The organism is Streptomyces sp. NPDC032721, from assembly GCF_055579625.1.
Map to the genome: position 1 here is coordinate 286,755 of NZ_JBVIMX010000003.1, position 55,729 is coordinate 342,483.

Below are 55,729 nucleotides of genomic sequence, written 5' to 3' on the forward strand. Positions count from 1 at the left end.
CCGCTCCGACGGCGTTCCAGCTCCAGTCGTACGGGGCGACGTCGACGCCGTAGCGGATCTGGTGCAGGCGCAGCAGCTTGTGGTCCACGACGCCGTCGAAGAGCTGGAAGGCTCCCAGGCCGAGGAAGAGCCCGGCCAGGCAGGACGCCGGGAACAGGGCACGGCGGCGCCGCAGATCGGCGTACAGGAAGAGTCCGGCAACCACGGCCAGCAGTTCGGCGGTGTGCAGGAAACCGTCGGACAGCAGACCCACGCCGGGGGTGGAGCGGTCGTAGAAGTGGTGCCAGCCGAGGATCTGGTGGAAGACGATCTCGTCGAGCGCCGCCATCACCCCGATCCCGATCACCGTACCCACCACCAGTGACCTGCGAGCGGGAAGAGAAGGGTACGGAGGGGGCGATGCGGTCATGGGAGATTCCTTCCTGCGAGCAACTCACCCCCGTTGCGCAGGCCGAAGGACGCGAGCCGGTCGGTGCCGGATGTCCGCCGGGACAAGATCAAGTGTGCGCAGGGCGGGTCAACTGCCGCTTTTGCTCGTTGCGCGGCTGGGGTGCTTGGGCCCGGCGGGTCTGTGAGTACCCGCGCACCGGGGGGCCCGCCGGACCGGCCGCAGAGGTACTGCGGCGGGGAAGCCCCTTTCGAGTACCCGTTCAGCAGAACTCAACCAGTCGGCCGCTACCTGGCTGTGAAGCCGCCAGCGGTGGCGGCATGGGATGTTCCCGCCAGGAGCCCGCCCCTTCCGCAGCCCACTTCACCCAGACCGCTGAGTCCGATATCAGGTGCGCGTTGCTTCGTCCGGAAGAAGCGGTCCCATCCTGGGGAGACTTTTGTCGGGCTGTCTGAAGCGGACATTGCGGTTTTGATGAGCGAGGTAGTCGGGAGTCGACGCGGCGTCGTTGTCACTCAGATCGCTGAGCGCTGCCCGCTCGAAGGAGCCGTCCCTCGCCTGCCCAGCACCCGTGACCCGCAGGCACGGGGTGGGGCTAGCCCTACCGTGCAGTTACGTGTCTGCCGTGTGGGCGTGCGGGCGGGATGTCGCGAGGCTTGAGGTATGTACCTTGCAAGTGATCGGGCTGTTGCCGCGGTGGAGCTGGAAGACGTGTCGAAGAGCTATCCCGGTGGTGGGGGGACGCCCGCGCTGCGGGGCGTGAGCGCGGGTTTCGCGGCGGGTTCGTTCTCGGCGGTGATGGGCCCGTCGGGGTCGGGAAAGTCGACGCTGCTGAACTGTGCGGCCGGTCTGGAGCGGCCCAGCGCGGGCCGGGTGCGACTGGCGGGTGAGGACATCGGCGCTCTGCGGGAACCGGCGCTGACCCGGGCTCGGCGGCGGCGTGCGGGTTTTGTGTTTCAGTCATTCAATCTGGTGCCGGCCTTGTCGGTGTGGCAGAACGTGCTGTTGCCGCAGCGGCTGGCCGGGATACGGCCGGATCGGGCCTGGGCAGGCGAGGTCCTGGAACGGGTGGGGCTAACGGGACGTCGGCACGCACGTCCCGATCAGCTCTCAGGGGGCCAGCAGCAGCGGGTGGCGGTGGCCAGGGCGTTGGCGGGACGGCCGGAGGTGGTGTTCGCCGATGAGCCGACCGGTGCTCTGGACCTGTCGGCGGGGCACGAGGTGCTCACCCTGCTGCGGGAGGCCGTGGACGAGTTGGGGCAGACCGTAGTGATGGTCACGCACGATCCGGCGGCTGCCGGGTGGGCGGACCGGGTGCTCTTCCTCGCCGACGGGGTGGCCCACTCGCAGTTGGAGCGTGCGTCGGCCACCGAGGTCGCCGCCGTCATGACGGAGCTGAGCGCCCGATGATCCGGCTTGCTCTGGCCACCGTGCGTCACCGCTGGTGGGCTTTCGTGGGGACGTTCGCCGGTACGGCGCTCGCCGTGGCGTTGGTTGCGGCCTGCGGCACGTTGCTGTTCTCCGCTCTTACGGCTCCTGCCGGGGCGGACCGTTACGCTGCGGCCGACGCGGTGGTCAGCGCCCAGCGGCAGGTGACCGTGCGCGATGGGGACAAGGCCAAGACCCGTCCGCTGTCCGGGGCCCCCGCGCTTCCCGACGGCCTGGAAAGACGGTTGGGGTCGGTGCCGGGGGTGGCTCAGGTGGTGAAGGACGTGTCCTTCTACGCCCAGCCCCTGACCGCCGGCGGAGCTCCCGTCGGCGGGAAGGGCGGTGCCCCGGTGATGGGGCACGCATGGTCCTCGGCTGCGTGGACTCCCTTCCGGCTCTCTGCAGGGCACGCGCCCGGCACGGGTGAAGTGGTGCTGGATGAGGGCCTGGCCCGGCGTGTTTCCGTGCGCCCGGGCGACCCGGTGCGCCTTGCCCTCAGCGAGAAGGTGTCCGTTTTCCGTGTCGCGGGGAGCGCCGCCGCCCCAGGCGGGCCGCAGCTAGCTTCACAGGGTGCAGTGTTCTTCTCCAGCGGTGATGCGGCACGGCTCGCCAGGCCGGGCGATTCCGCCGCGCTGGCCCTGCGCTTCACGCCGGACGCGGACCGGGGCCTGGCGCTGAACGCGGTGCGCTCCGCCGCGGGCCCGCACCTGCGGGTCCTCACCGGGGACCAGCGGGGGCAGGCCGATGCTCCGGCGGTGCAGGTCAACTACGCGGGTGCGGTGGGAGTGTTCGGCTCGATGGCCGGGATCACCGTGTTCGCCGCGTTGTTCGTCATCGCGGGGACCGTCGCTTTCACCGCCCGTCAGCGGCTGCGCGAGCTGGCTCTGCTGCGCACGCTGGGGGCCACGCCGCGCCAGGTGCGCAGGCTGCTGGGTCTGGAGGCGTGGGCGGTCGCGCTGGCTGCGGTGGTGGCCGGGGCCCCGCTGGGATCGTGGCTGGCCGGCCGGCTGGGTGAGCAGTTCGTGGACACCGGGGCGGTGCCGCCCTCGCTGGAGGTGCATGGAGGGGTGCTGCCGTTGCTGACCGCGGCGGTTGCAGGTCTGGTGGTGGCGCGGCTGGCGGCGTTCTTCGCCGGGCGGCGAGCGGCAGGGATCGCTCCGGCGGAGGCGATGCGCGAGTCCGCTGCGGCACCGGCCGGGGGCGGGCTGGTGCGCCTGGTGCTGGGGGCGATTGTGGTGGCGGGCGCGGTGGCGGTGCTGGTTTTCACTCCGATGCGCGGCGGGATCGGTGTGGGCATGGGCTTCATCGCCTGCGCGCTGCTGCTCTGCGGGGCTGCAGCCCTGGGTCCGTGGCTGGTACGCATGGTGTGCTCGGTGCTGGCAGTGCTGCTGCCGGGTACGGCGGGCCGACTCGCGGCTGCCAACACCCGTCGCTTTCCCCTGCGGACGGCCGGAGCGGCGCTGCCGCTGGCGCTGATGTTCGCTCTGAACGCGACGATGCTGCTCAACTCTGTCCTGCTCAGCGACCTCACCGCTCAGGCTCATGCCGAGCGGACGGCTCCCGCGCGTCAGACCATGAGTGCGCCGGGCAGTGCGGGCCTGCCGCTGGATGCCTACCGGGCCGCCACCCGCATGCCGGGTATCAGGAATGTGGACGCCACCGTGCCGATGGAAGTGATGCTCCAACGGGGCAGCAAGCCGCAGCATTACCCCGCCCAGGGCCTGTACCGCGCCGGCCGAGGAGTGCTGGACCTCGGTGTGCAGCGGGGTTCGTTGGACGAGCTCGGCGACGGTGTGGCGGTCAGCGCCGATCTGGCCGGCGGGCAGCACTGGCAGGTGGGTGACACCGTGTCCCTGTGGCTGCCGGACGGCACCCGGATCTCGAAGCCGGTGGTGGCGCTGTACGCCCGGTCGGCCGGCTTCGGCGAGATGCTGCTGCCCGGCCCACTGGTGGCCGCCCACACCGCTCGCCCTGTGCTGTCCGCCGTTTACCTAGGCCAGCAGCCCAGCGGGGATTCCCTCGCGGCGGCGCGGGCGGAGTTCCCCCAACTGGCCTGGGGCTCTGGCGCGGCGGCCGCACGTACGGACGCGGAAGCCGCCTCACAGGAAGCGGCGCTGGAGTTGCTGACCGGGATCTCCGTGGCGTTCACGGCCGTCGCCGTGCTCAATACCTTCGCCCTGGCGGCCCTGGGCCGGCGCAGCGAGTACGCGGGCCTGCGGCTGCTGGGCGCCACCGCCCGGGAGGTGCGGTCCATGGCCGCGCGGGAGGCCGTGCTCACGGTCGGTTCCGGTCTGGTCATCGGGACCGCGATCGCCGCCGCGGTCGTGGGCACGTTCAGCACCGCTCAGGACGGGCACTGGCGCGTGTTCGTCAGCCCCGGCTGGTACGCGGGTCTGCTGACCGGCACGGTACTGCTCGGCCTGGCCGCCGCCGCCCTGCCCACCCGGCTGGTGCTGCGGGCCTCAGCTGCTCCCCAGGCCGGGAGGCAGGAATGAGCGTGACATCGGCCCGCAAGCCTTCTCCGTCCGCTGTGATCAGGCGTGCGGCTCGTAGGGTGCCGGGCATGTTCCCCCGTACGCTCCGGGCGTTGTGCCATCTGCTGCTCGGCGTGCCCGCCGGCATCGGGGCGCTGGTGACCGTGGTCGCAGGGGCCACCGGCTGCGTACTGCTGGCCATCACCCATCTGGGCGCCCCCGCCTTCCTGGTCGCCACCGCCACCGTCCGCCGACTCGCTTCGCTCGAACGACGCCGCGCCTCACTCGTGCTTCCCGCACGTGTCCCGGACCCCTACGTCCCAGTCGAGGCCGCGACTGCGGCCGGCCGGGCCCGGCAGCTCGCTGCGCACCCCGCGACCTGGCGGGACATTGCCTGGCTGACCTGCCTCTTCCCGCTGACTCTGGTCTGTGCCGTGATCGCTGTCGTAGTGCTCGCGGTTGACCTGGCGGCCCTCACCTCGCCTGCCTGGGCCTGGGCCCTGTCCCCGGAGCGCCGCGGCGATCTGGGATTCGCACCGCTTGCCACCCCGGCCCGGCAAGCGGTGACCGTGCTGGCGGCGCTGGCTTTGCTGCCTGTCGTCGCCTGGCTCGTACGCGCGCTGTCCGCCGGGCAGGCCCGCCTGGCAGCCGCGCTCCTGGCCCCGGGCCGTACCCAGCGCCTGACGGAACGCACCGACCGGCTCGCTATCACCCGCAGCCGCGTCATCGACGCCCAGGCCGCGGAACTGCGCCGCATCGAACGTGACCTGCACGACGGTGCCCAGGCTCGCATCGTCGCCCTCGGGATGTCCCTGGCCCTGGCCGACCGGAGCCTCAAAGCCCTCGGCCCGGCCGCCGGCCCCGCCCGGCGGGATCTCGCTGCCGCCCGTGCCGAGGTGAACACCGCGCTGGACGAGCTACGCCACCTCGTGCGCGGCATCCACCCGCCCATCCTCACCGACCGCGGGCTGGACGGGGCCCTGACCGCGCTCTTCGCCGACCACCCCCTGCCCGTCACCACCGACATCCAGCTGCCCCGCCGCCTGGCGCCCGCCCTGGACGCCGCCGCCTACTTCCTCATCGCCGAAGCCCTCACCAATACCGCGAAACACGCCCACGCCACCGGTGCCACCGTGGCTGTGCGCACCCGCCCCGACGGCACCCTGGCCGTCACCGTCACCGACGACGGACACGGCGGCGCCGACACCAACGGCCCGGGCATCTCCGGGCTGCGCCGCCGCATCGAGGCACTCGACGGCACCCTCACCCTCACCAGTCCCCCCGGTGGCCCCACCACCGTGCACGCGGAGTTCCCATGCGCCTTGTAATTGCCGAAGACCTGCTCCTGCTGCGCGAGGGCCTCATCCGCCTGCTGACCGCCACCGGCCACCAGGTGCTGGCCGCTGTAGAAACCGGCCCCGACCTCATCGACGCCGTTACCACCCACCGCCCCGACCTCGCCCTGGTCGACGTCCGCCTGCCGCCCGGCTTCCGCGACGAAGGACTACGCGCCGCAATCGAAGTCCGTACCCGCCAAACCCCAGCCACCCCCGTGATCATCCTGTCCCAGTACGTGGAACGCACCTACGCCGCGGAACTGCTGGCCGACGGCCGCGGCGGCGTCGGATACCTCCTCAAAGACCGCGTCACCGACATCGACGCCTTCCTCGACGCCCTCGAACGAGTCGCCGATGGCGGCACCGCCCTCGACCCCGAAGTCGTCGCCCAGATCTTCGCCCGCAACAGCCAAGACAGCAGCCTGGCCCGCCTCACCCCACGCGAACACGAAGTCCTCGCCCTCGTGGCCCAGGGCCTGTCCAACTCCGCCATCGCCGAACACCTCGTCCTCGCCCCGGTCTCCGTGGAAAAGCACATCGGCAACCTCCTCGCCAAACTCGACCTCCCCGCCACCGGCGACACACACCGCCGCGTCCAAGCCGTCCTCACCTACCTCAACGCCTGAAAAGCGGGGCAACCAGCGACTTCACCTGTCATGGCGAAACGACGCCCGAAGTCAGCGCCGTAACCAGCCGGGACAGGTGCAACCTCCCTCGAGGGGAGGTCTGTTGCGGTGTACTGGCGGTGTAGGTGCGAACGGGAAGCTGTTCAGGCGTGCTGGGGCGCTCCCGGGCGTCGGGAGGATCTTCCAGGGGCCCGCGCACGGTGAGGAGTGGATCGTGACCGGATCGCCGGGGTGAAACGGGCCGCCGTTGCCCGGTGGCGCCGTCTGCTGGGCTTCCCTTGCACCGGTTCGATGACGCCTGGTGACTCGCTGTCGAGCGCGGCGGGCTGACCTTGGGTGCCGGCCGGGAGAGGCTTCCCGTCCGGGGCCGCCCGTGGGGGCCCTCCAGCGGGCTGGTTCTGCTCGGGCGTTCCTGTTCGGGCTCGGGGCAGACTGGTCCTTGTGATTACCCATCAGCCCGACGCTTTCGTGTCGTGCAGTTCCCAGGAGCAGGCGGCGCACGAGACGATCACCGCGTTGCGTCAGGAGATCGTCCAGCTGCGGGAAGCGATCGAGCGGCGGCCTGTGGTGGACATGACTCGCGGCGTTCTGCTGGCGGCAGGGGCACCGGATGCCGATGCCGCGTGGCAGATGCTGCTTGATGCTTCGCAGCACACGAACACCAAGCTGCGGGAGGTGGCCCAGATGGTGATCGCCAGTACCCGGGGCGTCCCTGTTCCCGGACCCGTCGGGGCCCGGCTGCACGCCTTCCTCGCGAAGACCCCTGCCCGAAATCAGGAGAGTGTCGACGGGCTGCGGTCCTAACCCGCCGGCCCTCCCCAGCCCCGAACAAGAAGGGGCCATCCCTGGGCTACCGCACCCAGCCCCCTCTAAACCCTCGGACGGCAGGGGCTTGCCAGCAGTCCAACAGCCTGCTCCGCGAGTACGGGTGACAGCGGCCATCTGAAATTCCCCAGGGACGGCCAGTTACGAATATGACTCTGCGAGTCCGCTCTCCCGCCACCCGCCAGCTCTGGCGCGCTGATCAGCATTCGAGTGGCGCGGTCACCGGCAGGCAGCCCGGCGAAGCATGGGAGGGGCGAAACTCCGGTGGACCGGACCTCCGAAGACCCAGGCGAAGCGCCCCAGTCGGTTCTCGAACCGCACGAACGTGGTGAGAGCGGCCCGTTCGTCATCGAGGGTGACGACGATGTGAAAGGTGACGCGCGCGCTCCTGCCTTCCAGGACACAGCGGTCCGTGGTGCTGTCCAGGATCGGGAGCCCGAACACGTTGTCAGGGGAGAGACGTCGGCGAAGTCCGAGGGCGATGCGCCAGCCGATGGGGATGATGAAGCGCATGGGTTGCGGGGCCTGTTCGGTGATCGCGCGCATCCACTGTTCCGGAGAGCGTGTGTCACCGGCTTGGATGGCGGTGATGAAATCGTCCCGGTAGTCATGATCTTCGAGGGGCGCAGGGGTCATGACCCGAGTTTCCCCCAGACTTCGCAGTCTTCTGCTGCTCCGTGGCATGGTCGGACTGGGCGCCTTCAGGATCGCCGCAGCGATCACTCCTTGCGACATTCGTGGCCAGATGACTCCCCGTTAAGTGGCCGTCAGCGGGAAGTTGGGACTGGTCACTGACACAAGGGCGCGGGGAGGTGAGGAGAAGTCCTTCCGCGCTTCGGAAGGCCCCGTCCGCGAACTCCTTCAGCCGGCCCGGACGTGCCGGCCGCTCCACCGGACCGCCCAGAACGCGTCCCTGCTCACTCCGCGCTCCTCCTGGACGTGCCTGCCACCCACCGCATCCCCATGCCTGCCGGGCTCCGCCCTCTGCACCGGGGCCGTGAATCCCAGCGCTTCGCCGGTCCACCGCACTGCTGGTGTAGGCATCCGCACTCATGACTGCCCCGCCTTCTTCGTGGTCGTCCTCCGCATCCCCAACTGGTCGAGCTCGGCCCGGCGTTCGTCGCTGAGGTTTTCGGCACGTTTACGGATGTTGTCCAGAACCATCCCGAGCTTCACCTCCACCACCTCACGACCGCCAGCGCCGCTCTGAGCGCCTCCCGGACACCGCGACTCCAAGTGCTCCACATGCTTCCTCGGCACCGAGAGGTGCTCTTCACGCGCATGGAACTGCTGGAATCGCCGTGCTGACCGGCGTCTCGAAGCAGCACTGCGTGCGCGGGGAGTCGCCTTCGCGGCAGGTCCGGTCGGGTCGTGGCGGTGCCGCTGTGGCCTGCTGTGCCCCGTACTGCCCCTCTTCGAGCTGTCCGGGCGGTTTTATCCGTGCGTGCGACCTCCCCCGGTCCGTCTTCGCGCTCGCGCTCGGGCTCGGAGCTGGGTCGCGTGGGCCGGGGGAGTGTTGTTTCCGAGTACGTGGCGGGATATTCGGGCCCGTTGCATCCGAGCGGGCCCCGTGGAGGGAAGAGGCAGGACGTATTCCGACCGGCGTCCAGGGAAGGCAGCGCGATGCACCGTACGCGGACGAACGAGAGCCCTTGGGGTGGTGGGCGGTTCCGTGCCGTGCCGGGGCACGAGCCATGGGCGGACCCCGCGCGGTACGGGGTGTCGTACGGCGGGGAGTCACCGTCCTCGGGACTCGCCATCGCCGCGCGCCGTGTCGACGCGGATGTGCCCGGGGTCGTACGGGATGTGCTTGAGGAGTTGTTGCGGGATCGGGTGCGGGAGGCCGCGGCGCTCGACGCGACGTTCGCGGCGGAGGTCGCGGAGCGGGTCGCCGACTTCACGCTGAACGGAGGGAAGCGGCTGCGGTCCCAGTTCCTGTGGTGGGGGCTGCGTGCCTGCAACGGGGGTGCTCGGCCCGGGGTGACGGGCACCGCGCTGCGGGTGGCGGCCGGGCTCGAACTCATCCAGACGTGTGCCCTGGTGCACGACGACGTGATGGACGGCTCCCCTGTGCGCCGGGGCAGGCCCGCCCTGCACGTCACGTTGGGCAGGCGTCACAGCAGTTCAGGGGCGGAGGGTACGGACGAGGCTTTCGGGAGGGCCGGCGCCATTCTTGCCGGGGACCTGGCGTTGAGCTGGGCCGACGATGTCGTTGCCGAGGCCTGGGACGCGACGGGGGTCGGCGGGGAGGTGCGGGTGCGGGTCCGCGAGCTGTGGCGGGCCATGCGCACCGAGATGGTGGCCGGGCAGTATTTGGACCTGCACGGTCAGGTTTCACGGTCCCGTGCGGTGGGTGATGCGATCCGCACCGCGACGCTCAAGAGCGCTCTGTACTCCGTGGAGCGGCCGTTGGCCCTGGGTGCGGCGCTGGCCGGGGCCAACGGGCGGACCAGTGCGGCGCTGTGTTCCGCGGGGCGGTGTGCGGGCATCGCCTTCCAGTTGCGGGACGACCTGCTCGGGGTGTTCGGTGATCCGCGGGAGACGGGCAAGCAGTCCGGCGAGGACATCCGTGACGGCAAGCCGACCTACCTGACGGCGATCGCCCGGGCCCGCGCAGAGGCGTCCGGCAACCGGGCCGCGACGGCCCTCCTCGACGCCTCCCTCGGGGACAGCTCGCTCAGCGACGACGGCCTGGAGCGGGTGAGGGACGTACTGGTGGAGACCGGTGCCCGGGACGTGGCGGAGGCGAAGATCTCGCGTCTTGTGGCGGTGGCTCACAGGCATCTGGCGTCGGTGCCGCTCGTTGCGCAGGCGGAGGAGCGGCTGCGGGGGCTGATGGGCGCGGTCGCCGCCGGGGTGGGGAGGGCGTCGGGCGGTCCGCGTCCGGCCGAGGTCCACGAAGAGGGGCTCCGGTGGGCTCGATGAACAGGTTGACGACGAAGACCGTGCAGGGGGCCGCGAAAGCCCTGAAGGGGCCCACCGACCACGTCGTGGTGGTCGGCGCCGGCCTGGCCGGGCTGTCCGCCACGCTGCACCTGCTCGGCGCGGGGCGGCAGGTCACCGTGGTGGAACGGGCGGACGAGCCCGGGGGACGGGCGGGTCTGCTGGATCGGGGCGGATACCGCGTCGATACCGGTCCGACCGTGCTGACCATGCCGGATCTGGTGGAGGAGGCGTTCGCCGCCGTCGGCCACTCCATGGCGGGCAGGCTGGACCTGGTCCCGTTGCACCCCGCCTACCGGGCCCGGTTCGCCGACGGCAGCGCGCTGGACGTGCACACCGAGGGCACGGCGATGGAGGAGGAGATCGCCCGTTTCGCCGGCGCCCGCGAGGCCGTCGGCTACCGGCGGCTGCGGGCCTGGCTGGAGCAGTTGTACCGGGTGCAGATGCGGCGGTTCATCGACGCCAACTTCGACTCTCCGCTCCAGCTCCTGCACCCCGATCTGGTGCGGCTCGCCGCCCTCGGCGGGTTCGGCAGGATGGACGCCCGGATCGGCCGTTTCCTCTCCGACGAACGGCTGCGCCGCGTCTTCACCTTCCAGGCCCTGTACGCGGGTGTGCCGCCGGCCCGGGCGCTCGCCGCATACGCGGTGATCGCCTACATGGACACCGTGGCGGGCGTCTACTTCCCGCGCGGCGGCGTGCACGCGCTGCCGCGTGCCCTGGCGGCGTCGGCCGCCGAGGCGGGGGCGGAATTCCGGTACGGGCACGAGGTGACGCGGCTGGAGCGTTCGGGCACGGGTGAGCGGATCACCGCCGTGGTCACCGACCGGGGGCGCATCCCCTGCGACGCGGTGGTCCTCACCCCGGATCTTCCGGTCGCCTACCGGCTGCTCGGCAGGCATCCGCGCCGGGCCGTGCCGCTGCGGCACTCGCCGTCGGCGGTGATCCTGCATGCGGGCACCGACCGGACCTGGCCGGAGCTGGGGCACCACACGATTTCCTTCGGCGGCGCCTGGAAGGAGACCTTCCGGGAATTGACCCGCACCGGGGACCTGATGTCGGACCCGTCGCTGCTGATCACCCGTCCCACCGCCACCGACCCTGCGCTCGCTCCGCCGGGACGTCATCTGCACTACGTGCTGGCGCCCTGTCCCAACACGGTCATCGGGCCGGGCGTACGGGAATGGGCGGATCTCGGCCCCCGCTACCGCGACAGCCTCCTGCGCACCCTGGCCGCGCGCGGACTGGAGGGTTTCGCTGCGGCGATCGAGGAGGAGTGCCTGGTGACGCCCGCCGACTGGAGTGCGCAGGGGCACGGCGCGGGAACACCGTTCTCCGCCGCCCACACCTTCCCGCAGACGGGCCCCTTCCGGCCGCGCAACCTGGTGCGCGGCACCGAGAACGCGGTCCTCGCCGGGTGCGGCACCACCCCCGGGGTCGGGGTGCCGACCGTCCTGATCTCGGGGAAGCTGGCGGCCGCCCGGGTCGTCGGCTCCGGGCGGACCACCCGGCCCGCCCCCACCTTCCCCAGCCCTCGCCCCGACGTCCGGAAGGCCTCTGTGCATGACCGACCGTGAGCTCGACGCCGCCGGTATCTCCGAGCCCGGGCTGCGTGACGCGTACCGCCAGTGCCGCCGGCTCAATGCCCGGCACGGCCGCACCTACTTCCTGGCGACGAGGCTGCTGCCCGTCGAACGCCGTCCGGCCGTCCACGCCTTGTACGGCTTCGCCCGCTGGGCCGACGACATCGTCGACGACCTGCACTCCTCGGCCTCCGCAACGGACCGCGCCGACGCGCTCGACGGCCTGCACGTGCGCCTGAAGGAAGGACTGGCCGGGCAGCCCAGCGAGGAGCCCGTGGTGCGCGCGCTGGCGGACACCGCCGCCCGGTACGACATCGAGCACGGCCACTTCACCGACTTCATGGCGTCCATGCGCAGCGACCTGGTCGTCACCGGGTATCCGACGTACGAGGACCTACGGGCGTACATGCACGGCTCGGCTGCGGTGATCGGGCTCCAGATGCTGCCGGTCCTGGGCACGGTCGTGCCGCGCGCGGAGGCGGCTCCGCGCGCCGCCGCGCTCGGGGTGGCCTTCCAACTGACCAACTTCCTGCGCGACGTGGGCGAGGACCTGGACCGTGGACGGGTCTATCTGCCGGAGGACCTGCTCGCCGCGCACGGTGTCGACCGCGAACTGCTGGCCTGGAGCCGTCTGACGGGTCTGCCCGACCGGCGGATCACCGCCGCGCTGCGGAACGTCGCGGAGCTGACCCGCGCCGTGTACCGGGAAGCCGCGCCCGGGATCGCGCAGCTCGATCCGGTGGCCAGACCGTGCATCCGTACCGCATTCGTGCTGTACGGGGCGATCCTGGACGCCGTCGCGGACGACGGGTATCGAGTGCTGCACCGTCGGGCCGTGGTGTCCCGGCGGCGGCGGGCGGTAGTGGCCGTGGACGGGCTGGTGCGTGTCGCGGTGGCCAGGGCCCGTACCGCCGGAACCCGGCCCAAGTACGGCGCCGCCGAACCGCCCGCTACGACGGAGGGGTCCGGGGGCGTCGCGGCGCACGACGGACACGTTCGGAAGGAGACAGTGTGAACGACGCGAACGAAGCCGACGACCGGAACCGGCCCGGCGGCAGCCCTTGGTCCCGGAGCGGGCGTTTCCCCCTACGCCTGCGCCGCGGCCCCGTGTCCTGGGAACGGCAGCGGCCCACCTGGCGCGACGCCTCCCCCTCGGTGATCGCCGCCGCCCTGAAGCGGGCGCAGGCCCGTCCTTCGGGCAATTGGTACGTGGTGGGGGCGTCCGGTGACGTCCCGGTCGGCCGGCCGCTGGGGCGGGTCGTCGCCGGTACCGAGATCGTGCTCTGGCGGGGCGAGGACGGTGGCGTGCGGGCCGGAGCGGGGGCGTGCCCGCATCTGGGGGCGCCGTTGAAGGACAGCAGGGTGCGGTGCGGCACGCTGGTGTGCCACTGGCACGGACTGGCCCTGGACGGGGCACCGTTCGCCGGGTGGGAGCCCTTCCCGGTGCACGACGACGGGGTGCTTTTGTGGGTGCGCCTGGATCGGACGGGTGGCGAGGAGCCGCTGGAGCGGCCGGTGGTGCCCGTGCGGCCCGATCCGGCCGACGCGGTATCGGCAGTGTGCACGGTCGTGGGACGGTGCGAGCCCGAGGACGTGGTGGCCAACCGGCTCGATCCGTGGCACGGCGCCTGGTTCCACCCGTACTCCTTCGTCGACCTGACGGTGGTCGGTTCGCCCGGTGCGGAAACGCCCGGTGCGGACGGCTCCGAGGACTCCTTCGTGGTGGACGTCTCCTTCAAGGTGGCGGGGCGCGCGGTGGTGCCGGTGCGGGCGGTCTTCACCGCGCCCGAGCCCCGTACCGTCGTCATGCACATCACCCGGGGCGAGGGGGCGGGGTCCGTCGTCGAGACGCACGCCACCCCGCTGGGCCCCGACGCCTCGGGGCGCCCGCGTACTGCCGTGGTGGAGGCGGTGGTCGCGGCGTCCGACCGCAGGGGCTTCGCCGTGGCGCGGGCCGCCGCACCCGCACTGCGCCCCCTCATGCGGGCGGCGGCGGGACGCCTGTGGCGCGACGACATCGCTTACGCGGAGCGCCGTTGGGCGCTGCGCAGCACCGGGCGCTTTCCGGGCTGAGCCGTCCGGCCCGGTGCGGTACGCCCGTTCGCGGCGTACGTACGGCACCGGGCCGCGCCCCGGGTCAGGTCCCGGCGAGCCGGGCCAGGGCCCGCAGGCCGGAAACCCGGCCCTTGTCGGGGACCGTCCACAGGGTCTGGCCGCGCAGCCCCCACCGCTCCAGGAGCGCGTTCGCGGCGAGGAAGCCGGTGGTGGCCGCCCGCTCCATCAGCGCGACCGGCAGGGACGTACGCACCAGGTCTCCGGCGAGGACCACCGCAGGGTCGGGCGTGCGGACGCCGGGCCGCGCGCGGTGGCCGCCCACCTCGAACAGCGGGCAGTCGGCGCGCCATTCGTGCCGTGCGTCGATCACTTTCGCGTCCCGGGTCTCGGGATACACGCGGTGGAGTTCGGCCAGTGCCCGGTCCTGGACCGTCGTACGGTCGGCAGCCGGATCGACGGCGTACGCGTGGAGCTCGACGACGGAGCCGCCGGTGCGGGCGGCCCAGCGGGCGGCTTCGCCCTCCCAGCGGTCCAGCACGCTGACGTTGTCCAGCGGACCGAAGCCGCCGGTGCCGAGGAAGCCCGGCCGGTCCGCCGCGACCGGACGGTCCAGCCAGAGCCGGGAGACCAGGAAGGGCGGGGCGGTGCGCAGCCGGTCGATCCGCTGCCGCCAGGCGGCGTCGCCCAGCGACGGGGAGCCGTCCACCACCTTCCGCAGGCCGCCGGTGTCCAGGGCGAGGACGAGACCGTCGTACGTCTCCTCCCCGGTTGCGGTGCTGACGGTGACGCCGCCACCGCGCGCGGGGGCGGCGGCGAGCACGGGAGTGCCGGTGCGCAGCCGCACGCCGTGCCCGGCCAGGTAGGTGGCGAGGGGGTCCCACAGCGCGGTGGGGAAGGGTTCGCGGGGCACGTCGAAGAGGAGGCCCTCGCTGGAGCCGAGGAAGTAGATGTGGAACATCAACACCAGTTCGGCGGCGGACAGTTCGCGCGGGTCCGCGAAGAAGCTGCGGGAGAACACCTCGAAGGCGAGGTGTTCGGCGGCTGCGGGGAAGCGGATGCGGTCGAGGAAGTCGCGGGCGCTGACGTGGTCGAGGCGGTCGTACACCTCGGGCACCCGTACGTCGAGCAGGGGCAGGGCGGCGCGGGCGTCCATCCGGGCGAGGTCGCGCCAGCCGAAGGCGGGGCTCAGCGCGACGAAGCCGAGGGCGCTCCAGGGCGGGGTGCGCGGGACGCGGGCGAAACTGTCGCGCAGTCCTTCGCTGTGCTGGAGGGGGTAGTCGGGCAGGCCGGTGAGGGTGTTGAGGCCGGGGTCGACGCGGCGGAGCAGGCCGCGGAGGTTGTAGTACTGGCGGAAGAAGGCGTGGAAGCCGCGGCTCATGGTGGCGGCCGAGCCGTCGGCGAGTTCGACGGGCCAGCCGGCGAGGCGTCCGCCGAGGGTGTTCTCACGTTCGAACAGGGTGACGCGGACGCCGCGTTCGGCGAGGGCGGTGGCCGCGGCGAGTCCCGCGATGCCGCCGCCGACGACCGCGGCCTCGGGGCCGGGGCCCTGTGCGCGGGCGCGTCCGGCGGGACCGGGCACGATCACCGCGCGGCGGTCGCGTCCCCTGCGGGGTGCGTACGTGCGGGCGCTCATCGGGTTGCCCGCGTCTCGGCGGGGGCGGCGGCGAGCAGAGTGTGGACGATGCCGGTCTGCCAGCCGGGCATCGGCAGCACCCGTACGGAGGTGAAGCCCGCCCGGCGGAGGCGTTCCGCGCAGGCGCCGGCGGTGTCGAAGTCCGTGACGCTGCGCAGCAGATGGCGGTAGAGGTCACCGTCGCCGAAGGCCCGGCCCGCGGGCAGCACGACGCCGTGGCAGACCGCGCTCCACACCGCGCGGTCGAGGGACCTGCCGCTGAGGGTGTACTCGTGCACCGCGAGCCGTCCGCCCGGGGCGAGGAGGCCGCGGACGGCGGCCAGGACGGCGTCCGGGTCCCGTACGTTGCGCAGGAGGTAGGCGGCGAGCACGGCGTCGAACGGGCCGTCCACGCCCGCCTCCTGGAGCTCTTCGGCGGGTGCGTGGACGAAGGTGACGTTCGACGGCCAGGGCTTGGCCTCCGCCTGGTCGAGCATGCCCCGGGAGGCGTCCGCGGCGACGATCTCCGCCCGGGGGGCGGCCCGTAGCAGGGCGGCGGTGGAGGCGCCGGTGCCGCAGCCGAGGTCGAGCAGGCGCAGCCCCGCGCCGCCGTCGGGCAGTCCGAGCCTGCGGGCGGAGCGGCGCAGGTGGGAGTGGTAGCCGGGATTGGCCGCCGTCAGCCGGTCGTAGGTGCGGGCGGCGTGGTCGAAGGCCGTGGCCAGGGCCTCGTCACGGAGCAGGCTCATGCGGTCCTTTCGGGAGGATGGCTGGTGCTGGTGCTGGTGCTGGTCGGTGGTGGTGTCGTCGGTCGAGGTGCCGTGGTCGTGGGGGAGGCGGGCGCCGGGTCGCCACTTCCTACACATGGGCCGCTCACGGCCGGGTGTCCGCGCGCCTGGGCAGCAACGGCAGTTCCGCGGCCGTGCGCAGCATCGGCAGGACGGGAGTGCGCAGGCCGATCGTGAAGTCCTCGCGCCATGACGTGCGGCCGTCCAGGAAACGGAGCATGCGCTCCTGGCCGACGTCCCGGAAGAGCTGTGTGAAGAACCGTGCTCCGTCCACCCGGCCCGTGGCCAGGGCACGCAGCAGGACGCCGTCCATGGCCCGTGAGCGCGCCGGGTAGGCCGGCGGCGGCTGCGGCCGTCTGCCCCGTGCCCAGGCCTCCGCGACGGCTCTGCTCTGGCGTTGCACGGCGGCGAAGGTGTAGCCGGTGGACGGCCGGGTGGCCCCGCCCGCGGTGCCGATGCGGAAGGCCGACGAGCCCGTACGGCGCGGAAAGCGGGCGTCCGTCATGGGGATCACCCCCTGTTCGACCCCCGTCACCTCGAATGCGCCCAGCCCCAGGACCCGCGAGGTGTAGTGGCGCAGGGACCGGTCGTACCCCGCGTCGTCCAGCGGCCGCGCGGAGAACTCGGTGTACTCCACCAGTGCTTCGCGCGTTCCCAGCGGCAGCACGTATCCGAAGGACAGCCCGCGCGACGGCTGCGGGGTGCGGAAGTCCATCAGGTCGGCGGTGGCGGGGTCGAAGCACGCGTCGGCGGTACGGACGAACCAGCCCCGGAAGTGCTGGAGCAGCAGCGTGCGGGAGGGAGGCAGGGCGCGCGGCGGGCGGGAGTCGAACACCCACCGGGCCCGTAGGCGCAGCGGTGCGCCCCCGGGGTCCCGGCCCCGGACGACGGCCCCCGGGCGCAGGTCGTCGACGCCGTCGACCGTGGCCGCGACCCGCCGCACTTGGGGCGCCGCGTCGATCCGCTCGTACACCATCCGCTCGAAGTCCGTGGAGCGCAGCATCTTGTACCGGGACGGCGTCAGCGGGCAGTGCACCTCGTCCCCGGCGCGTCCGCGCAGCCGCAGCCGGTCCCAGGAGGCGGTGAGCACATCGTCGTACTCGCCGCCCGGCTCCTCCCAGAAGCACCAGGTGCGCTCGGGCGGTCGCAGCGGGCCCGGCGGCGCGTCGACGAGCGTCACGTCGGGGCTCCGGCCGCCGGGGACGGGCACGCAGAGCCGGTGGGCGAGGGAGAGACCGGCCGCACCGGCGCCGATGACGGCGATCTCCGTGTCGTACGGCGCCCGGGGGCTGGGGGTGCGCGGGTGCGAGGGGGACAAGGTGCGCCTCCGTTCCTTACCTCTCGTGACCTCTCGTGCCCAGGAATGGGTCGTCCAGCATTCCGTACGGGAGGCGCATTCGGATGCAGGGGAGCCGGGCGAGTGGTGAGCGGAATGGGGGGTTGTGGGGTCAGCAGAAGGAGGTGGCCGTGCGGGAGCCGCCGTCCTGGCGGGTCGTCAGGAACGTGCACGGGTCGAGGCCGGCCGCGCGGATCGCCTGCCGTGCGGCGTGCTGCCGCCCCGGGGAGAGTCCAGGGGTGCGGGACAGGACGAAGCCGGACCGGCGGGCGCTGTCGGTCACCACGGCCCAGCGGTAGTCGGCGGCGAGCCCGACGACGATGTAGTTGGCGTTCTCCCCGTGCACGTAGCCGCCCCCGTCGGCGGGGACGAAGGAGACGTTCAGCCGCGAGCCGGTGGCGTCGAGGGGCTTGGCCTCGCCCCTGATGGAACTGGCCCGGCCCTCCCAGGTGGTGCAGCCGTTGCGTACGGAGAGCGAACCGGAGGGCGTGAGCCCGTACGTTCCGTGGACGTTCTTCGCGCACTTGGCCTCGAACGCACGCGGTACGGCGGCGAACTGGAACCAGTGGCCGAGGTAGCGCGGGACATCGAGGGTCCCGACGGACGCGGGTTCGGTGGGCGGGGCCGTGGCGCGGGGCATTTCGGCGGCGGGCGGGGAGGCCACCGGTGCGGCTGCGGCCACGGCGACGGTGGTGGCCGGGAGCGCGCAGGAGAGCGCGGCGGCGAGGGCGAGGGCCGTACGGGTCGCCGTGCGTACTGCTGTCATCGGGGAACTCCACTCGGGGCTCGTCGGGCGGCCGGCCGACCCGGCGCCCAGTGTTCGGGATGCGGCGTTCTGCCTTCCCGTGTCTCCCTTGCCTTCCCGTTCCTGCGGCTCGTCGGATGCGGAAGGGAGGCTCACGCGGGGCAGTTCCCCCGTACGGATGAGGAAGGGCACGGCAGTCGGCCGTCCGCGAGGTGGCACCCCGGTGCGGTGAGCTGCGGTGTGGTGCCCTACGTCAGCGTCTGGCGGCGGGCGTCCGGCGGCGGCCAGCGGTGAACTGCGCCACGCGTGACTCCACCGCCGTGACGGCCTCGGCGAGCCCTGGCGGGCGGGCCAGGCCCGACGCGTGGGACCAGCCCGGCCCCAGCGCGAGGACGGCCGGCTTCCGGCGGGCTCCCTGCGGGCCCCACTCCGTGCTCGCCACCCGGTCAGCGAGGGCGCGGTCCGCCGTGCTCCGCGACTGGGCCCACAGGCCGACGACGACGGGCCCGGTGCGCTCCACCGCCGCGAGCAGGCCCTCGGCGGGCAGCGCGGCGCCGAACATGCGCACCGGGAGGGCGCGTTCGGTCAAGGAGGCCGCCAGGACCTCCAGCGGCAGGGTGTGGTTCTCGTCGGGCATGCAGGTCAGCAGGGTGGCGGTGCCCCCGGGCCGGCCCGGGGGAAGCGGCGGGCAGGCCCGGCGCAGCGCGCCGGAGACGTGCCAGGACAGGAAGTGCTCGACCTCGACGTAACGCTCCGGTTCGCCCTCCCACTTGCGCCCCGCCGCGTGCAGCGCGGGCATGATCACTTCGGTCCAGGCCGTGATCAGTCCGAGCTCCCGTATGGCGGCCGTCAGCAGCTCGTCCAGGGTCGCGGCGTCGAGCCGCAGCGCAGCCCTGGCGACGCCCCGGCACTCGGCCCGCACCTTGCCGAGCGGCAAGCCGCCCCCGGCCCGGCCGGGTGCGACCGGGCGAGCGGGTACGGGCGACGCGCCCTCCTCGGGGGGCGGGGTGCGGACGACGGCCGCCAGGCGGGCCGCCTCGGCGGGTGGCACCCCCCTCGCGGTCAGCGCGCACATCCGCTCAAGGCGCGCCATGTCCTGCGCGCTCCAGCGGCGGTGGCTGCCCCGGGTGCGGGCTCCGGCACCGATGCCGTACCGCCGGTCCCACGAACGGATCGTGGTGGGCGACACCCCGAGCCGTCGGGCGACCTCACCGGTGGAAAAGCTCGCCTCTTCCCGTACGTCCGCCGCGGGCGCAGTCCTGTTCACGGGCCGACCGTACGCCTGGGGGCGGGCGGGGCGGTGCACCGCGGAGGCCGTCAGCGCCACAGGTCACCCCGGAGCACGCTCCTGCCGGAGTGCGCGGGGTCGCCGTTGTGGTTCTGCACGGACACGTCGACCAGGGAGTAGGCGGCGAGGTCGAGACCCGTCGGCGTCGGCAGGGTGGCCGTGCCGTCGGGGCGCAGGGCCCCCAGGGCGACGAGTCTTCGGTGGGTGCGGTCCATCAGCCACACCTCGTAGTAGCCGTCGGTGGCGGGCAGGCCCCTGACGGCAAGTACGACGCTCAGGCCGCCAGCCGCCTCGGCGCGCGTCTGGACGGTGCCACTTGCCGCGAGCCCCGGGGTGAGGCCCTTCAGGGGGCGCCGGGCTCCGACGGTGGCGGGGGCAGGTGCGGTGGCTGTGGCCGGGGCCGGGCGGTTGTCGAGGTACGCGCGGGTCGCCGCACCGCCGACGCAGATGCCGACGACCAGCGCCACGGCCACCAGGAGCACGACCGGACGCCGCGCCCGTGAGGGTTTCGCGGACGGGTGCGGGGGCACGGGGGCCTCCGGGCGGGGCTGGCCGGTCGCGTCTTCCCGTGCGAGGTTCGCGGCGATCGAGTCCCAGACGGATGCGGGGGGTTCGACGAGCAGGTCGTCGCTGGTGATGTCGCGTGCCGTACGGACCACCTCCCGCAGCTCGCCGAGTTCCGCACGGCACCGGTCGCAGGACGTGAGGTGCTCGCGCTGGAACGCGGTGAGGAGGGCGGGGTCGGCCGGCCCGAGGGCGATCGTGGAGAGTTCGTCGGGGTCCAGGTGGTCGGGCATGAGGGCCTCCGCGCGAACGGGACGCGCCGCGCGAGCAGGGTGGTTCGGGGCGGGGGGTCGGGGTTAGTCGGCCTGGGGCCCGGGGCCGGGCCGCGCTTTGATCCCGGGGGCGGTTCCGCGTTCGGGTTCGGGGACCGCTGTCACCACCAGGTTGCGTTGATATCCACCCTTCTCGGACTGGTAGGGGGGTGCACACGTGACGAGGGTCAGCACCGGCGGTCCCGTACGGGCGAAGACCGCGCCGGGCAGACGGTCCCGGTCGACCGTGACGCGCCGCACGATGCGGTAGACGACCGGCGGCGCACCCGCCCGCCGGACGACGGCGCGGTCCCCGGGGGCCACGTCGGCGAGCCGGGCGAACTCGCCGAGCGCGCCGGTACGGGAGTCGACGTGCCCCATCAGGGCCGCCGACCCGTGCGGTGCGCCGGGGGAGGGGCCGTGGCGGTACCAGCCGGCGTGTGCGGGGTTCGCGGGGACGTCCGCGCTGCCGTCGTTCCGTACGCCGACAGGGACCACGGGCGCGTTCAGGCCGGTACGCGCGATGCTCAGCGAGACGGGTGGCGGGACGGGCGCCGCCGCGATGCCGCCGTCGACCGGCCGTACCGGGGGGTTGGGGGCGGCCGGTGGGGACGGGTCGGGGGCCTCACGCGGGCCGAAGTCGGCGGCGGCAACGGGGAGTCGCGGCTCCCCGCCGAGGGCCGTGTACGCGCAGACCGCGATCCCGGACGCGGCGAGCACGACGGAGACCGCCGTGCGCGCGGCACGCGTCCGGGAGCGCGCCCGGGCGGCGGATTCAGCCACGGCCACGTCCCGCGGTGGACCGGGCGACCACCACCCCGGCCAGGCCCAGCAGGACTGCCCCGGCGGCGTATCCGGGCCAGGTGGCGGAGTTGTTGCCGATGTCCGGCCCGAAGCCCGCGTGGACGCCGGAGGGCGCGGAGTGCATCCCCTTGAGGGTCTGGACCTTCAGGGCGAGGTTCTTGTCTGCGGCGGCCCCCCAGGCGTAGACGACGGTTGAGGTGCCCTCCTGGAGGTTCAGGTCGGCGGGGCCGAGGACCACCGTGTCGGTGCCCGTCAGGACCACGTCGGCCTTCACGGTGCCCGCCGCGACGACGGCCGACGCCTCCCGCGGGTTCGCGAGGCTCTTGAAGACGGGGGTGCCCGCGGCCCGCACGTCGACCTCCGGGGCGGCGGCCGCGTGACGGACCGTCAGGCGGGCCTTGCCCGCGGGGACTTTCGCGGTGTCGTTGACGTAGGCGTCGAGCTGCGGTTTGCCGTCGGCGGAGAGGTGCGCGACGACGGTCGTGTTCGCACCGGCGGGCACGTCGATCTTCTTCTGTACGGCGGGGGACCCCCCGGGGCCTTCCCCGTCCTTGAAGACCTTCAGGTCGTAGCTGCCCGCGGGCAGGGACTGGGGCTCGGTGAGGGTGCCGGGCTTGAGGTCGGGAAGCAGCTCGTCGCCGTTCGCGTACACGTCGACGGTCAGTCCCGGAACCGCGTGCAGGACGGAGACCGTGGCCCGCTCGCCCTCGGCGGCCAGGGCGGGCGCGGCCGTCAGGCCGAGGGCGCAGACGCTCGTCGAAGCCACTGCGGCAAAGGTGCGGAGTTTCATCACGGGGCCCTTCTGGGCGAGTCCGCTCGGGACGAGCAGACGGTACTCGTGGCTACTGGGCGTGGCGGGCGGCCGGATGCACGGACGGTTGCCCGGTTTTTGAGAGACACCGGCGTGCGAGGGGGGACGTGGAAGGGAGACCGGCCAGGTGTACGCCGATGAACAGGGGATTTCGATGCTGGGACGTACTTCTCGGGGTCCGCGCGGATCGGTGAATTCCGATGCTTAACCGATGCGACTTGGACCGAGCTGCACTTTGCCGAAGTTTGGGGGACGTCGTGAACCGGCTACGTTCCGCAAGGAGTGGATCATGCCCCCAGCTCTGCCAGCTCCGCATCGCACAGCCGCCGCACGGCCCGCTGAGACTTCCCGGGCCGCCGATTGCGACTCCGCGGCGCTCGGCTCCGCAGCGCACAGCTCCACTGCGCTCGCTCCCGGTGAGGCCGGCGCGCGCGACTCCGCTCTCGCCGGCTCCACAGGCCACGGTTCCGCCGCCCGCCGTCCCGCCGCGACCGGTCCGGCCGGACGCCGGCCCGCTCCCACCGCGGAGGACCGCGCCGCCGAGGCGGCCATCGCCGGAGGGCTCGCCCGGGGCGACGAAGCCGCCCTGGCCGCGGCTTACCAGCGGTGGGGTTCCCTGGTGTACTCGCTGGCGCTGCGCGCGCTGCGCGACCCGCAGGACGCGGAGGACACCACCCAGCAGGTGTTCCTCGCCGCTTGGCGGGGACGCACCGGGTACAGCCCCGCGCGGGGCTCGCTGGGCGGGTGGCTGGTGGGCATCACCCGGCACGCCGTTGCCGACTGCCTGGCCGCCCGCGCCCGCCAGTCGAAGCTCGCCGCACTGGCCACGGCCCAGGAGGAGGAGGCCATGCGTCACCCGCGGCACAGCGAGAGCGAGGAAGCCCTGAACCGGGTGGTGCTGCTGGAGACGCTGGGGTGCCTGAGTCCGGTCCAGCGGCGTCTGGTGGGCCTGGCCGTCTGGGGCGACCTGACGCAGATGCAGATCGCCGAGAAGACGGGACTTCCCCTGGGAACCGTGAAGAGTCACATCCGCCGTGCCCTGCACGCACTTCGCCGGACCATCGAGACGTCCGCGCCGTCGGCGTGACGGGCCAGAGCAGCTCTCACATGCCCCGAAGCCGAGGAAACCGCAGCGGGGAGCCGCAGTGGAAGGAACCGCAGACACCGAGTGACCCAAAGCGACAAGCGATACAGGAAGCGCGAAAGGGTGCCTGCACCCGCGCGCGGACCGTGCCGGTGATGCCCAGGCTTCCCGCCCTCCACCACCACGATGTAGCCCTCGCGTTCTCCCTTCGTGCAGAGGTGCGTCAAGCGCTCAAGGAATTCGTAGAATCCGGAGGGGTTCGGCCCGCCTGTGTGGAATGGGCTGAACTCACGTACGACGATTGATCCGATAGACCGGTGACTACGGTCTACGAGAAGCGAGGGTGTCGAGGGAAAACGACCCTCGACCCCGGGTGATCACTGAACCTCTTTCATCCTGGCTCGCGGGGGGTGAAATGAGCTGGTCAGAGGACCTGGTGACGAGGCAGGGCCCTTGGCCGTTGGCGTGGTGATCTCACTCATCACACCGGCGACCTGGGGCCCTGCTGGTCTTCGTAGTCATGCCGTCGTCGAAGCGCAGGTGCACCGCGAACGCGCTGTACGACCCCACTGCGACCGCTAGCGCCCTGTCCGCAGCATCGTCCCGCACTGTCCTTTCGTGGGGGTGCCGGGAAGTGAGGGGCTGTCAGACCAGGGCAGTCTCTCGGTCACAGGAGCTCGCCGACACCACGGGCCGCATATGTCATTGAGCCACCGGTCCGGCAACTCCCCGTCCCACCGCGCTGCCAGCGCATAACGGGCCGCAGACAACCGCTCCAACGCGATCAGCGACACCGGCGCGAGCAGTTCCTGCCGCCAGTTCCTGCCGCGCGATGGCCGACTGCGCACGCAGGACCCCGCACCCTCAGGCGACGGCTGCATGAACAAGCCCGCAGAGACGTCGATGCAGATCAACTCCTTGTGTCGTCTGCCCATGCCGAGATATCCGCGGCGCCCCGACGGACGGCTTCTTCCGGATCCCGGGCAAGCTTCCCGCAGGCCGCTGCGACGTCCGGCACGCTGCCCGGTCCCACGAGGGCGTCATGCACCCCGGTCTGCAGCCAGTCGGCCTGGTTGTCGTCGGCCTCGGCAACCGCGAGAGCGATAACCCTTATGGCAGCCACCGTCCCCACCTGGGTCAAAGCCTCTGCTGTCTGCCGGGTCACCGCCGTGTCCTCAATGTCCAGCAGCAGCCCCACCAACGCCTCCGCAACTTCAGAAACATCGGCGGAGGAAGCAAGATCGCGCCTGGCGCGAACGCGTTGCGCCCATGAAGGAGACGACGCCTCAGCCAAGGCTGCCTTCAACCCACTCGTCATCTCTGGCATGAGCAGACGGTCTCATGCTCCACAGAGAAGATCGAACCTCAGGCCGAGGCCACCCGAACGCTTGAAGAAGAACACAGAGGCACCCCACCCGCTTCCGGCAGGGAGCTTCAAAGTGCGCCACGAAGACCAAGTCAGAGGGTTGGGAGCTTCTCGGTTTCTGCTGTAACTGACCTGTCGCAGCGAAGCCCGCACCCGACTTCACGCTGCTGCGCGGACTTGATTGAGTGAGAGGCTGGTGATTTGGAGATTTGCCGCTGCGTGAGGTCGCTGTCCTTGATGCTGAGGTTTGGCGGCTCAGGCACTCGCCCGCGTGATCAGCCGCCGCGTCGGTAGGATGCGGTCGGTTTCTCCCAGAGCCGGCGGAGGTCGGTGGCGAGGGGCCGGGCAAGCCGGAGTTGGGGTGTGCGGCCGGTGAGATGCGGAACTCGCTCAGGGTGCGAAACCTCCAGGTGCTGCCCGTGATCACGTGGCGTGGGGATCAGAGTTGTCCATAGCGACTGCCATGTCCCGGATCACCGTCACGTCATCCTGCTGTGCGTCCGCGTCCTCCCAGTACGGAAACCCCTGTTCATCCAGGGTGAGCACATACTCCAGAACATCCGTGGCAGAGCCGTCGGACAGTGCCTGCGCGGCCCAGCTGAGCAGGGCGGGCAGGGAGGTGTGCTGAGGCAGGTCGTCGAATCGTCCACCATCACCGTGGGCATGCTCACCGATGCGACCGTGCTGGTCACCCGGGGCCATCTCCACGAACAGGGAACTGCCGGCACCATTTCCGCCGAGAGGTAACCAGGATGAACGCCAATAGCGCAGTTCATCGGGAATATCCCGCTGCTCTGACCCGGTCCACCCCACGTAGTCTCTCGCGGTCTCGGCTGCGCTGGACAGGCGGTAGTTGCCGGGCAGCAGGCACTCTCCTGAGCCGTCATGACGGCTCAGGGATGCCATCAGGTCCTCGGGAAACACGAACCCGCACTGACGTTCCGCCGCTCGCACGGCGCCAGAGTCCGCAGCGCGAGGAAGCGACCTGTACGCGGCTGGGGCGTACTCACACAACCAGTTCTCGATACGCAACCACGAGTCCTCGATCGTCATGGCACACATCATCGCCCGCAGGACCATCCGTACGACAGACTGCCGTCGCAGCGCGACACCACTACGACCCAGCGGATCCAGCTGAGACGGAAGGCGCAACGACCGGGTTCGCTGAGTAAACGCCTCGATTGGATGAGAGCGGTCATCTGCCGCAGTGCACTCCCAGACCGTCACACCGGAGCCAATCTTCAAAGTACGACAGCAAGCCAAGTCAGATGTTGTTGGCGTGCGCCCTGCCGTACGCAGCGCAACCACCTGCCCCAGGAACCTCAGTTTTGGTCAGTACTGCTTTCACGGCGTTCCTTCCCGTAGGACCGCAGCCGGCCGAAGGAGACGCCCTGTGACCACCACACCCCCCGACCACCACTACGAGGAGTGCCCCGACTACCGGGGCACCCGTGGACCGGGCACGTGCGAGTGCGACCGGATCAGTGAAGAGACCGAGAACTACTACCGTGAGCCCGGCGCCCCAGGGGACATCGAGAAGGGCCGGTTCGAGTTCTAGAGCCGCCTCTCGTCTCCTGCCGCCGGAACCGGTCGCGGCAGGCGTCAGGGTGCCGCACGAGGCGGTGTGACTAGGAGGGCGCGGCCACCGTAGTACGGGCGCCGCGCCCCGCGCGCGTCTGGACGCCGCACACGGCGTCCCAACGGCCGTGTGACCCGCTACCGATCTCCCTTGCCAATGGGTGCGCCAGCCCCTCTGAGAGGTTGTGGGCCGTTCTCGGCCGGGTGCTGGGAAGTGACGTGTGAGAGCCGGCGTTATTGCCGTCGTCGGGACCATGCTGGCAGGTGGGTTGTCAGGTGCCGGAGATGTCCGTGGGATGCCCTGATGCTGCGTAGGAGGCGTGGCGGACGCCGGTCGTGCCCTCGGGGATGTGCCACGAGTCGGGTACGACGGCGGTCGGTGCTCCGGGAAGCCGGGTGGTGGCCCGGCGGCCGTCGGTGCCGAGCGGTTCGCGGGACCAGGCGGTTTCGTTTGGATCAAGGTGGGGGCGAGCGATGACGGCGGTTCGGGGTGGCACCCTGGAGCGATGCGACCTGGAACCGACGCCACCGAGAACGAACTGCGGCATCTGCTCAATGAGTGGGATCCGATCGGTGTCGCTGACAAGGTGCAGGATGAGTACGACTGCATGCTCGTCCCTCTCCTGCAGCGGCTCCGACGTGGCGCCGCCCAAGCGGAGATCGGCGAGTTCCTGCGGCATGAACTTGTAGATCACTTCGGTCTTACCCCCCTTCCGTCAGAGCCGGAAGCAATGGCTGCCAAAGTGACCTCCTGGTGGACGGTTGCTGCCGCTCCGGAAGCCACCGGCTGCGTGTAGTCGCTCCTTTCGGATCGTCTGCTCGTTGTCTGGGGGTGTCGTTGACTGACGCGCAGTGGGCGCGGATCGAGCCGTTACTGCCGGACCGGACACCGAAGCGGGGTGGCCGATGGCGAGACCACCGAGAGGTGATCGACGCCATCATCTGGAAGTTTCAGACCGGGGCACAGTGGGTTCAGCTGCCGGAGAAGTACGGCAACTGGCGGGGCGTCTACAACCGGCTGCGGATATGGTCCGCCGACGGCACATGGGAGCGGGTGTTCACGGCGCTTGTGGCACAGGCCGACGCCGACCAGGAGCTGAACTGGGTCGTCTCGGTGGATTCCACGATCGTGCGAGCCCACCAGCACGCGGCCGGAGCCCGCAAAAAGGGGCCCCGGCCGATGAGCCGGACGACCACGCCATCGGCAGGTCCCGCGGTGGACTAACCACGAAGATCCATCTCGCAGCCGATGGCAACTGCCGCCCGCTGGCCTTCCATCTCACCGCCGGACAGGCAGGTGACGCGCCCGCCTTCGCTGACGTAATGGCCCGGCTGCGTGTTCCCCGACGACGTGGACGGCCCCGAACCCGGCCAGAGGCAGTGCTGGCAGACAAGGCGTACTCGTCACGGGCCATCCGTGAACACCTCAGGCGGCGCGGTATCCGGGCGGTCATCCCCGTGCCGGCCGATCAACGCGGCCACCGCCTGAGACGCGGCAGCCGGGGCGGCCGACCACCCGCCTTCGACCGCGAGACCTACAGGCAGCGCAACACGGTCGAACGCTGCATCAACCGCTTGAAACAGTGGCGAGGTATCGCTACCCGCTACGAGAAGACAGCGGCCATCTACCTGGCCAGACTTCACGTTGCGAGCATCTTCCTCTGGTCAGCCAGGTGATCCAAACGAAACCGCCTAGGTGGCCGTGCGGTGGTCGGGGTGAGGATCCAGTGCCCGCCCTGCTCGGCGCACCGGGCGATGGCGTCCAGCAGGTTCCGGCAGGAGGCCGCCGGGTCGCCGCAGCGCACGGCCAGGGGCGCCCGGCGCCCTGTGACGCTGACTTCGACCGTGTTGGTGTCCGGCGGGTGCTCGATGGTTCTGATGGTGTCGGCGTTGACCGTGACGGAGTCCAGGCACACCCACACATCGCGTTTCGGCATGCCCGAAGCCTGACAGAACCGGCCGCGGGCGCACTTCGGAACCCCCAACTCCGTGTCAGAGAGGAGTTGGCGCCTCGACGTCCAGGAGGCGGCCGTGCCCCCTCCGGAACTGTTCCCGCTCGGCGTGTCCAACGGCCCCCACCCCCGGTTTGTACTGGGGGATTGGGGGCGAAGCCGTGTTCTCCCAGGTAGTCGAGGTGCGCTGGGAGGGATTGGGGGATTGGGGGGCGGCCCGAACTTGCGCGGCTAGCCCTCGCCTCCCGCAGGGTCGCCTCACCGGTGGAGTTCGCCGGGGCCCCGGCAACCGCCTCCTTGGGCACCCCCTGCCTGCTCCTGTTGCCCCCGGCAGAGGGGATATTTCGCCCCAGCCGTCATGCTTGTACAGGGGGCCGAACTGCCCGACTCAGAGGGTGACTTGCGCTGCTTGCTGCCGCCTTCCGCAAAGTCACCTCACTACCCCGCACGCCCCGCCCTGTCCGCAGATCCGGACGGGGCGCTGCTGTCCGCTGCCCACCCCGCCGCCAAAGGCGGCGAGCCGCTGTACCACCGCCCACGCTCACCCCGGGCCCGGGCCCGGGCCGACACCTCAACGAAGGAAGTGACCATGAATCTCTCCCTGCACGCCCTGGTGACCCTGCTCCTGCTCGGCTGCGTGCTGCTGCTCCTGGTCGGCGGCGGCATTTACCTTGCCTGGCGCCACTCCCGCGCCGGGGTCCTGATCACCGTGGGCGCCACGATCGTTGCGACGTTCGTCGCCGTCCTCGGCACGGCGATTGCCGCAGTTGCGCTCAGCCGCCCGTGAGCCCGGCCCCGGGGCGGCCGTGGTGTCTCGGGGACGGGCTCACCGGACCCGCCGCCGCCCCCGCCGGCCTTCACGCAGGGCCACGCGTGCCGACAGGTGTCGTCCGTGCGTGAAACACGCAGGTCAGTAGACCATGACCGGGCCGCGGATGCTTACTGGCTTGAAGGCATCGCGGTTTTCCTCGCGGGGCGCGAGAACGCCCTTGACCAAGGCCGGGCCCTCCGACATGGTGCGGGAAGTTTCCAGGTCGTAGACCAGTTCCTGCGGAGTGCCGGTACATGTGAACTTCGACTTCTCCGCGCGCGTGAGGAGGACGCCCCTTCTTTCGACGCGCAGGAAGACGATGCCAGCCGTGGCTCCGGCCGGGCACGTCACCTTCATCGTCATACGGGCCCGCGTGCCGTCATCGCTCACCACGACCGCGGGGTCAACTACCACAGACGCCACGTCAGGGGCAGCGGCGGCAGGAGCAGGAGCAGCGGAGGCAATGCCCACGGCCAGAGTTCCTGCTGCGGCAGTCGCCGTCAGCATTGCTGTGACGGACCTGAAGTTCATGATCACTGTTTCCTCAACGGGCTCGTCGGCTCAAAAACTTTCGCTGTCACTTGGGTCAAACGATCAACCCGTCGGTCAGGCACGACGATCAGGGGCACGGTGTGCTGTCCGGGGTCGGCAGTGGCAGCAGCCCTGTGGGCCGCAGGTCCGCAAGTGGTCACCAACCGTGCAGGTATGGGAGTCGGTGACATCTCTGACCGGCAGGAAAGGAGTTGAAGGTCAGTCCCGTCGGCGCCCAGGCAAGCTGCTTGCGCACCTCGATGCTGTGCAGGACATGGCGTCCCCGGGCCGACTTGGACCTCGCCCAGCCATCCCTCCCGCGCGTCGTGATCCTCCGGTGGATGCTGGCCGAGGGTTGGCCGCTGTGCGGCCGCCCGTATCCCCTGCATGCTGACGACGGTGTTTTGGGGATGTTGGGGCCGCGGCCCTCGTTCGGATGAAGATCGAAAGCTGGTCGTCTGACACCGCGCCCGACAGAGCCGCCTGCCGCGCTGGCGGGACTCCTGCTGGGAGCCAGCCCCCTGATCCTGCCCGTGACCCCGCCGACCGGGCCCGTGCCCGGCACCTCCTGGGCGGGCTGCTCCGCGCGGGGACGGCCGTAAGGCTGGCCTGGGACAACGGGTGGGGTCACGTTTCGTCCGTCGGATTGGCCCCGGTGTTCATCGCTGCCGGAACGATGCGGACCGTTCCCGATGTGCGTGACGCGGCCCGCCTCCCTCGTGCGGCCGTAAGTCCCGCCACGCCCAGGGGAGTTCATCTGCTGCTCGCCGTGACGCGGCTGCGCCCCGGTGCGGGCCGTGGGGGCTCGTACCGGGGCGCAGTGGGTGGCTCAGTCGACGTGCCTGTCGACGAGCACCGACTTGAACTTGACCTCGGGCCCGACCTTGGTGTTCGCGGGAACAATCGTCTGCGTGCCTGCGCAGTCCTCTTCGGTGTAGACGGCGGCGTCGTCCAGCCGGTTGGGGTGCGGCATCGCGGACTTCAGGTGTGGCTGTCGGTCTTCCCGAGTGCCCAGGCGAGCACGGCCGCCGAGGCGGCGGTGAACAGGATCTGGCCCCATAGCGGTGTGATCAGCCAGTTGCAGCCGACGGCCAGGACGGCGGTGTAGGCGATCAGGATCAGGATCTTCGTGACAAGCGGCGGCACGGTCGGGGCCCCTTTCACTTCAGGAGGGACGAGAGGCAGGCGGCGGCGCCGGCTCCGGCCACGTTCACGGCGATCTCACGGGCCGCCTTCTTGTTGACCCGCCCCACCACGAGGGCCACCGCGCCCCCGACGCCCGCCCGTACCAGGCAGTCCTTCGCGGTCTTCGTCATGGGCTTGCCCTCCAGGGCCTTGCAGTACTTCGCCCGGTCCTTGCCCGACTTGCTCTTGTCGAAGTAGCAGTTGGCGATGTTGTACTCCTGCCGTACGTCCACCGCGTGCGCGGGTGCCGCCCCGGACACGATCGAGGCCAGCACCAGCGCGGACATGAATCTGATCTTCTTCACTGCATCCCTCATGCTCATCCCGGGCCGGGCTGAAAAGTGCCGCCCCGGTTGTCATGATCATCAAATACATGCAGGTCAGAAGGTATCCGCCGACCAGTGGAACTTCACCCCCGCCGACCGGCGGGGGCGGGCACCAGCCCGCCCGCGCGGTCACCCGGCTAAACTGAGTCAGGGGAACACCGAGTGAGCGGGTGGGGTGACCGGACGAAGGTGACGGCGTGATCAGCGTGGTGATCGTGGACGACGAACCCCTGACCCGCATCGGCATCCAGTCGGCCCTCGCCCCGGCGGACGACATCGACGTCACCGGCGCCGTGAAGGTGCGGGAAGCCGTCGCCGCCGTTCAGCGGCAAGAGCCCCACGTGGTACTCCTCGACAGCTGTACGCAGGACGCACCGATGCTGTCCGCGGGTTTCGGCAGCATGGACCACCCCCCGCACGTGTGCGTGCTCTCCCGCTTCCCCGACGAGGAGTACGTCGCCGTCGCCCTCGCCGCCGGGGCCCGCGGCTATGTCCTGAAGAGCACGCCCGCCGAGCAGTTCGCGCCGCTCGTCAGGTTCGTGGCAGCGGGCTGGACCATGACCTCGCCCCCGGTCAGCAACGCACTGACAGGGAGATTCCTCACCGGCCACGGCCAGGACCACGCGCAGGAGGAACTCAGATCCTTGACCACACGCGAACGCCAGGTGCTGGCACTGCTCGCGGACGGCCGCTCGAACCCGAGATCGCCCTCGCCACCCACCTGAGCCCGGCCACCGTCAAGGACCACGTGAGCACCATCCTCCGCAAACTGAACGTCCAGCGCCGCCTCCACGCCGCGCTCATCGCCCACCGCGCGGGGCTCGCCACCGTGCCCGACGGCGGGGCGGACAGCACCCCGTAGCCCCTGACGTCCCGAGGCCCTTAAGATCACGAATGGGTGGAGATTTTCACGGCAGTGCCCGGAAGCCCAAATCCCGCTCCCCGATGAGGGATTCGCCATCCAGGCCGTGAACGGCAGTCAGGGCACCCCCGTCTCCGGCCCCGGACCCGGCCCGAAAACCGGCTCCGGCTGTCAGGCGGCCTTGATGATCCCCGCATGACTGAAACGATCATCAAGGCCCACCGGTACGCCCTGGACCCCACCCCCGCCCAGACCGAGATCCTCCACCCCTACGGAAACGCCTCCCGCTGCGGCTTCAACTTCGCCCTCGGCATGAAGGTCGCCGCCTACGAACGCTGGCGCGCCGGCCGCAACCACCTCATGCACCAGGGCCTGACCAAGGCCCAGGCCACCAAGAAGGCCCCCAAGGTGACCTCAGCAGGGCGGATGTGGGACGGTGTTTCCCTTCTCTAACTTCCCCTGCATAGCGCTGGATCCCCGTTCCTGTCGAGCGATCACCTGGCCGCTGAGGCGACTTGCCGACGCAGCTGAGCCTTCCCCTTGATCGTGGACACCTGGAGACTGGGAACCGAGGTTCCAGAGGAAGAAGCGCCAGGTGGGAAGCAAGTACACGAAGCGGTACACCGAGGAGTTTAAGCGGGAGGCGATCGCGCTCGTCGATTCCTCGGGTAAGACGGTCACCGCCGTGGCCCGGGATCTGGGCATCAGCTCGGAGTCCCTGCGCGGCCGGCACCGCCAGGCCAAGGCAGACCGAGGTGAGGGTCGGCCCGGCGAGCTCACCACGGTCGAGGGGGAGGAGCTCAAGCGGCTGCGCAAGCTTGCCGCCGAGCAGGCCAAGACCATCGAGGTCCTGCGAAAAGCCGCGGTCTTCTTCGCGAAGGAGAGCGATTGGTGAACGATACGTGCGCGTTCATCGAGGCGGCGAAGACCACTCACGGCGTCGCTTTCCTCTGCCGGCTGCTGCAGGTGGCCCGTTCTTCTTTCTAGGCCTGGCGGTCGGCGGCGAAGTCCCGGACCGCCAGCCGGGCAGCTGGCCAAGCTCTGGTGCACGAGATCACCGTCCTCCATGTTGCCTCCCGCCATACCTACGGGGTGCCGCGCATCCATGCCCAACTGCGTTGCCTGGGGCGGTGCGTGAAGCCGCCCCTGTTCCCCACGTGCCCTGAGGGGCAGCCGGCTCGCGTAGCCGTTGGCAAGCCGAGTCCCGTTGTAGCCGCTGCCCAGAGTGCCCGCACGGATATCACTAGAAGCGCGTGTGGCAAGTCCAGAGCGATAAGGGTCATGACGGGTCTACGGCTTGGTCCGGGTAGACCGCCGCCACCTTACGACCGATCATGTTGCCCGCAGGGGAACGAAAGTTTCGACGAGATAGCCTCGGGGCTACCCGCATGAGTATCAGAAAGTGCCCGAACGGCCGAGGAACGACCGGACGGGCACGGCCCCCCGCGTAGCGATGAACGCCCTCTTCTGACGTGAGAATTGGCAGGGCCGACAACGTTCCGCCCTGCCTGAGCCGACCGTACCGCCAGCGAGAGGGCGTCCACCAGGCATGACATAGAAGGCTGACGGAACATCAAGGCGCCGTCATAATCAGCCGACTTGGGAGGTATTCTCCTGCGCTCGGGCTGCTGCGCCGGTGCTCAAGTATCGCGCGAGTTGAGACGGCGGCGGGTCTGACGAACGAGTTGGCGGGCGCGTCCGGCGGTCAGGACCGACCGCAGCGGTGCCAGGGGGCGAAGCGGTGTGCCGAGCAGGCGCGGGTCGAGGTACGGGACCCAGCCGGTGGCGCGCGGGTGGTAACGGGGTGGGCCGAGGCAGATGCGTTTGGTGACCACCCACCGGGTCTCCGGCCCACTGTTGGGACGAGTGGCATGAAGATGGTCGCCTGCGAAGAGCAGTAGGTCACCCGGGTTGAGCTGGACTTCCACCGGTTCGCCGACCGCTTGGCCGGGGAGCAGCCGTACCCCCTCGTGGAGCAGCGAGCGCCGATACGCCCCGGGCCAGATGAGCAGGCCGTTGTCCCGGCGGACCCGGCTGAGAGCCATCCAGAGGTTGACGGAGTTGACGGCGGTGTTGAACCACGAGTCCACGTGGGCGCCGGTCGGGATCATGAAGCCGGTGTATCCACCCAGTTCTTCTTCCCGGCCGTGGACAGTGGTCCTCGGGGGCATGATCCGTACCCCCAGGTGGTCGCTGACGTACACCTTGCGGCTCTGCGGCGGGAGCAGGCCGGCGAAGCGCAGCAGCAGATGATGTGCGGAGGGCCTGAGGCGACGGTCGAGGTCGTCGCGGACGGCGCGCAACTGATCGATGTCGGCGACGGTGTGGATGTGCTCCAACCCTCGCTCCGACACCTGCTCGGCGGCCTCCGGCGAGACGGCGGAGGCGATGGCCCCCAGTGCTTCCCGGGTCCATGATCCCGTGGAGGTGAGCTGTGCGAGACCGTCCCGGACGACCACGAGCCGGCCGTCGAGGACGTGGCGGAGATCGAGCTCGTCGAGTGAGCGGGGTGAGGTCACGGCGGGCAAGCTGCTTCTCCCTGTCTCAGGCCTGATGTCAGGCGGGCGGCCTGACGTCAGGCGGGCGGCTTGGAAGCACGGAGAGAGAAGGACAGAGGCATGGACGGCAGACCGTCCGGCAGCCGCCACCAGTAGTCGTCGTGCTCCACCATGCAGGGGAGCATCCGCCAAGCCACGAAGGGCCATTCGTGAAGGAACTCGACGGTCAGTCCCGCGGACGCCAGGCCACTGACGATCTCGCCGAGTGAGTGTCCCCAGGCGTATTCGACTCCCGGCACCTCCCGGTCCGGTACAGCTGTCGGACTGCGGTACTCGAAGGCAAGAGGCTCCGGCTCACCGAAATACGAGTAGCGGAGGCCTAATTCGGCCGTGTCGAGCCGGTTGTCGAGCATCCAGGCCGCGGGATGGGACTCGAAGACGTAGACGAAGCCGCCCGGTGCGATGAAGTGGGCGACGACCTCGGCCCAGCGGCGCAGATCGGGCAGCCAGCCCAGCACACCGTGGGAGGTGTACACGATGTCGAAATGGCCGTCCAGATGGTCGGGCAGCGCCAGGACATCCGCCTCCACGAAGACCGCCGTCGGGTCGATGTCGGCGGCCAAGGAACGCGCCGTCGCCACGCCCTCGGCGGCGAAGTCGACACCGGTCACCCGGGCACCCAGCCGCGCCCAGGAGAGTGTGTCGATGCCGACATGGCACTGCAGGTGCAGCAGCGAGCGGCCGCGCACCTCGCCGACCTCGGCACGCTCAAGTGCGCGCATCCGTGAACCGCCGGTCCGGAAACCGGCCAGGTCGTACTGGGTCGACGCGGCCTTCAACGGCGTCCACTGGCGCCACAGTTCACGATTCTGGCGCAGGTACGCCTCTGGGTCACGACCCCCACGGGGCAGGTCCGCCGCGCTCATACGGGCAGCTCGTACACGCTGACGTGGTAGTCGCTGCTGTCGGTGAACGGGACCCCGGACCAGCCGCCGAACCGCTGTCGCAGTCGCAGGCCGGCCACGGCGGCCATCAGGTCGAGTTCGCCCGCGGAGGCGTAGCGGAAGGCCACCCGGACGTGCCGGACCTCGCCGTCGTGGACGACCTTGTAGTCGGAGGTGTAGCGCTGGGTCGCCGGGTGGATCCGGCGGATACGCGTGACCGGGTCGCCGCCGGCCGCCTCGACGGGCTGGGCATCGTCCCCGGCTTCGGCGGCCAGGACCTCCGGGAGATGCGCGTCCAGGACGAAGAGCCCGCCCGGGAGCAACCGCGCCGCGGCCCGGGTCAGGCAGCGGATCTGCGCTTCCTGGGAAGTCAGCTCGCAGAACGTGCCGTTGACCACGTAGATCACCCCGAACCGGCCGTCGTGGTCCACATCGGAGAAGTCGCCGATGCTGATAGCGATGTCGGTTCCCCCGGACTTGGCGCGGAGTTGTTCGACCATGGCCTTCGCGGCATCGATACCGTGGAGGTCGTGCCCGAGCGCGGCGAGCGGAAGGGCTATCCGCCCTGTGCCGATGCCCAGTTCGAGTATGGGCCCTGCCGGTGCGGTCGCCGCCAGCCGGTCGAGCAGGGACACCGTCGCGTCGGTGGTGGCCGCTGGTGGGGTGAACCAGTCGTCGTAGTGGTCGGCCAGGTCCACGGCGTAATCGGGACTCGGGGGCATGCTGCTCCTCTGTGAGTGGTTCAGCCGAAGGGGTGCGGCGGAATGCGCGAGCCGAGGGGAGAGGCGGACGGCAGCGGCAGGGCGCCGGGGGCGATCAGCCGGACGACGGCCTGCCCGGATGCGGCGAACGCGATGGGGGTCGTGTCGACCGCGACCACGTCCTGGCCGGTGTGCTCGGAGAGCAGGCGCACGGGGTCCACCGGCCCGGGCCGTGTCGGGCACCGGTCCGCCGTGGTGTGCGGCAGCCAGCGCGCCATCGCGTCCTGGCAGCCGAGATACGTCCACACCGCGTGCTCGACCGCGGAGACCGGCCTGTCGCCGGGCAGGGACCGTACACGGACCCGTCGGGCCGCCGACGTGCTCATGCTCCAGCGCACCATGAGCGCCTCGTGGGCCGCGCGGGCGATGAGCTCCGCATCCTGCCCCGGAGGGCCGCAACGAGCACCGAAGGTCTGCTCGTTGTGCTCGGGCGTGTGCAGACAGACCGCGACGGCGTGGCAGCCGGGCGCGGGCAGGGTGAAGGCGGTCGCCCGCAGTCCGAGGTGCTCGCACACGCGGCGCAGGGGGAGGGGCAGTTCGTCGTGTACGGGACGGTGGCGGGGCGGATGCAGTGCCGGATCCTGCCAGCTCAGGCGGAGCAGATCGCGTTCGAGTGTCTCCCAGGCGGCATGCTCGACGGCGGTGCCCGGGTCGGGGTGGGCCGCGAGGCCCGTGGAGCCGGCCCGGTCGGGCGCCGCGCAACCCGTGGGCGGACGGTGCTGCAGGAAGGCCAGACCTGCCGGGACCAGTACTTCCGAACCGGAGAGCAGGGAGCGCCCGGTGACCCACAGCTGGCGCACGCTCCGGGTGGCCGGCCCGGACCAGGGCGCGGGGTCCAGGGCGGGAGCGCCTCGACGGACCAACTCGGCGTGATCGGCGACGAGAGCACAGGACTCCTCGGCGGCGCGGGCCGCCAGCACGTTGCCCAGGCGCTCCAGCAGCTCGCCGCGGGCCCGCAGGGCGACGTCGTCGGGGTGTGTCCCCGACGCGCTGCCGATCAGGACGTGGTCACCTCCGGCGCTGTCCGTGGCGGCGAACAGCGCGCTGCGGGCGGCGACCCGCCCGAAGAGCACCGCGGGTTCGCTGGGGAACGGTGCGAAGACCTGAGGCTCCCAAGAGGTGGGTATGGAGGGAGCTGCGGGCTGTGGCATCGGCGTGGCTCCGGGGTGTCGGGTCAGACGGCTGTGGTCCTCAGCAGGGCGGCACACTCCTCCAGCACGGTCAGCCCGTGTCCGGAGAGCAGTGATGAACGGTCCCGCAGGGTGCCGATGGCCTGCCGCGCCTGCTGCACCAGCAGGGCCCGGCGGGCGTCCAGCGCGTCCGCGGCCGTGGTGTCGCCGCCGAGCAGCAGCGCGTAGAGCGCGCTGCTGCGGGCCAGGACGACCATTTGCTGGAACAGCCCCGCCACGGGCCGGGGATCGGCGCGCAGGGGGGTGCGGACGGTATGTGCGGAGTCCGCGGCCGGGGTGAGGAACGGAGCGCTCAGCTGGGCGGCGTTGCAGCGGGTGTGGGTGCCTTCGTGCACCAGTGCCTCCGCGCACCGCACCGGACCGGGCAGCCCGCGGGGGCTGGTGCGCAGCCGCGACCGGTTGACGTAGATCGCGCCATGAGTGGCGAAGTCGGTGAAGCCGTCGATCGCCGGGCCTTCCAGGAGAGCCACTTGCGCGACCCCGATGCGCAGTTCGCTCAGCATCAGCGGCCAGGTGGCCGCCAGTCGCGCGGTGCTCTCGTCGAGCACGGCCCGTTCCTGTTGCTGCCAGGACGCCACGCGGGAGCCCTCGGGGGCGTCGGATCCGGCCGGCAGTGCGGACAGCGCGCGGGTCACCGATCGGACGAGGTGGGGGGACGGCTCCGCGGACGCCAGGCTCTCGCGGGCCTTGGCGTCACGCATGCTGCGCAGGATCGCCTGAGGAGCGAGTCCTGGCTCCTTCTGAAGGGTGAAAGCGGCGGCCACCACGGCGGGATGCGCCTGCGGCGGCGCAGGGAGTCCCGCCGCCGTCAGGACGGAACAGACCACTCGATGGACCGCTCCCTCATCTCGCACCGCCTCGTGCGTGTCGGGTGCTACTCGCAGCAACTGCTCACCTCCACGCGTTTCAGCTCCTTGCCCGGGTGAGGACTGGTGCCGTGTCCGACAGGGCCGGCCCTCCGGGGGACAGCGCCCCGCGCGCCGGGCGGCCGGCAACCCGCACGGTGAAACCGCCGGGCCGTGGGTCGGTGCGGTGAGCGCGCGGGGGCTCCGACGGAACGAACCTCGCCAGCAGGAGCACCGGCACGACGGGCGGGTGCGACCTGTCCGGACCGCTCAGTCCTCCTTCGGAATGTCGATCATGAGCGCGTACTCGGGGAGCTCCTCGGTGACCTGCTCGATGTCCTCGTTCTCCACGATGTCCTCCATGGCTGTGCTCGGGCCCGGCAGCGTCGGATGACGCCCCGCTCAGAAGTACCGCACGGCGAGGGGACGGCACACCACAGGCGGAGGCACGGCCGGTGCGGGAACCGGACAGCCTCGGATTTCCGTGCTCCGGTCCGCCCGCAACAGCCTCGAACAGGCGAACGGCGTTCCGGTGACCGGCTCTTGCCGATGCGCAAGTGACGCGTGGGGCGGCAGGCACTCTGTCGGAGCGCCAAATCTGGCTGGGACGAGCGGGGCCGGGCCCGACCGTGCGCTGCTGTGCGCCCCCGCATGCCACCGCCGCCCGGTGGGCGGGCATTGTGCGGGCGAGGCCGTGCTGCGCAGCATGGCTGTCCCTCACCAGCACCCCGGAGGCCCATCCAGTCATGCGGATCGCCTATCTCCACTCCGGCAGTATCCCCTCCGTCTACGCGAATGGCGTCCATGTCATGCGGATGTGCGATGCCTTGACCGACGCGGGGCACGAGGTGGTCCTCTACGCGCTGCCGGGGACCGTGCCCGTCGATGACGTGCACCGCTACTACGGCACCCGTAACCGTTTCGAGGTGCGGAGCATCGCCCAGCCCGCGTTACCGGGCCCGGGCGTATGGATCCGTGCCTGGCGGATCCGTGCCGACCTGCACCGAAGAGGTACCCCCGATCTGCTGTACGGACGAGACCTGCGCGCCCTGCTCGTCTCGTCGGGCCTGGCCCCTCTGGTGTACGAGACCCATCTGATGTGGCCGCAGCGGATCGTCCGGAGGATCGAGGGCGTCCTGTTTCGCAGAAGGAACCTGCGACGCGTGGTTTTTGTGTCCCAGGCGCTCGCCGACGACTACCGTCGCGCCTTTCCGGAGCTCGACTCGTCGCGGTGGGCGGATCTGGTGACGGCTCATGACTGTGCCGACCCCGCCCCGGCCGACGGGCCGGTGGCAGACCTGCCGGGCCGCCCGGAGGCACCGAAGATCGGCTACGTCGGTCATCTGTACCCGGGGCGCGGCACCGACGTCATTCTCGAACTCGCCGCCCGCGTACCCGAGGCCGACTTCCACCTGGTCGGCGGCACCGCGGCCGACCAGGCCCACTGGGAGAGCCGCTGCACACGCTCCAACGTCCACTTCCACGGGCATCTCCCGCCTGCCGAGCTGGCCCCCTACCAGCGTGCGTTCGACATCGTCCTGGCGCCCTACCAGCGCAGGACGTACTGTGCCGGGGGCGTGGGCGAGATCAGCCGTTGGGTATCGCCGATGAAGCTGTTCGAGTACATGTCCTACGGCAAGGCCGTCATCGCCTCGGATCTGCCGGTACTCCGGGAGATTCTGACCGACGGAGTCAACTGCCTGCTCTGCCCGCCGGATTCCGCCGAGGCCTGGGCGGCCGCGGTCAAGAGGCTCGTCGGTGACGTACAGCTGCGCGCCACCCTGGGCGGCGAGGCACGACGGCAGCTCCACGACCGGCACACCTGGCGGATCCGGGCCGACCGGGTGCTGGCCGGGCTCGGCGACACCACCGGGTCGCGGCCTTGACGCGGGCCGTGGTGACCGGCGCCGCCGGCTTCATCGGCTCCCACCTCTGCGCTCACCTGCTCGCGGCCGGTGACAGCGTCCTCGGTATCGACTTGCTCACCGACTACTACGACCCGGCACTCAAGGAACGAAACCTGCGCGACCTGATCCCGCACCCGTCCTTCGCCTTCCACCGCGTGGACCTGCTGGAAGCCGCTCTCGAACCCCTCGTCGACGGAGCGGACGTCGTCTACCACCTGGCCGGTCAACCAGGCGTACGGCCTTCATGGGGAAAGGACTTCGAGCTGTATGCCCGTCACAATGTGCTCGCCTCGCACAGACTCCTGGAAGCGGTGAAGGACCGACCGCTGCACAAGTTCGTCTACGCCTCCAGTTCCTCCGTGTACGGCGACGCCCCGGTCATTCCCACGGACGAGTCGGTGTGCCCCCGGCCGCTCACGCCGTACGGCGTGACCAAACTGTCGGCGGAACATCTGTGCGAGGTCTATCGCATCACCTTTGGCCTGCCCGCGGTGTCACTGCGCCTGTTCAGCGTGTACGGCCCACGGCAGAGGCCCGACATGGCCCTGGCCCGGCTGATCGAAGCGGCCCTGACCGGCGGGCCCTTCCCGCTCTACGGGAACGGCGAGCAGATCCGCGACTTCACCTACGTGCACGATGTCGTCACCGCGATGCGGGACGCGGCCGGTTCCTCCTTCACCGGCGTGGCCAACCTCGGCGGTGACGCCCCGGTGTCCATGAAGCACGCCATCGCGGCCGTCGAGCGTCTCGTCGGCCCGGTGAACCTGGAGCCACGGCCCGGCGGCCGTGGCGAGGCCCGGCACACCGCGGCCGACATCGCCCTGGCGGCGCGGGCGTTCGGATACCGGCCCCGCACGGAGCTGGATGAGGGTCTGGCGGCGATGGCCGACCGGACCGCCATCGATCTGGCGCATCGGCCCGAGTCCGGAGGTATTGGCCCGCGAGCTCCGTGGAGGGGTGTCACGTGACCGGTGGTATTCCCCTTGCCGCACCGCACCGCTCCCGTCCTGGTCCCAAGGTCTTCGGCATCGGCCTCTCGCGCACCGGCACCCGCTCGCTGACCGCCGCGCTGCGCACCCTGAGTTTCGACATCGTGCACTACCCCTCCGACCCCGCCACCTACCGGACCCTGCTCGCGGGCACCGGGCGCTTTCCGCTGCTGGCGGACCATGACGGGATCACCGACATCAGCGTGGTTCCGTACTACGAGGAACTCGACCTCGACTGGCCCGGAGCCAAATTCATCCTGACGGTCCGGGAGGAGCAGGCCTGGCTGCGCTCGTGCGCGACGCACTGGGCACGACCGGTGGACAGCAAGACCGACCGTGGCGAGGGGTATCGGGACATGCAGCGCTTCCTGCGCGCTGCCGTCTACGGGTGTCTCGAGTTCAACCCGGACCGTTTCGCCCGCGTCCACCGCCGCCACGTCGAGCAGGTGCTGCGCCACTTCGCAGGCCGGGACGACGACCTGCTCGTCCTCGACATCGCCGGGGGCGAGGGCTATGAACGGCTGGCCCCCTTCCTGGGCAGGGAGGTCCCCGACGGCCCCTTCCCGAACGTCAACCGGCCCTCGCCCGCCCGGGACCGGCCGTGAGCGGCGCGATCCGCACCCTTCCCGGTGACTGGTCACCGCCCGCCGGCCGTCCGGTCGACCTGGTGCTCCGCACGGTCGGTGAGCGCACCACCCACCTCGCTCTCGGCCTCGCGATCCGGCACATCCGCCCACGCCGGGTTCACATCGCGGAGAACATCCGGCCGCTCGCCCGTGCCGTGGACCGCCAGGTGTACATCGACCACGGCGACGCCTCGCACGTCGTCCACCTCGACGCCGACTGCCTGGTCCTTGAGGACATGAGGCCCTTCCTCGACGCCAACGACCTGGCGTACGTCGACTCCTTCGTGCACGACCGGTTCCGCGGCCGGGTCCACTGCGGGGTGCACATCACCCGGACCGACCTGGTCCGGGCGATGCGGGAGGTGGATGTCGAAGCGGAGGCACCAGCGGCGGGGCGCGGGCCGATGCTGCGGCCCGAGGCGTTCCGGCGGCACCTCGCCCGACGCCATCTCCAGCCCGATGTGCAGCTGAAGGGCTTCCACATCCTGCACGACCACTTCCAGCACTATCACGACATCTTCGCCAAGTACGCGCTGCGCGAGGTACGCAGCCGTACCGAAAGCGCACACGCGGTGCTGGAGTCGGCCCGGCTGCGCTGGGGGGACGACCCGGACTTCGTGGTCGCCGGAAAGGCGATACGGCACAGCCGCTCGGTGGTACCTGCGGATGTCACCCCGCACGCGCTGGGCCAGTACCTCGACGGCCTGCCCGAACTGGCGGCCCGCGTGGTCGGGGAGCTGCGCCTGCCCAGCCGTCCTCGGCTGACCATGGCCAAGGTCCGGAAGGCCGTGGCCCGCGCCCCGCAGACCCTTGGCCCCGCCGCCGACCGGCCCAAGGTGTTTTCCCTCGGCCTGCCCGGTACGGCGACCCGGAGCCTGGTCGAGGCCCTCCACCTGCTCGGTTTCGACCTCGCCCACTACCCCCTGGGCGCGGCGGACCTGGCGGCCCTGCGCCGCGGGGACGGTGACTTTCCGGCGCTGCGGCACTACGACGGCCTGACGAGCGTCTTCGCGCTCGCATCCCTGACGGCACTGGACGCGCGGTACCCGCGGGCACGGTTCGTCGTCACCGTACGGGAGACGGAGAGCTGGTTGCGTGCGGTCGAACGGATCTGGGACACGGACTGGCCGGCGAGGGCGCCCGCAGTCGAGCGGGCCGCCCACAGGGAGGCGGCGTATCTGTTCCGTACGCGGATCTGTGGCGGGGAGACCTTCGACCCGGTTCGATTGGCCCGGGTCTACCAGGAACAACTCGCCCGCGTACAGCGTCACTTCGCCCGGCGCCCCGGGGATCTGCTGATATTGGACATCGGCGCGGGCGAGGGCTGGGAGAAGCTCGCCCCTTTTCTCGGTCGGCCGGTTCCACCAGGCCCGTTCCCGAGAGTGTGAAATCCTCCGCCGCGCTGTCATCCGTACTGTCATCCGCACTTCCATCCGCACGTGGGGTTTCCGCGCCCGGAGAGGTGCGGCCCGGAGCGGTGTCACCGTGCGGCACCAGGAGTGACGGCAGGATGACACGGGTGCCGACTCATGCTCCCCCGACCTCCGCTCAACAGCCCGAACTGCGCCTGGGTTGGGACGACCCGCATCACGACCACGTAGCGGCGGCGGGTCTGGCGCAGATGGCGGCCCGGCTGCCCGCCACGATCGCCGCCGCCGCCCGGTTGAGCTGGGCCGCCGACCGGTGGGCGGCCCTCCAACTGCTGGTGGCCCAGCTGCTCGCGGCTGCCTCCGCCGCGGTGGTCCTGGCCGCGACCGCCCAGGTGATCGGAGCCCTTGTCGGGCAGGGCCAGGCCACCGAGCGGCTGCACGCCGCGGTGCCGGCTCTGCTCATCGCGGCGGGGGCGGCCGCGACCCGGGCGGCGTCGGACGCGGTCTCCCAGTACGCGGCGGTGAAACTGGGACCGGAGGTGATGGCCCTCGCCGAGGAACACATCCTCGCCAAGACCCCGGAGGTCGAGCTGACCGCGTACGACCAGCCGGAGTTCAACGACTCGCTCCAGGCCGCCGGGCTGGGGGCGATGGCCACGCAGGACCTGATCGCCGACGCCCAGCAATTGATCTCCGCGGTGGCGCAGTTGACGGCCGCGGCGACCGTCCTCACCCTGCTGAACCCCCTGCTGCTGCCGCTGCTGGTTCTCGCGATGCTTCCCAAGGGGGCGGCCGCTCTGGGCGCGGCTCGTATCGCCTATCACACCGCTCACACCAGCCTCGCCGACAACCGGCTGCGCTACATCCTGCGCCAGCACAGCACGGACCGCCGGACGGCCGCCGAGGTCAGGGCCGGCACCATGGCCGCGTTCCTGCGCCAGTGGTACGCCCAAGTCGCCACGCGTATCAGGACCAGGCACCGGGCGGCCGCACCCAGAGTGCTGCTGGTGACACTCGGCGGAGCGGCCGGGACCGGCATCATGCTCACCCTCACCTGGCTCACCGTCGGGCTGCTGACGATGAACGGCACTCTCGCGCTCGCGGTCGCCGTCACGGCCGTGGTCGCCGTCCGCTCCTCCACCGGCGCGCTCAACTCCCTGGTGGGGGCGAGCGCCCGGCTGTTCCGCACCTCGCTCCACCTCCAGGACTGGCGGGACTTCCTGGCCCTGGCCGACACCCTGCGCGCCACGCGTGGACCGCTGACGATCGACTCGGCAGGGCCCCGGGAGATCCGCGCCCACCGCGTGTCCTACCGGCACCCCGGCAGCCCGGTGAACGACTTTGCGGTGCACGACATCAGCCTGACCCTGCGCAGCGGTGAAGTCGTCGCCCTGGTGGGTGAGAACGGTTCCGGCAAGACCACTCTCGTCCACCTCCTCACCGGCCTCTACCTGCCCACCCACGGCACGGTCAGCTGGGACGGCATCGATCTGGCCCAGGCGGAACCGCACTCGGTCTGGTCGCGCGTCGGTCTGGTGCCCCAGGACTACACCAAGTGGCCGATGGCCGCGAGGGAGAACATCACGCTCGGTCAGGCCCGCGGCGGGGACAGCCTCGTGCACGCCGCCGCTCGCGAGGCCGGCGCGGACAGCGTGCTGGCCGGACTGCCGAACGGTCTCGACACACTGCTGGCCAAGTCGTTCTGGGGCGGGCACGATCTCTCGGGCGGCCAGTGGCAGCGCCTCGCCGTCGCCCGCGCCTGCTACCGAGAGGCCGCCGTCCTGGTCCTCGACGAGCCCACTTCCGCGATGGATCCGCGTGCCGAACACCGGGTGATCAGCCGCTTCAGGACGCTGGCCGAAGGCCGGACCGCCGTGTTCGTCACGCACAACCTCACCAACACCCGCGTCGCCGACCGCATCGTCGTGCTGGCCGGGGGGCGCATCGCAGAGGAGGGAACCTTCGATGAACTCCTCGATCGAGGCGAGTTGTTCGCGGAACTGCACAAGCTGTCACAGGACCGGTGACGGTTCCTCGACCCCGACGACGGAGGTGCTGCGAAGTGAACAGTGAGCGGCGCAACAGGACGGTGATCTTCATCATGGGGGCCGGGCACTCCGGTACCACGCTGCTCGGGCTGATGCTGGGTGCGCATCCGGCGGTGTGCTTCGCCGGCGAGGCGTGGAACAGCACCCGCCTCGGCACCACCAACGCACAGGGGCGGACCGTCGGCTGCAACTTCTGCACCGACGGTTGTCCCGTGTGGGGCGACCCGCTGCCGAGCACCGGTCCCGACCTCTACGAGGTGCTGGCCCGTCGCTCCGGCCGCCCCTTCGTCGTGGACTCCACGAAAGCGGTCGGCTGGATCGATCAGCAGGCGGCACTGCTGCCCGGCGCAGTCCACCGTCATCTGGTGGTGCTGGTCCGTGATGGCCGGGCGGTGGTCAACTCCCTCCTGCGCAAGTACCCCGACGCCCGCCCCGCGGAGCTGGCCGCGGGGTGGGTCGCCCAGATGCGCCGGACGGAGGATCTCGCGGCCCGCTGGCCCGGCATCGTCAGCCGGGTGCATTACGAGGACGTCGCCACCGCCCCTGAAGACGCCCTGTCCCACCTGAGCGCAACACTGGGCCTCTCCTTCCTTCCCGCGATGCTCGACCCCTGGCTCAGCGTCCAGCATCCGTTGGGCGGGAACGCGGGCACTCAGTACATCGTGGCGCGGGAACGCGCCGCACGGGCCACGGACCGGTCCGTCCATCTGAAGCACACCAAACGCGCCTACTACCTCGGCCACCCACCCGCGATCGTGCTGGACCTGCGCTGGCGTGAGGAGATGTCCGAAGCCGCCCTGCGCGCCTTCGACGAGATCGCGGGCGAGACCAACGTGCCTTATGCGCGTTGACCGCTGCCGAGTCTCCGACTTCTTCCAGCCGACGCAGAAAGTCCCGCATGCCGGCCCAGGTGGGCGGCTGCGAGCTGGTTCTCTCTCCCCCCCCCCGACCGGACCTGCTGACGCACCGGAGACGTCTACCCCGTCTACATCGACCCCTATCTCCCCAGCCCGGACGCGGGCTGGACCGTGGTCTCCAAGAAGCCCCCCTCTTGCTGGAACCACACTGACGCAGACCGCCAGCACCGGGCCGAGCGTGCCGACCAGAAGATGGCGCTTGATCCCGAGCACCTTCTTGCCCCGTCGTACCCGCGCGGGCCACCCCGCTCAGTGGCTTTCACGCTCTGGCTGTCCAACACCTCCGCACTGGGCATTGGTTCACGGCTTTGGCCTGCGCGTTCCCTGGCCCGCAGCGAACCCAGGCTCTCTCGTCTATGTCTCCGTCGCTGCCATGCCGAGGATCGGTCCCAGGGGCGATGAGAGCGACGGCTTCGAGCTGTCGGTGCTGGACGGGGGTATTACCTCCTGTGAGGCGGGCCCTCATACTGTCTCCGGGACGGCCCGCCCATACCCGCCCGCTGAGAACACATGCGGTCCAGTTGATTTCACCGGACTCCAACGACTGCCCGACAGCGGGCACCTGAGGAAAGTCGGCCGTCGAAGGTGATGTCGAAGGCGTTCGGCTCGGTATTCCTAATTCCTACGCATGGTCCAGTGAGACTGGCCGCCGCCGGGGGCGAGTGACATGGCGCCCCGCGGTCCGGCGTTCGCCGGCCATCACTGCTGAGCGTGTCAGGGAGGAAGCGACGCGGGAGTGCAGCCCAAGATCCGGTCGGCCAACGTCGCAGCCTGGACACTGATCTCTGGAATGGCTGTCGTCTCCCACAGGTTTCCGCGTCGCAGTTGGCCGAGAGTCCACACGGGGGCCATCGTGTGGACCTTCGCCGGTACGAGCTGTCCTTCGATCGTGGTGTCGAAGCCGAGACCATGGGGTCCCGGAGTCGCGATCCCGGACTTCAAGAGACGGCGGACGAGCGGATCGGACAGCGAACTGATCCGGTTCTCGGCACCCGCGCAATTCACGACGGCACCGACCTTGATCGACCGGCCGTCGGACAGGTGCACGATGTCGCTGCGTCTGTCCTCACTTGTGTGAGTGGCAACAACTTCGGCCACGCCCACTGCGAGCAGTCCGGACTGCAGGGATTCCGTCAGAGCCCGGCTGGTCGCCGGTGCCAACCGGTGCCTGCTCACCTCCCACTCGCGGAACATCCCCGAGAGGAAAAATTCGCGGTCGGACAAGGAGAGTTGCTGCCACATTTCAGAGACGTGCGGGCGCAATTCATCGATTGCTGGTCTCCAGTCCCCGTGATGCCGCCGATACCACGCCGCCCGGTGCAAGACCTGCCGACGCAGCCGTGCCAGGTCACGCGAGGCCGGAATTGGGCCGGGACGGTTCAACGCTGCGTTCGGAGAGAATGCCGCTGTGTGAGGCTGCGGCATCAGGCCGTTCCGGGATACCGCATGCACCGTCCGGCTCGGGTTGCCCAGGGTGTGGGCGACATCGCACATCGTCAGCCCGGTTCCCACAAGCAGTACGTCCTGGTCGGCAACGATGCCGTCGAGAGCGCCGACCCGCCACGGATCGGCTACGAAGCGTGGCGACTGCCGGAGGCCCTCGGGCACCCATCCGCAACTCGGAGCGAGGTTACCCAGCGCAAGGACCACTGCGTCCGCGTCGAGTGGCCCGCCCTCGTCCAGGCACAGGCGGATGCGCTCGTTACCCACGGCCGACCGGTCCGCCGCGACCACCCGCGCGTGCCGCCGCCGGACAGCAGCGAAGCCGCCGGCCGCCTCAACCGACCGAGCCAGGGTGTACTGCAGATAGGTGCCGTACGCTCCGCGCGAGACGAACTCTCCGGGATCGACTGGTCGGTGCTCGTGATGCGTGAGCCAGCGAACGAAGTCGTCCGCGTCGTCGGGAAGAGTGCTCATCCGCCCGGCCGGGACGTTCAGCAGATGCCGCGGATCTTCCGTGGCGTATGCCAGCCCCGGTCCTGACCGGGGCGCAGGGTCGATCAGATCAATCGACATCCGAGTGTCGGCTTGTACCGCAGAGTCGAGCAGCCGGGCGGTCACCATTGTTCCGGCCGCTCCGGCACCAACGACCGCGACCCGGAATGTGTCCTCGACCATGGACATCAGAAGTCCCAGCCTTCTTCGTCCGGCACGGAGTGGGTGACGGCGTGGGCCGCGAAGGACTCGCCCGCCATGCCCGCGGCGAGCGTCGTGCCGTCCGCCGGGTCGATCAGGAGGAAGGAGCCGGTGCGCCGGGAGTCCACGTATGCGTCCAGTGCGAGCGGCTCCGCGGTCCGTACGACGACCCGGCCGATGTCGTTGGCGACCAGCTGCCCGGGGGCCGGGTGCTGGGAGAGGTCGTCCAGGGTGAGCCGGGACGGGATGTCCTTGACGATCGCCTTGACGGTGCGGGTGGTGTGCTTGAGCAGCACCCGCTGGCCCACCGAGAGCGGCTGGTCGGCGACGTGGCAGACGGTCGCCTCGACGTCCTGCGTCGGCGCCGGGGCGTCCGAGCTCGGCGCGATCAGATCACCGCGCGAGACGTCGATGTCGTCCGCCAGGCGCAGCGTCACCGACTGCGGCGCCCAGGCGATGTCCACGGACCGGCCCAGTGCGTCGATGCCCTCGATGGTGCTCGTACGGCCCGACGGCAGGACGGTCACTTGCTCGCCGACCCGGAACGCGCCGGCCGCGATCTGGCCCGCGTAACCCCGGTAGTCGGGGTGCTCGGCGGACTGCGGCCGGATCACGTACTGGACCGGGAACCGGGCGTGGCAGGCGGTGAGGTCGTGGGCGACCGGCACCGTCTCCAGGTGCTCCAGGACGGTCGGACCGCCGTACCAGTCCATGTGCGCCGACGGCTCGACGACATTGTCCCCGGCGAGCGCCGAGATCGGGATCGCGGTGATCTCCGGAACGCCCAACTCGCTGGCGTACGCGGTGAAATCACGGGCGATCTCGGCGAAGACGGGCTCCGCGTAGTCGACCAGGTCCATCTTGTTGACGGCCAGCACCACGTGCGGGACGCGCAGCAGGGCGGCCACCGCGGCGTGCCGGCGGGTCTGCTCGACGACCCCGTTGCGGGCGTCGACCAGCACCACGGCCAGCTCGGCGGTGGACGCGCCGGTCACCATGTTCCGGGTGTACTGCACGTGCCCGGGGGTATCGGCCAGGATGAAACGGCGCCGGGCCGTCGCGAAGTAGCGGTACGCCACGTCGATGGTGATGCCCTGCTCCCGCTCGGCCCGCAATCCGTCGGTCAGCAGCGCCAGGTCCGGCGCGTCCTGGCCCCGGCTCAGCGACGCCTGCTCGACGGCCTCCAGCTGGTCGGTCAGCACCGACTTCGAGTCGTGCAGCAGCCGCCCCACCAGGGTCGACTTGCCGTCGTCCACGGAACCCGCGGTCGCGAAGCGAAGAAGGGTGGTGCTCGACTGCTCCGTGGTGGTCATTCAGAAGTACCCTTCGCGCTTGCGGTCTTCCATCGCCGCCTCGGACATCTTGTCGTCGGCCCTCGTGGCGCCCCGCTCGGTGAGCCGGGACGCGGCGATCTCGGCGATGACCTGCTCCCGCGTCACGGCGTCGGAGTCCACCGCGCCGGTGCAGGACATGTCCCCGACGGTGCGGTAGCGGATCCGCCGGGTCTCGACGGTCTCCGACTCCTTGGGTCCGCCCCACTCGCCCGCCGTCAGCCACATGCCGTTGCGCGCGAACACCTCGCGCTCGTGCGCGTAGTAGATCTCCGGGAGTTCGATCTTCTCCCGCTCGATGTACTGCCACACGTCGAGCTCGGTCCAGTTGGAGAGCGGGAAGACGCGGACGTGCTCGCCGGGGGCGTGGCGGCCGTTGTAAAGCTGCCACAGCTCGGGGCGCTGGCGGCGCGGGTCCCACTGCGAGAACTCGTCACGCAGCGAGAACACCCGCTCCTTCGCGCGCGCCTTCTCCTCGTCGCGGCGCCCGCCGCCGAACACCGCGTCGAACCGCTCCGCCTGGATCTTTTCCGTCAGTGGCAGCGTCTGCAGCGGATTGCGCGTCCCGTCGGGCCGCTCGCGCAGCACACCCCGGTCGATGTAGTCCTGCACGGAGGCGACGTGCAGCCGCAGCCCGTGCCGCGCCACCGCCCGGTCCCGGTACTCCAGGACCTCGGGGAAGTTGTGCCCGGTGTCAACATGCAGCAGGCAGAAGGGAATTGGTGCGGGCGTAAACGCCTTCAGCGCCAGGTGCAGCATGACGATCGAGTCCTTGCCGCCGGAGAAGAGGATCACCGGCCGCTCGAACTCACCCGCCACCTCGCGGAAGATGTGCACCGCCTCGGACTCCAGCGAGTCCAGGTGGCTGAGCGCGAACGGGCTGCCGAGACTCTCGTCGTCGGCAGAGCCCTCTCCGGTGGTTGCGGCAGTGGCCGTCACGCCAGACCCCTCTCGGTGAGCAGCGCGTGCAGCGCCGCTGCGGACTCCTGCACGGACTGCGTGTGCGACTCGATGCGCAGATCGGGGCCGACGGGCGCCTTGCAGAGGTCGTCCACCCGGGACAGCCCCGAATCTCCCCGGCCGCCTGCTTGGCGTACAGGACCTTCGGGCCCCCTACGGAGCACACCTCGACCAGCGTCGCGACAGTGCAGACGGCGCGCCTCCTCCAGTTGGTCTCCTGCGTTGTCGGCAACCTTGGTTCGGGCACAGTTTATGGCTGATGCTGTGCTGAACGAAGCGCTGGGGCATTGCCGTGTGGGAACGTAGCTGCTTTCAACCACCCCTGAGAGAAACGGGGTTGATGGGGACTGGCGTGAGTGCCTCCGTGCTCGACGGCAGGAGATCGGGACGCGGTAGCGGCGTCTGACGACCATCCGCGAGAAGGCGTTCGTCATCCTCGACGGCCCTCTGTGTCCCATCGACCCCATCGCCGCCGATACCCCGCACTACTCGGGAAAGCACCGGCGCCATGGCAATAACGTCCAAGTCCTGACCGAACCGTTCGTACGGCTTCTGTGGTGCACTCACCGAGGCCGAGGTGAAGTGCTGGAAGCGCTGGCACAACACCACTCACGTCAAGATCCGCTGTGTCGGCGAGACGTCCATGGCCGCCCTGAATGGCTGGCGACTGCTCTGAAAGGTCCGCCGCAGCACCAACCGGATCACCGACGTCGTGAGGGCCCTCGTCCTCCCCCACGCATCAACGTGAGGTTGGAAACAGCTCAATCTTCGGCTCGAACGAGCCGTCCCGGTGGATGAGATGTGTGCGCGAACCCTACAGTGATGGACAGGCCGCCTTCGGGGGGCGCGGTGGTGGTGAGGCTGGCGTCGTGGGCTTGAGTGACGGCGTTGACGATGGCGAGGCCGAGACCGTAGCCCTCGCGGTGGCCGTTGCGATCAGGCGCCAGTCTCTGGAAGGGGTGAAAGAGTCGCTGGATCTGGCTGCCGGGGACGACCGGCCCGCTGTTGGTGACCGTAAGGGTCACCTGGGTGCCGGAGTGCTGGGTGATGACCGACACGTGCCCGCCTGGGTGGTTGTGGCGAATGGCATTGTCGACGAGGTTGGCGACGAGGCTTTCGACCAGCCGTGGATCCCCGGCCGTCACTGAGGGCGTCAGGTGTTCGGCCAGGTCGATGCCTCTGTCCGTTGCTTGGCCGCGACGGGAGGCGAGCACTCCTTCGACGACTTGCGCGAGGTCGAGGGTGTCCCGATGAGAGATTCCGCGCTCGCTGGTGGCAAGGACGAGAAGCGCCTTGACGAGCCGTTCCTGGTATTCGCCGAGGCAAAGGGCCTCCCGGCAGGCCGAGCGCAGGGTGTCAGTGTCGGCGTCGGGGTTGGCGAGGGCGACTTCGAGGAGAGTGCGCAGGCCGGCGAGGGGCGTGCGTAGTTCGTGGGAGGCGTTGGCAACGAAGTGGCGTTGGGCGTCGAAGGAGGCTTGAAGGCGGGCGAACAGGTTGTCGAGGGTATGGCCCAGTTCGGTCAGCTCGTCCGTGGGCACACCGAGGTCGAGGCGCCGGTGGAGGTCGCCGGCGGAGATGCTTCTGGCGGTGGCGGTGATGGCGCGTAGCGGGCGCAGGAACCGGCCGGCGACGAACCAGCCGAGTGCCAGGGCTACGGGAATCAGAATGACCAGGGCGACGGCGGATCCCGTGAGGAGGTGGGGCAGGCTGACCCCGCGCCCGGCTCCGGAGGTCACGCTCGATGCGGGGTTGCCTTTGGGCGTGGCCGCGTCGACGCTGGCGAGCGGAACCAGGACGAGGACGAGGACAAGGACCCCGGCGGCGTAGATGCCTGCCGCGTAGGCGAGCGCGAGCCGTGTGCGCAGGGATCTTCTGGCAGGCTGCTGGGGGGTCATGACGGTCCGATGCGGTAGCCGCCTTCGCGGATGGTCTCGATCACGGGCGGGGCGCCGAGCTTGGCCCGCAACCGGTGCACGGTGTGCTTGACGGCGCTGCTGAAGGGATCGGCAGCCGCGTCCCAGACTCGTTCGAGCAGCTCCTCGGCGGATATGACCAGGCCGGGTGCGGCGAGCAGGCATTCGAGCAGGGCGAACTCCTTGGGGCTCAGCTCAAGGCGCCTGCCTGCCCGGAACGCAACGCGGCGGGCCGGATCGAGGGCGATGTCCCCGCATGTCAGGGTGGGCGGTAGCGGTGGGGTGGCGCGGCGGGCCAGGGCACGTACGCGGGCGACCAGTTCGGCGAACGCGAACGGCTTGGGCAGGTAGTCGTCGGCACCGAGGCTGAGCCCGTCGACACGGTCCTCAATCGTGTCGGACGCGGTGAGCATCAGTACCCGGGTCTCGCGGCGGCCGTGGGCGAGTTGACGGCAGATCTCGTCCCCGTGGACACCGGGCAGGTCGCGGTCGAGGACCACCACGTCGTAGCGGGTGACAGCCAGGTGGTCGAGGGCGGCGGTTCCGTCCAGGACGACGTCGACGGCCATGCCCTCGTGGCGCAGGCCGGTGCCGATGGAGCGGGCGAGGACTTCGAAGTCCTCGACGACGAGGACCCTCACAGCCCCTCACCGCCGGTCGTCGTGCGAGCGGGGCGGCCGAACCGGCCCGCGGATTGAGGTGGCATGCGGCAACGATGCCAGATCCCAGGTCTCAGCCGGGTCGCAGGGGCCGCGACCGGGGTGGAACCGGGTGCCGCGTACAACCGTCGGCATGAGTGCATTTCGAACTGTGAGTCCGCAGCGATGAGCGCCCCGGGGATTGTTGTCGCCGGACTGCGCAAGCGATACGGGGCGACCCTGGCCCTCGATGGCATGTCCTTTACCGTTCGTCCGGGTGTGGTGACCGGTCTCGTGGGTCCGAACGGGGCCGGGAAATCCACCACGATGCGGGTGATCCTCGGCCTGAACGCGGTCGATGAGGGAACCGCGCTCATCGAGGGCATGCCGTACCACAGCCTGCGACATCCGCTGAGTCATGTCGGTTCACTGCTGGACGCCGCGGCGCTGCACCCCGGCCGCAGCGGGCGTAACCACCTGCTGTGGCTGGCGCACGCGCAGGGCGTGGCCGCGCGGCGGGTGGACCAGGTGATTGAGTTGGTCGGTCTGACCCCTGCGGCCCGGCGCAAGGCCGGCGGCTACTCGCTCGGTATGCGGCAGCGGCTCGGGATCGCCGCGGCCCTGCTGGGTGACCCGCCGATCATCATGCTCGATGAGCCGTTCAACGGCATGGACCCCGACGGCATCATCTGGATGCGCAGATTCCTGCGGTCGTTGGCTGCTCGGGGTCGCGCCGTGCTGGTCTCCAGCCACCTGATGAGTGAGGTGCAGGACACGGCTGACCATCTCGTGGTGGTCGGGCGCGGCAAAGCCCTCGCGGACGCCGACATGGCCGACCTGATCGCGGCTGCCTCCAAGAACCGGGTGGCCCTGCGGACCACGGCCGCGGCGCATGCGATGAGGGTGCTCGCGCATGCCGGCGCGAGCGTGGTGACCACGGGCTGCGACACCATGACCGTCTCCGGCCTGCCCGCAGAACGGATCGTGACGCTCCTGAGCCAGAGCACGGTGCCGTTCTCCGAGATATCAGCACACCGCGCCACCCTTGAGGATGTCTACCTGGAGCTCACCGGCGGGGCGGTCGAGTTCCGCACCGCGACGCCCGCGGAGGTCTCGCGGTGACCTCCACGTTTATGCTGTCCCGTTCCGGGAAGCGGGCCGGGCGCAACGAATTTGTCCAGGTACTGCACGCGGAGTGGACCAAGTTCCGAACCGTCCGCGGCTGGATGACCGGCATGGTGGCAGCGGCGCTGATGGTGGTGCTGTTCGCCCTGCTCGCCGGAGTCAGCGACAACCAGCAGGGCTCACCACCAGTTCCGATCGGACCGGGCGGCGAGCCGGTGACTGACAGCTTCTACTTCGTGCACCAGCCGCTCGCCGGAAACGGCAGCATCTCCGCCTCCGTCTCCGCGCTCAACAGCAGCATCCCGAAGAGGCCTGGGGACCTGCGGCCCGGCATGGTGCCGTGGGCGAAGGCCGGGCTCATCATCAAGGAGAGCACCCGACAGGGCTCCCCTTACGCGGCGATCATGGCCACCGGCAGCCAGGGCGTGCGGATGCAGGACAACTACGTCAACGACACGGCCGGTCCCTCCGGTCCGGTCTCCGCAGATTCCCCCCGCTGGCTGCGGCTGGACCGCTCGGGCGACACGATCACCGGCTATGCCTCCACCAACGGTACGCAATGGACCAAGGTGGGCACCGTGCAGGTGAGCGGACTCGGATCGACCGCGCAGGTCGGGCTGTTCGTCGCCTCTCCGCCCGCCGTGGGCGGCGGGGGCACGTCCAGCAGTGTCTCCACGGCCACCTTCGGGGATCTTCGTACCCGAGGGGGCTGGGCCGGTGGCAACTGGGCAGGCGGTCAAGTGGGTGCCAAATCCCCCAGCTTCGCCGGCTACCCGGAGAACGGGGCGGGTTCGTTCACGGGATCCGAATCCCGGTTCACGGTGACCGGCGCCGGCGACATAGCGCCCGCCGTCCGCGACAGCCTGCCGACCGGCGGCCACCTCCGGGACATCCTCACCGGCACGTTCGCCGCGCTGATCGCAGTGATCGTTGTGGGGGCGCTGTTCATCACCGAGGAGTACCGGACCAAGATGATCCACCTCACCCTGGCCGCAAGTCCTAGGCGGAGCAAGGTGCTGGTGGCCAAAGCCATCGTGTTGTGGGCCGTCACCTTCGTCGCCGGGTTGGTGGGGGCGATCCTCGCGACTCCGCTCGGTGAGCGGCTCGCCCGGGGCAACGGCGTCTCCATCTTCCCGGTGCCGTCCTCGACCGAACTGCGGGTGACGCTCGGGACTGCCGCGCTGCTCGCGACCGCCTCGGTCCTGGCCCTCTCCGTCAGTGTCGTCTTCCGGCACAGTACGGGCGCGGTCACCACCGTCATCGTGGCCATCGTGCTGCCTTACATTCTGATCGCCATCCCGTTCGTGCCCGCAAGCGTGTCGAAGGCAATGGCCACGGTGACACCGGGCGCGGCTTTCGCCGTCCAGCAGACGCTTGTGCCCTATGACCAGGTCGCAAGCAATTACACGCCGTACTACGGCTATTACCCGCTGGCGCCATGGGCCGGGTTCGCCGTCCTGGTCGGCTACGCGGTGGCGAGCCTGGCCGTGGCCGCCGTCCTTCTCGACCGGAGGGACGCATGAGACCGGCACTGCATGCGGAATGGACGAAGATACGGACCGTCGCCAGCCCCCTATGGCTGCTGCTCGGTACCGTCGCGACCACGGTGGCCCTGAGCACCGTGGCGACCTCGGTGGTGAACTGCACGGCCAGTGGCTGCGGCGGCGACACGACCAAACTCACCCTGACGGGCGTCTACCTCGGCCAGGCACTGGTCGCCATCCTGGCAGTGCTGATCGCCAGCGGCGAGTACAGCACGGGCATGATCCGCACCACCCTGACGGCGATGCCGCGGCGAACCACCGCCTTCGCGGCCAAAGCCATCACTCTCACCGGCGTGGTGGCCGTCGGCGGAACTGTCGCCGCCCTCGGGTCGATGCTCGCCGGGCGGCTCATCCTGCCCGACCTCGCCAACCAGGCCACGTCCCTGTCCAACGGGCCGACGCTGCGCGCGGTCTGCGGGACGGCCCTCTACCTGGTC

At 70.6% G+C, this 55,729-nt stretch carries 56 protein-coding genes and 1 pseudogene (2 of these 57 only partly in view); 27 read left to right on the forward strand and 30 right to left on the reverse strand.

Annotated elements, in window-relative coordinates; genetic code table 11:
* Positions 1-409, reverse strand: the 5' portion of a protein-coding gene (locus ACZ5PB_RS09450; RefSeq protein ID WP_468689315.1) for a DUF2243 domain-containing protein. Its footprint begins 62 nt before the window's first position; the window shows 409 of its 471 coding nt (coding positions 1-409); its start codon is at positions 407-409; its stop codon lies beyond the left edge, outside the window.
* A gap of 642 nt (positions 410-1,051) precedes the next feature.
* On the opposite strand from ACZ5PB_RS09450, the gene ACZ5PB_RS09455 reads away from it, so the two are divergent.
* From ACZ5PB_RS09455 to ACZ5PB_RS09475, 5 genes are all read left to right on the forward strand, one after another.
* Entirely contained in the window at positions 1,052-1,798 is a 747-nt protein-coding gene (locus tag ACZ5PB_RS09455; RefSeq protein ID WP_468689317.1) for an ABC transporter ATP-binding protein, read from the forward strand.
* The gene (locus ACZ5PB_RS09460) at positions 1,795-4,311 is read left to right on the forward strand and encodes an FtsX-like permease family protein (RefSeq protein ID WP_468689318.1); all 2,517 of its coding nucleotides are present in this window, start codon (positions 1,795-1,797) and stop codon (positions 4,309-4,311) included. Before ACZ5PB_RS09455 ends, ACZ5PB_RS09460 begins: the two co-directional genes overlap by 4 nt.
* Positions 4,312-4,379: 68 nt before the next feature.
* Positions 4,380-5,618 carry a sensor histidine kinase gene (locus tag ACZ5PB_RS09465; RefSeq protein ID WP_468689320.1) on the forward strand — a complete coding sequence of 413 codons (1,239 nt, stop codon included), beginning with the start codon at positions 4,380-4,382 and terminating at the stop codon, positions 5,616-5,618.
* Positions 5,606-6,253 carry a LuxR C-terminal-related transcriptional regulator gene (locus tag ACZ5PB_RS09470; RefSeq protein WP_468689322.1) on the forward strand — a complete coding sequence of 216 codons (648 nt, stop codon included), beginning with the start codon at positions 5,606-5,608 and terminating at the stop codon, positions 6,251-6,253. The genes ACZ5PB_RS09465 and ACZ5PB_RS09470 overlap by 13 nt, the downstream gene beginning before the upstream one ends.
* Before the next feature lie 441 nt (positions 6,254-6,694).
* On the forward strand, positions 6,695-7,057 hold the full coding sequence (locus ACZ5PB_RS09475; protein WP_468689324.1) for an ANTAR domain-containing protein: 363 nt from the start codon (positions 6,695-6,697) through the stop codon (positions 7,055-7,057).
* A 240-nt stretch (positions 7,058-7,297) separates the two neighbouring features.
* Here the strand turns inward: ACZ5PB_RS09475 and ACZ5PB_RS09480 are convergent, their stop codons facing one another.
* Positions 7,298-7,714, reverse strand: coding sequence for a DUF2867 domain-containing protein (locus ACZ5PB_RS09480; RefSeq protein ID WP_468689325.1), 417 nt, complete (start codon positions 7,712-7,714; stop codon positions 7,298-7,300).
* Positions 7,715-8,128: 414 nt separating this feature from the next.
* On the reverse strand, positions 8,129-8,254 hold the full coding sequence (locus ACZ5PB_RS09485; protein WP_468689326.1) for a hypothetical protein: 126 nt from the start codon (positions 8,252-8,254) through the stop codon (positions 8,129-8,131).
* 447 nt (positions 8,255-8,701) lie between these two features.
* On the opposite strand from ACZ5PB_RS09485, the gene ACZ5PB_RS09490 reads away from it, so the two are divergent.
* From ACZ5PB_RS09490 to ACZ5PB_RS09505, 4 genes are read left to right on the forward strand one after another with little or no spacing between them, the layout of a single operon-like run.
* On the forward strand, positions 8,702-10,003 hold the full coding sequence (locus ACZ5PB_RS09490) for a polyprenyl synthetase family protein (RefSeq protein ID WP_468689328.1): 1,302 nt from the start codon (positions 8,702-8,704) through the stop codon (positions 10,001-10,003).
* The gene (locus ACZ5PB_RS09495; protein WP_468689329.1) at positions 10,000-11,598 is read left to right on the forward strand and encodes a phytoene desaturase; all 1,599 of its coding nucleotides are present in this window, start codon (positions 10,000-10,002) and stop codon (positions 11,596-11,598) included. Before ACZ5PB_RS09490 ends, ACZ5PB_RS09495 begins: the two co-directional genes overlap by 4 nt.
* Complete coding sequence (locus ACZ5PB_RS09500; protein WP_468689330.1) at positions 11,585-12,619, forward strand: phytoene/squalene synthase family protein; 1,035 nt, start codon at positions 11,585-11,587, stop codon at positions 12,617-12,619. The genes ACZ5PB_RS09495 and ACZ5PB_RS09500 overlap by 14 nt, the downstream gene beginning before the upstream one ends.
* Positions 12,616-13,677 carry a DUF5914 domain-containing protein gene (locus tag ACZ5PB_RS09505; RefSeq protein WP_468689331.1) on the forward strand — a complete coding sequence of 354 codons (1,062 nt, stop codon included), beginning with the start codon at positions 12,616-12,618 and terminating at the stop codon, positions 13,675-13,677. The genes ACZ5PB_RS09500 and ACZ5PB_RS09505 overlap by 4 nt, the downstream gene beginning before the upstream one ends.
* 64 nt (positions 13,678-13,741) lie before the next feature.
* Here ACZ5PB_RS09505 and ACZ5PB_RS09510 read toward each other — a convergent pair whose 3' ends face one another.
* The 8 genes from ACZ5PB_RS09510 to ACZ5PB_RS09545 all read right to left on the reverse strand — a co-directional run bounded on the left by ACZ5PB_RS09510 (position 13,742) and on the right by ACZ5PB_RS09545 (position 21,834).
* Positions 13,742-15,292, reverse strand: a complete 1,551-nt coding sequence (locus tag ACZ5PB_RS09510) for an FAD-dependent oxidoreductase (RefSeq protein ID WP_468689333.1) — start codon at positions 15,290-15,292, stop codon at positions 13,742-13,744.
* Entirely contained in the window at positions 15,289-16,017 is a 729-nt protein-coding gene (locus ACZ5PB_RS09515; RefSeq protein WP_468689334.1) for a class I SAM-dependent methyltransferase, read from the reverse strand. The genes ACZ5PB_RS09510 and ACZ5PB_RS09515 overlap by 4 nt, the downstream gene beginning before the upstream one ends.
* Positions 16,018-16,141: 124 nt before the next feature.
* The gene (locus tag ACZ5PB_RS09520) at positions 16,142-17,374 is read right to left on the reverse strand and encodes a lycopene cyclase family protein (RefSeq protein WP_468689336.1); all 1,233 of its coding nucleotides are present in this window, start codon (positions 17,372-17,374) and stop codon (positions 16,142-16,144) included.
* A 130-nt stretch (positions 17,375-17,504) separates the two neighbouring features.
* Positions 17,505-18,158 (reverse strand): lipocalin family protein, encoded by a 654-nt coding sequence (locus ACZ5PB_RS09525; protein WP_468689338.1) that lies wholly within the window; start codon positions 18,156-18,158, stop codon positions 17,505-17,507.
* A 232-nt stretch (positions 18,159-18,390) separates the two neighbouring features.
* Positions 18,391-19,404 (reverse strand): MerR family transcriptional regulator, encoded by a 1,014-nt coding sequence (locus ACZ5PB_RS09530; protein WP_468689339.1) that lies wholly within the window; start codon positions 19,402-19,404, stop codon positions 18,391-18,393.
* Between the two features lie 50 nt (positions 19,405-19,454).
* Positions 19,455-20,222, reverse strand: a complete 768-nt coding sequence (locus tag ACZ5PB_RS09535) for an anti-sigma factor (protein ID WP_468689340.1) — start codon at positions 20,220-20,222, stop codon at positions 19,455-19,457.
* 63 nt (positions 20,223-20,285) lie between these two features.
* Positions 20,286-21,023 (reverse strand): class F sortase, encoded by a 738-nt coding sequence (locus ACZ5PB_RS09540; protein ID WP_468689342.1) that lies wholly within the window; start codon positions 21,021-21,023, stop codon positions 20,286-20,288.
* Positions 21,016-21,834, reverse strand: coding sequence for a DUF4397 domain-containing protein (locus tag ACZ5PB_RS09545; protein ID WP_468689343.1), 819 nt, complete (start codon positions 21,832-21,834; stop codon positions 21,016-21,018). Before ACZ5PB_RS09545 ends, ACZ5PB_RS09540 begins: the two co-directional genes overlap by 8 nt.
* A gap of 310 nt (positions 21,835-22,144) precedes the next feature.
* On the opposite strand from ACZ5PB_RS09545, the gene ACZ5PB_RS09550 reads away from it, so the two are divergent.
* Complete coding sequence (locus ACZ5PB_RS09550) at positions 22,145-22,942, forward strand: sigma-70 family RNA polymerase sigma factor (protein WP_468689345.1); 798 nt, start codon at positions 22,145-22,147, stop codon at positions 22,940-22,942.
* A gap of 907 nt (positions 22,943-23,849) precedes the next feature.
* Here ACZ5PB_RS09550 and ACZ5PB_RS09555 read toward each other — a convergent pair.
* The gene (locus ACZ5PB_RS09555) at positions 23,850-24,266 is read right to left on the reverse strand and encodes a HEAT repeat domain-containing protein (RefSeq protein ID WP_468689346.1); all 417 of its coding nucleotides are present in this window, start codon (positions 24,264-24,266) and stop codon (positions 23,850-23,852) included.
* A gap of 462 nt (positions 24,267-24,728) precedes the next feature.
* Positions 24,729-25,358 carry an SMI1/KNR4 family protein gene (locus ACZ5PB_RS09560; protein WP_468689347.1) on the reverse strand — a complete coding sequence of 210 codons (630 nt, stop codon included), beginning with the start codon at positions 25,356-25,358 and terminating at the stop codon, positions 24,729-24,731.
* Between the two features lie 340 nt (positions 25,359-25,698).
* On the opposite strand from ACZ5PB_RS09560, the gene ACZ5PB_RS09565 reads away from it, so the two are divergent.
* Positions 25,699-25,863, forward strand: a complete 165-nt coding sequence (locus ACZ5PB_RS09565; protein ID WP_468689350.1) for a hypothetical protein — start codon at positions 25,699-25,701, stop codon at positions 25,861-25,863.
* A 292-nt stretch (positions 25,864-26,155) separates the two neighbouring features.
* Here ACZ5PB_RS09565 and ACZ5PB_RS09570 read toward each other — a convergent pair whose 3' ends face one another.
* Positions 26,156-26,380 carry a hypothetical protein gene (locus tag ACZ5PB_RS09570; protein WP_468689352.1) on the reverse strand — a complete coding sequence of 75 codons (225 nt, stop codon included), beginning with the start codon at positions 26,378-26,380 and terminating at the stop codon, positions 26,156-26,158.
* A 9-nt stretch (positions 26,381-26,389) separates the two neighbouring features.
* Between ACZ5PB_RS09570 and ACZ5PB_RS09575 the strand changes: the two genes are divergently transcribed.
* Positions 26,390-26,680, forward strand: a complete 291-nt coding sequence (locus tag ACZ5PB_RS09575) for a hypothetical protein (protein ID WP_468689353.1) — start codon at positions 26,390-26,392, stop codon at positions 26,678-26,680.
* A 29-nt stretch (positions 26,681-26,709) separates the two neighbouring features.
* Positions 26,710-27,560 (forward strand): IS5 family transposase gene (locus ACZ5PB_RS09580; protein ID WP_468689568.1). Its coding sequence is split into 2 segments (ribosomal slippage): positions 26,710-27,049 and positions 27,049-27,560, totalling 852 coding nucleotides; the frame shifts between segments, so codons are not numbered across the junction.
* On the opposite strand, the gene ACZ5PB_RS09585 is transcribed toward ACZ5PB_RS09580, so the two are convergent.
* Positions 27,524-27,820 carry a hypothetical protein gene (locus ACZ5PB_RS09585; RefSeq protein ID WP_468689354.1) on the reverse strand — a complete coding sequence of 99 codons (297 nt, stop codon included), beginning with the start codon at positions 27,818-27,820 and terminating at the stop codon, positions 27,524-27,526. The genes ACZ5PB_RS09580 and ACZ5PB_RS09585 overlap by 37 nt on opposite strands.
* Positions 27,821-28,424: 604 nt before the next feature.
* Here ACZ5PB_RS09585 and ACZ5PB_RS09590 point away from each other — a divergent pair.
* The gene (locus tag ACZ5PB_RS09590) at positions 28,425-28,622 is read left to right on the forward strand and encodes a hypothetical protein (protein ID WP_468689356.1); all 198 of its coding nucleotides are present in this window, start codon (positions 28,425-28,427) and stop codon (positions 28,620-28,622) included.
* A gap of 123 nt (positions 28,623-28,745) precedes the next feature.
* On the opposite strand, the gene ACZ5PB_RS09595 is transcribed toward ACZ5PB_RS09590, so the two are convergent.
* The 4 genes from ACZ5PB_RS09595 to ACZ5PB_RS09610 form a co-directional block, all read right to left on the reverse strand.
* Positions 28,746-29,177: a hypothetical protein gene (locus ACZ5PB_RS09595; RefSeq protein WP_468689358.1), complete on the reverse strand. Its 432-nt coding sequence runs from the start codon at positions 29,175-29,177 to the stop codon at positions 28,746-28,748.
* An 829-nt stretch (positions 29,178-30,006) separates the two neighbouring features.
* On the reverse strand, positions 30,007-30,150 hold the full coding sequence (locus ACZ5PB_RS09600; RefSeq protein WP_468689359.1) for a hypothetical protein: 144 nt from the start codon (positions 30,148-30,150) through the stop codon (positions 30,007-30,009).
* Positions 30,151-30,158: 8 nt separating this feature from the next.
* Complete coding sequence (locus ACZ5PB_RS09605; RefSeq protein WP_468689363.1) at positions 30,159-30,323, reverse strand: hypothetical protein; 165 nt, start codon at positions 30,321-30,323, stop codon at positions 30,159-30,161.
* A gap of 14 nt (positions 30,324-30,337) precedes the next feature.
* Positions 30,338-30,667 (reverse strand): hypothetical protein, encoded by a 330-nt coding sequence (locus ACZ5PB_RS09610; RefSeq protein ID WP_468689365.1) that lies wholly within the window; start codon positions 30,665-30,667, stop codon positions 30,338-30,340.
* A 218-nt stretch (positions 30,668-30,885) separates the two neighbouring features.
* Here ACZ5PB_RS09610 and ACZ5PB_RS09615 point away from each other — a divergent pair, with 218 nt between their 5' ends.
* The 4 genes from ACZ5PB_RS09615 (at position 30,886) to ACZ5PB_RS09630 (ending at position 32,445) form a co-directional block, all read left to right on the forward strand.
* On the forward strand, positions 30,886-31,413 hold the full coding sequence (locus ACZ5PB_RS09615; RefSeq protein WP_468689367.1) for a response regulator: 528 nt from the start codon (positions 30,886-30,888) through the stop codon (positions 31,411-31,413).
* A 23-nt stretch (positions 31,414-31,436) separates the two neighbouring features.
* Complete coding sequence (locus ACZ5PB_RS09620; protein ID WP_468689368.1) at positions 31,437-31,550, forward strand: hypothetical protein; 114 nt, start codon at positions 31,437-31,439, stop codon at positions 31,548-31,550.
* A 195-nt stretch (positions 31,551-31,745) separates the two neighbouring features.
* A complete protein-coding gene (locus ACZ5PB_RS09625; RefSeq protein ID WP_468689369.1) occupies positions 31,746-32,003 on the forward strand; it encodes a helix-turn-helix domain-containing protein in 258 nt (85 codons plus the stop codon).
* Positions 32,004-32,145: 142 nt separating this feature from the next.
* Entirely contained in the window at positions 32,146-32,445 is a 300-nt protein-coding gene (locus ACZ5PB_RS09630) for a transposase (RefSeq protein WP_468689370.1), read from the forward strand.
* A gap of 745 nt (positions 32,446-33,190) precedes the next feature.
* Here the strand turns inward: ACZ5PB_RS09630 and ACZ5PB_RS09635 are convergent.
* The 5 genes from ACZ5PB_RS09635 to ACZ5PB_RS09655 are packed head-to-tail and all read right to left on the reverse strand — an operon-like array spanning position 33,191 to position 37,770.
* The gene (locus ACZ5PB_RS09635) at positions 33,191-34,069 is read right to left on the reverse strand and encodes a phytanoyl-CoA dioxygenase family protein (RefSeq protein WP_468689371.1); all 879 of its coding nucleotides are present in this window, start codon (positions 34,067-34,069) and stop codon (positions 33,191-33,193) included.
* 56 nt (positions 34,070-34,125) lie between these two features.
* Positions 34,126-34,974 (reverse strand): class I SAM-dependent methyltransferase, encoded by an 849-nt coding sequence (locus tag ACZ5PB_RS09640; protein ID WP_468689372.1) that lies wholly within the window; start codon positions 34,972-34,974, stop codon positions 34,126-34,128.
* The gene (locus ACZ5PB_RS09645; RefSeq protein ID WP_468689373.1) at positions 34,971-35,714 is read right to left on the reverse strand and encodes a class I SAM-dependent DNA methyltransferase; all 744 of its coding nucleotides are present in this window, start codon (positions 35,712-35,714) and stop codon (positions 34,971-34,973) included. The genes ACZ5PB_RS09640 and ACZ5PB_RS09645 overlap by 4 nt, the downstream gene beginning before the upstream one ends.
* A gap of 20 nt (positions 35,715-35,734) precedes the next feature.
* Entirely contained in the window at positions 35,735-36,904 is a 1,170-nt protein-coding gene (locus ACZ5PB_RS09650; RefSeq protein WP_468689375.1) for a YcaO-like family protein, read from the reverse strand.
* 23 nt (positions 36,905-36,927) lie between these two features.
* On the reverse strand, positions 36,928-37,770 hold the full coding sequence (locus tag ACZ5PB_RS09655) for an aKG-HExxH-type peptide beta-hydroxylase (RefSeq protein ID WP_468689378.1): 843 nt from the start codon (positions 37,768-37,770) through the stop codon (positions 36,928-36,930).
* Between the two features lie 764 nt (positions 37,771-38,534).
* Between ACZ5PB_RS09655 and ACZ5PB_RS09660 the strand changes: the two genes are divergently transcribed.
* From ACZ5PB_RS09660 to ACZ5PB_RS09685, 6 genes are all read left to right on the forward strand, one after another.
* A complete protein-coding gene (locus ACZ5PB_RS09660; protein ID WP_468689380.1) occupies positions 38,535-39,674 on the forward strand; it encodes a glycosyltransferase family 4 protein in 1,140 nt (379 codons plus the stop codon).
* Positions 39,671-40,663, forward strand: a complete 993-nt coding sequence (locus tag ACZ5PB_RS09665; protein WP_468689381.1) for an NAD-dependent epimerase/dehydratase family protein — start codon at positions 39,671-39,673, stop codon at positions 40,661-40,663. The genes ACZ5PB_RS09660 and ACZ5PB_RS09665 overlap by 4 nt, the downstream gene beginning before the upstream one ends.
* Positions 40,660-41,289, forward strand: a complete 630-nt coding sequence (locus ACZ5PB_RS09670) for a sulfotransferase family protein (protein ID WP_468689383.1) — start codon at positions 40,660-40,662, stop codon at positions 41,287-41,289. The genes ACZ5PB_RS09665 and ACZ5PB_RS09670 overlap by 4 nt, the downstream gene beginning before the upstream one ends.
* The gene (locus ACZ5PB_RS09675) at positions 41,286-42,698 is read left to right on the forward strand and encodes a sulfotransferase (RefSeq protein WP_468689385.1); all 1,413 of its coding nucleotides are present in this window, start codon (positions 41,286-41,288) and stop codon (positions 42,696-42,698) included. Before ACZ5PB_RS09670 ends, ACZ5PB_RS09675 begins: the two co-directional genes overlap by 4 nt.
* 131 nt (positions 42,699-42,829) lie before the next feature.
* On the forward strand, positions 42,830-44,707 hold the full coding sequence (locus ACZ5PB_RS09680) for an ATP-binding cassette domain-containing protein (protein ID WP_468689387.1): 1,878 nt from the start codon (positions 42,830-42,832) through the stop codon (positions 44,705-44,707).
* Positions 44,708-44,742: 35 nt separating this feature from the next.
* Entirely contained in the window at positions 44,743-45,579 is an 837-nt protein-coding gene (locus tag ACZ5PB_RS09685) for a sulfotransferase family protein (protein ID WP_468689389.1), read from the forward strand.
* Between the two features lie 780 nt (positions 45,580-46,359).
* Here the strand turns inward: ACZ5PB_RS09685 and ACZ5PB_RS09690 are convergent.
* The 6 genes and pseudogenes from ACZ5PB_RS09690 to ACZ5PB_RS09715 all read right to left on the reverse strand — a co-directional run bounded on the left by ACZ5PB_RS09690 (position 46,360) and on the right by ACZ5PB_RS09715 (position 52,626).
* Positions 46,360-47,769: an FAD/NAD(P)-binding protein gene (locus ACZ5PB_RS09690; protein WP_468689391.1), complete on the reverse strand. Its 1,410-nt coding sequence runs from the start codon at positions 47,767-47,769 to the stop codon at positions 46,360-46,362.
* Positions 47,769-49,094 carry a sulfate adenylyltransferase subunit 1 gene (locus tag ACZ5PB_RS09695; RefSeq protein WP_468689392.1) on the reverse strand — a complete coding sequence of 442 codons (1,326 nt, stop codon included), beginning with the start codon at positions 49,092-49,094 and terminating at the stop codon, positions 47,769-47,771. The genes ACZ5PB_RS09690 and ACZ5PB_RS09695 overlap by 1 nt, the downstream gene beginning before the upstream one ends.
* Complete coding sequence (gene cysD / locus ACZ5PB_RS09700; protein WP_468689393.1) at positions 49,095-50,051, reverse strand: sulfate adenylyltransferase subunit CysD; 957 nt, start codon at positions 50,049-50,051, stop codon at positions 49,095-49,097. It lies immediately after the preceding gene.
* Positions 50,048-50,256 (reverse strand): annotated as a pseudogene (locus ACZ5PB_RS09705) (adenylyl-sulfate kinase); the annotation flags it as partial. The pseudogene ACZ5PB_RS09705 and the gene cysD, both read right to left, overlap by 4 nt.
* 577 nt (positions 50,257-50,833) lie before the next feature.
* Positions 50,834-51,967, reverse strand: coding sequence for a sensor histidine kinase (locus ACZ5PB_RS09710; RefSeq protein WP_468689395.1), 1,134 nt, complete (start codon positions 51,965-51,967; stop codon positions 50,834-50,836).
* Positions 51,964-52,626, reverse strand: a complete 663-nt coding sequence (locus tag ACZ5PB_RS09715) for a response regulator transcription factor (protein ID WP_468689396.1) — start codon at positions 52,624-52,626, stop codon at positions 51,964-51,966. Before ACZ5PB_RS09715 ends, ACZ5PB_RS09710 begins: the two co-directional genes overlap by 4 nt.
* 183 nt (positions 52,627-52,809) lie before the next feature.
* On the opposite strand from ACZ5PB_RS09715, the gene ACZ5PB_RS09720 reads away from it, so the two are divergent.
* The 3 genes in view from ACZ5PB_RS09720 to ACZ5PB_RS09730 are tightly spaced (each overlapping or abutting the next) and all read left to right on the forward strand, a layout consistent with a single transcriptional unit that may run on beyond the window.
* On the forward strand, positions 52,810-53,745 hold the full coding sequence (locus ACZ5PB_RS09720) for an ABC transporter ATP-binding protein (RefSeq protein ID WP_468689397.1): 936 nt from the start codon (positions 52,810-52,812) through the stop codon (positions 53,743-53,745).
* Positions 53,742-55,271 carry an ABC transporter permease subunit gene (locus tag ACZ5PB_RS09725; protein WP_468689399.1) on the forward strand — a complete coding sequence of 510 codons (1,530 nt, stop codon included), beginning with the start codon at positions 53,742-53,744 and terminating at the stop codon, positions 55,269-55,271. The genes ACZ5PB_RS09720 and ACZ5PB_RS09725 overlap by 4 nt, the downstream gene beginning before the upstream one ends.
* Positions 55,268-55,729, forward strand: the 5' portion of a protein-coding gene (locus ACZ5PB_RS09730; protein ID WP_468689400.1) for an ABC transporter permease. It continues 297 nt past the right edge of the window; 462 of the gene's 759 nt are visible here — the first part of the coding sequence; it begins with the start codon at positions 55,268-55,270; its stop codon lies off the right edge, out of view. The genes ACZ5PB_RS09725 and ACZ5PB_RS09730 overlap by 4 nt, the downstream gene beginning before the upstream one ends.

Coding starts and splice junctions, on each gene's coding strand:
- ACZ5PB_RS09495 (WP_468689329.1), top strand. CDS start 10,000: ATGAACAGGTTGACGACGAAGACCGTGCAGGGGGCCGCGAAAGCCCTG.
- ACZ5PB_RS09690 (WP_468689391.1), bottom strand. CDS start 47,769: ATGTCCATGGTCGAGGACACATTCCGGGTCGCGGTCGTTGGTGCCGGA.
- ACZ5PB_RS09470 (WP_468689322.1), top strand. CDS start 5,606: ATGCGCCTTGTAATTGCCGAAGACCTGCTCCTGCTGCGCGAGGGCCTC.
- ACZ5PB_RS09625 (WP_468689369.1), top strand. CDS start 31,746: ATGACTGAAACGATCATCAAGGCCCACCGGTACGCCCTGGACCCCACC.
- ACZ5PB_RS09510 (WP_468689333.1), bottom strand. CDS start 15,292: ATGAGCGCCCGCACGTACGCACCCCGCAGGGGACGCGACCGCCGCGCG.
- ACZ5PB_RS09695 (WP_468689392.1), bottom strand. CDS start 49,094: ATGACCACCACGGAGCAGTCGAGCACCACCCTTCTTCGCTTCGCGACC.
- ACZ5PB_RS09575 (WP_468689353.1), top strand. CDS start 26,390: ATGCGACCTGGAACCGACGCCACCGAGAACGAACTGCGGCATCTGCTC.
- ACZ5PB_RS09595 (WP_468689358.1), bottom strand. CDS start 29,177: ATGAACTTCAGGTCCGTCACAGCAATGCTGACGGCGACTGCCGCAGCA.
- ACZ5PB_RS09545 (WP_468689343.1), bottom strand. CDS start 21,834: ATGAAACTCCGCACCTTTGCCGCAGTGGCTTCGACGAGCGTCTGCGCC.
- ACZ5PB_RS09720 (WP_468689397.1), top strand. CDS start 52,810: ATGAGCGCCCCGGGGATTGTTGTCGCCGGACTGCGCAAGCGATACGGG.
- ACZ5PB_RS09500 (WP_468689330.1), top strand. CDS start 11,585: ATGACCGACCGTGAGCTCGACGCCGCCGGTATCTCCGAGCCCGGGCTG.
- ACZ5PB_RS09585 (WP_468689354.1), bottom strand. CDS start 27,820: ATGCCGAAACGCGATGTGTGGGTGTGCCTGGACTCCGTCACGGTCAAC.
- ACZ5PB_RS09465 (WP_468689320.1), top strand. CDS start 4,380: ATGTTCCCCCGTACGCTCCGGGCGTTGTGCCATCTGCTGCTCGGCGTG.
- ACZ5PB_RS09515 (WP_468689334.1), bottom strand. CDS start 16,017: ATGAGCCTGCTCCGTGACGAGGCCCTGGCCACGGCCTTCGACCACGCC.
- ACZ5PB_RS09590 (WP_468689356.1), top strand. CDS start 28,425: ATGAATCTCTCCCTGCACGCCCTGGTGACCCTGCTCCTGCTCGGCTGC.
- ACZ5PB_RS09660 (WP_468689380.1), top strand. CDS start 38,535: ATGCGGATCGCCTATCTCCACTCCGGCAGTATCCCCTCCGTCTACGCG.
- ACZ5PB_RS09455 (WP_468689317.1), top strand. CDS start 1,052: ATGTACCTTGCAAGTGATCGGGCTGTTGCCGCGGTGGAGCTGGAAGAC.
- ACZ5PB_RS09480 (WP_468689325.1), bottom strand. CDS start 7,714: ATGACCCCTGCGCCCCTCGAAGATCATGACTACCGGGACGATTTCATC.
- ACZ5PB_RS09460 (WP_468689318.1), top strand. CDS start 1,795: ATGATCCGGCTTGCTCTGGCCACCGTGCGTCACCGCTGGTGGGCTTTC.
- ACZ5PB_RS09645 (WP_468689373.1), bottom strand. CDS start 35,714: ATGCCCCCGAGTCCCGATTACGCCGTGGACCTGGCCGACCACTACGAC.
- ACZ5PB_RS09650 (WP_468689375.1), bottom strand. CDS start 36,904: ATGCCACAGCCCGCAGCTCCCTCCATACCCACCTCTTGGGAGCCTCAG.
- ACZ5PB_RS09555 (WP_468689346.1), bottom strand. CDS start 24,266: ATGCCAGAGATGACGAGTGGGTTGAAGGCAGCCTTGGCTGAGGCGTCG.
- ACZ5PB_RS09600 (WP_468689359.1), bottom strand. CDS start 30,150: ATGCCGCACCCCAACCGGCTGGACGACGCCGCCGTCTACACCGAAGAG.
- ACZ5PB_RS09490 (WP_468689328.1), top strand. CDS start 8,702: ATGCACCGTACGCGGACGAACGAGAGCCCTTGGGGTGGTGGGCGGTTC.
- ACZ5PB_RS09560 (WP_468689347.1), bottom strand. CDS start 25,358: ATGACGATCGAGGACTCGTGGTTGCGTATCGAGAACTGGTTGTGTGAG.
- ACZ5PB_RS09710 (WP_468689395.1), bottom strand. CDS start 51,967: ATGACCCCCCAGCAGCCTGCCAGAAGATCCCTGCGCACACGGCTCGCG.
- ACZ5PB_RS09525 (WP_468689338.1), bottom strand. CDS start 18,158: ATGACAGCAGTACGCACGGCGACCCGTACGGCCCTCGCCCTCGCCGCC.
- ACZ5PB_RS09535 (WP_468689340.1), bottom strand. CDS start 20,222: ATGCCCGACCACCTGGACCCCGACGAACTCTCCACGATCGCCCTCGGG.
- ACZ5PB_RS09640 (WP_468689372.1), bottom strand. CDS start 34,974: ATGAGCGCGGCGGACCTGCCCCGTGGGGGTCGTGACCCAGAGGCGTAC.
- ACZ5PB_RS09550 (WP_468689345.1), top strand. CDS start 22,145: ATGCCCCCAGCTCTGCCAGCTCCGCATCGCACAGCCGCCGCACGGCCC.